The organism is Pseudomonas sp. GW821-FHT02A08 (assembly GCF_059422045.1).
In genome coordinates, this window is record NZ_JBWKWD010000015.1 from 1 (window position 1) to 56,598 (window position 56,598).

Genomic DNA, 56,598 nt, shown 5'->3' on the forward strand with positions numbered 1-56,598 from the left:
CGCGAAGGCGGAGTGTCAGTCGACATCCAGGGTGTCTGATACAACGCCTTCGCGAGCAAGCCCGCTCCCACAGGTACGGTGGTGGTTTTACCAATGCATCAGAACTTGTAAGCCTGACGTCCCACCAAAAGCCATTTACCGTCCTGCTTTTGCCAGATCTGGAAGTTCTCGATTTCGGTTGGCACCACTTCAGTGCCTTTGAGCGCTTGCGCCGAGAAGTGGTGGCGGACCAGCGCGACATCGCCGGAGACGGTAATGGTCTGGTTTTGCATCTCAAGCGTCTTGAAGGCGCTTTTGCCGGTTTCGATGTCGGCGATGAAGGCCTTCTTGTCCTGGATCTTGCCGCTGGAGTGCCCGTAAGTCAGGTTCTCGGCGGTCAAGGCGTTCAGTTCCGGGATGTCTTTGTGCAGCATGGCCTGGGTCAGGTGGTCGACTGCCTGGGCCACGTCCTTGTCGACGGCAGCCGGGGTGGCGGCGACGTAGCCGCTGAACAGGCACAGAAAACCGATCAGCACTTTTGCTTTTTTCATGGGTGTTTCCTTGTTGTTGTTGTTGGGATAGCGCGATGACTGGATTGTTGTTCGTCAGTCATCGTACAACCTATCACGCCGTGGATGAAAAAAGCGAACTTGCAGAGCGCCCTTGCCTCGAAGCTTAAAGGACGATGTCCTGACTTCGAGGTAGTGCGCCATGCAGCCTGACCCGCGTTTACGGTTCGACCTGACGTTGCTCTTGGTGTTTGTGCTGATTGTCGGGGTGTCGGGGTTTTCTCCCCGCAGTCGTGTGGACTGGGCGCTGGAAAACCTGCTGGTGCTGTTGCTGGTGGGGACGTTGGTCGCGGTTTCTCGGCGGTTCCGTTTGTCGGCGATGTCCATCACGCTGGTGTTTGCGTTTTTGTGTGTGCATGAACTGGGCGCCCACTACACCTATTCCCTGGTGCCTTACGATCATTGGTCTTCGGCGTGGTTGGGCTTGAGTTTTGACCGGGCGGCAGGTGTTCACCGCAATCACTATGACCGACTGGTGCATCTGAGCTACGGGCTGCTGCTGGTTTATCCGGTGCGCGAAGTGCTGTGGCGCCTGACGCCGCTGCGGGGGTTCTGGCTGTTTTTCGTGACCCTGAACATCATGCTGTCGACGTCCGCCGTGTACGAACTGGTGGAGTGGGTCGGCGGTGCCTTCCTGGGCAATGACACGGCGAAGGCCTTCGTCGGCGCACAAAACGATCCGTGGGACTCGCAAAAGGACATGACCATCGCGGTAGCTGGTGCGTTTGTCAGCCTGTTGCTGGTGTCCTTGCGCGGCAGGGCGCAAAAACAGCCGGTGACGACCGCATGTCGCAAAAAAAACAATCTGTTGGGATAGGCTTCAATTACCGCTCGATCCCGTCGATAACCTCTTCAAGCGTGCCACCCGTGCGGGACAGACCCGCCGCCAAACGTGCCAGAGAGGAACCACAGAGTGTCCATAAAACTGCGTTTAATGTTGCTGATCGGCACCGGATTGCTTACCGCGTTGATCATGAGCCTGGTCAGTTATCTGGGGAACACCCGAATGGCCGTGGCCGTGGACGACGACAACGTCAGCATGGCCGCGCTGCGCAATCACCTCGAAGCCGACATGATGCACGACGCGCTGCGCGCCGATGTGCTGTCGGCCATGTTGGTGGGCTTGAACAAAAGCGCCAGCAGCAAAGCCGAGGTGCGCAGTTCCATCGAGGAACACACCCGGCGCTTTCGCGAAGTACTTGGGGAAAACCTCAAGTTGCCGGTCAACGACACCATCAAGGCCGGCCTCAACAAGGTCAAGCCCAGTCTCGACACCTACATCGGTGCCGCCGAGCGCATCGTCGGGCTGGCGCTGGAAAACCCGCAAGCCGCGCAACAGGAAGTGGGCACGTTCAACAGCGCCTTCAGCCAGCTGGAAGACCAGATGGAAGCTCTCAGCGAGTTGATCGAAAGCGACACGCAACAGACCAGCCAGGGCACGGCGCAAGCGATCAGCAACGCCAACCTGACCCTCCTCGGCGTGCTGATCGTCAGTCTGTTGCTGCTGCTTGCGTTGGGGCGTTCGGCGATCCTCAGCATCATGGGCCCGCTGCAAACCGCCAGCCGCATTGCCCAGGACATTGCCCATGGCAACCTCAGCGAGCCAATTGTCGAGCCCACCCGCAAGGACGAAGCCAGCGCCTTGATTCGTAGCCTGGCGACCATGCAGCGGGATTTGCGCGGCATGATCGAGGTCGTGCGCAGCAACGCCCACGGCGTCAGTGGCATGAGCGAGCGATTGAGCAACGGCTGCCATGAGGTGGCCGGCAGCAGCCAGCAACAAAGCGCCGCGGCCAGCACCATGGCCGCGGCCGCCAGCGAAATGACCGCGAGCATCGAGGAAATCACCCGGCATGCCGAAATGGCGCTGAACATGGCCAATCAGGCCGAAGCCCTGGCCAAGGATGGTGGCCGGGTGATCCACCAGGTGGTCAACGACATGGGTGGCATCGCGCGTTCGGCGCAGCAGTCGGCGCAGGTGATTCGCACGCTGGACAAAGAGTCGGAAGGGATTTTCAACATCATCCAGGTGATCAAGGGCATCGCCGACCAGACCAACTTGCTGGCATTGAACGCTGCCATCGAAGCCGCTCGCGCCGGCGAGCAAGGGCGTGGTTTTGCCGTGGTGGCCGACGAGGTCCGCAGCCTGGCGGGGCGCACGAGCGCTTCCACCCAGGAAATCGCCAGTATGGTCGCACGCATCCAGCACAGCACTCGCGAGGCGGTGGTCAGCATGGAGGAGGGCGTGGCCCAGGTCGACAAGGGCATGGCGGTGACAGCCGATGTCGAGCGCGCCATTCGTGAAATCCTTGATGCCACGCTCAACACCACGCAACTGGTCAACGACATCAGCCGCACCATCGGCGAGCAAAGCCTGGCCAGCAACGAGATCGCCCACCAGGTGGAGATGATTGCCGGCATGTCCGAAGGCAACAGCAAGGTGATCGGGCAGACCGCTTCGACCACTGATGAGCTGTCCAGCCTGGCGGGGCAGCTGTCGCAGTCGGTTGATCGGTTCAGGCTTTGAGGCTGATGTACTGATTCAAGAGATTCGGTGTTTGTCACGGCCTCTTCGCGAGCAAGCCCGCTCCCACAGGGGATTTTCGTCAAAAGGAGATCAACTGTGGGAGCGGGCTTGCTCGCGAAGGCGGCAGACCCGGCAATGCAAAACGACGGGCTAAAGGTATTTGTCCGTCACAGCCCCCTCCGAAGCACTGGACACGGTCTTCGCGTACTTGGCCAACACCCCGCGCTTGTATTTCGATTCCGGGCGCACCCAGCGCGACTTGCGCTCAGCCAGCACGGCATCGGAGACATCCACCGTGATCTGCCGGGTTTCGGCATCGATGATGATCCTGTCGCCATTCTCCACCAGCGCAATCGGCCCGCCTTCGAAGGCTTCCGGCGTGATATGGCCGACCACGAAACCGTGGGAGCCACCGGAAAAACGCCCGTCGGTGATCAGCGCCACCTCCTTGCCCAGGCCCTTGCCCATGACCGCCGAGGTTGGCGAGAGCATTTCGCGCATGCCAGGGCCGCCCTTGGGCCCTTCGTAACGGATCACGATCACTTCGCCGGGCTGCACTTCGCCATTGAGAATGCCGGCCAGCGCACCTTCCTCGCCGTGATAGACCCGGGCCGTGCCTTCGAAGCGCAGGCCTTCCTTGCCGGTGATCTTGGCCACGGCGCCGGTGGGCGAGAGGTTGCCGCGCAGTATGACCAGGTGGGAGTCCTTTTTGATCGGCTGGTCGAAAGGCCGGATCACGTCCTGGCCGGCCGGGTAGTCGGGCACGTTGGCCAGGTTTTGCGCCAGGGTCTGGCCGGTGACGGTCAGCACATCGCCGTGCAGCATGCCGGCATCCAGCATGCGTTTCATCAGCGGTTGAATGCCGCCGATGGCTACCAGCTCGCTCATCATGTACTTGCCGCTGGGGCGCAGGTCGGCGACCACGGGGGACATCTTGCCCAGCTCGACGAAGTCATCCAGGGTCAGCTCGACATCCACTGCGTTGGCCATGGCCAGCAAATGCAGCACGGCGTTGGTCGAGCCGGCGAGGGCGATCACCACGCGAATGGCATTCTCGAAGGCTTTGCGGGTCATGATGTCGCGAGGTTTGAGGTCGAGCTTGAGCAGCTCCATGACCTGCTGGCCGGCACGGAAACTGTCAGAGGCCTTGTCGCCGCCAATGGCGTCCTGGGAGCTGGAGCCGGGCAGGCTCATGCCCAATGCTTCAATGGCCGAGGCCATGGTGTTGGCGGTGTACATGCCGCCACAGGAACCGGGACCGGGAATCGCCACTTCCTCGATCTGCTTGACCTGGATCTCGCTGATATCGCCCCGCGCGTGTTGGCCCACGGCCTCGAACACGGAAATGATGTCGGTATGGCCGGCCCCCGGCTGGATGGTGCCGCCGTAGACAAAGATCGACGGGCGATTGAGCCGCGCCATGCCGATCAGGCAGCCCGGCATGTTCTTGTCGCAGCCGCCGATGGTCACCAGGCCGTCGAAACCCTCGCAACCGGTGACCACTTCGATGGAGTCGGCGATCACCTCGCGGGACACCAGCGAATACTTCATGCCTTCGGTACCGTTGGCGATGCCGTCGGAAATGGTGATGGTGTTGAAGATCACGCCCTTGGCGCCGGCGGCATTCGCGCCTTTTTCGGCTTCGAGCGCCAGCTTGTCGATGTGCATGTTGCATGGGGTGACCATGGCCCAGGTCGAGGCGATGCCGATCTGCGGCTTGGTGAAGTCTGCATCGGTAAAGCCCACGGCCCGCAACATGGCGCGCGCCGGTGCGGCCTCCACGCCGTCGATCACTTGAGAGGAGTACTTGCGCAGATCGTCTTTATCGCTCATGACTGCTCCTGTCGCTCATGGCTGTTGCTCATACACGCGTTGAGAAAAACAGGATGAGTATAGAAGGCCGGGCGCCCGGGCCCGGACTAACCGGTCGGGAACAGACGCGCGGGTAAGCCTTGTCGTGATATTCTGCGCGCCAACTTGGTTTGACCTATTCAGTTTGCATGTCCGCAAGACGTGCCGACGGAATCACTGTCGCTCAAGTAGCTGAAGCCAATAAAGATAAAAAGTCAGTTCAGAAGGGACATTAAACTGGGGTCGATGCGGTTCGTCGGCCTTGTGTGCCCACCCTGCAATCCTTGAGTGCCGCACCCGTGACTGCCGAGAAACATGGGGTTGTGCGCATGAGGATGGAAGGGCGGATGGCGTTTTATCATAGGTGCTACAGATGTTTAAGAAAGTGAACACGGCCCTGCTGGGGCTGGCTTTGGCGATGGGGATGACTTCCGTCTACGCGCAAGAGGCAAAGAAAGTCGATGTGCTGCTGATTGGCGGCGGCATCATGAGCGCGACCCTGGGTGTGTGGCTCAATGAGCTGGAACCTGGCACCTCGATGCAAATGATCGAGCGCCTCGACGGCGTCGCCCAGGAAAGCTCCAACGGCTGGAACAACGCCGGTACCGGTCACTCCGCCCTGGCCGAGCTGAACTACACCCCGGAAGACGAGAACGGCAAGGTTTCGATCCCGAAGGCCGTTGAAATCAACGAAGCGTTCCAGATCTCCCGCCAGTTCTGGGCCTGGCAGGTTCAGCAAGGCGTGCTGAAGAACCCGCGTTCGTTCATCAACTCCACGCCGCACATGAGCTTCGTGTGGGGCGATGACAACATCAAATTCCTGAAAAAACGCTACGAGGCCCTGCAAGCGAGCCCACTGTTCGCCGGCATGCAGTACTCCGAAGACCCGGCTGTGATCAAGCAGTGGGTGCCGCTGATGATGGAAGGGCGTGACCCGAGCCAGAAAATCGCGGCCACCTGGAGCCCGCTCGGCACCGACGTGAACTTCGGCGAAATCACCCGCCAGTTCGTTGCACACCTGCAAACCACACCGAAGTTCGACTTGAAGCTGTCCAGCGAAGTGCAGGACATCACCAGGAACGAAGACGGCAGCTGGCGTGTCAGCTACAAAAACCTGAAAGATGGCAGCAAGACCGAAACCGACGCCAGGTTCGTGTTCATCGGCGCCGGCGGCGGTGCCCTGCACCTGCTGCAGAAGTCCGGCATTCCTGAAGCCAAGGAGTACGCAGGCTTCCCGGTAGGCGGCTCGTTCCTGGTGACCGAGAACCCGACCATTGCCGAGCAACACCTGGCCAAGGCCTACGGCAAAGCGTCCGTTGGCGCTCCGCCGATGTCGGTTCCGCACCTGGACACCCGCGTGCTGGACGGCAAGCGCGTGATCCTGTTTGGCCCGTTCGCGACTTTCAGCACCAAGTTCCTGAAGGAAGGTTCGTACCTGGACCTGCTGACCACCACGACCACCCACAACGTGTGGCCAATGACCAAGGTCGGCATCAAGGAATACCCGCTGGTGGAGTACCTGGCAGGCCAGCTGATGCTGTCTGACGAAGACCGCCTCAACGCCCTGAAAGAATACTTCCCGAATGCCAAGGCTGAAGACTGGCGCCTGTGGCAAGCCGGCCAGCGCGTGCAGATTATCAAGCGAGACGAAGCCGCCGGTGGCGTGCTGAAACTGGGCACCGAGATCGTCGCTTCCCAGGACGGCAGCATCGCCGGCCTGCTGGGCGCCTCCCCGGGCGCATCGACCGCCGCACCGATCATGCTGACCGTGCTGCAGAAAGTGTTCAAGGACAAGGTAGCGACCGCTGATTGGCAGGCAAAGCTGCACCAGATCGTGCCGAGCTACGGCACTCAACTGAATGCCAGCCCTGAGAAAGTCGCTGAAGAATGGGCATACACCGCCAAGGTGCTGGAACTGACTCCGCCACCAGCGGTGATCGCGCCGGCTGTGAAGCCAGTGACTGTCGATACTGATGCGAAGGCACCGAAGGCTAATGCTGCGAGTGATATGGCTCTGTAATTAGACTGCCGGATCAAAAAAGCCCACTGAACCGGCGACGGTCAGTGGGCTTTTTTGTGGGCGATGACCAGGACATCGTTTTCGAAAAGGCTTCTCTATGGCGAAAAGCTGTTCACTTAAGCGTGTCTTCAGTCAGAGAGAAACCCGTGGCGAGGGAGCTGTGTCTGAGGCATCTGCTTAAGTGAACAGCACTCTCTCTATGCCACACATATCGGCACTCCCTGTCATCAATTGCCAAGTATCTGACGCTCAATGTGAAGCAGACAGTTTGGGCCTGACGATACTGGTTTGTTTACCGACCTGGGTAACGCGAAACCGTAAGCCTGATACCTCTTCGCCCTGGCGGGAATTTGTAGGGGCGAGCTTGCTCCGGACTGCGTTCCGACGATGGACTCATGTGCGCAGCGTTTAGTCAGTCGGCACGCGTTTTCGTTAACGTCCATCGCGAGCAAGCTCGCTCCTACAGCAGTTGCATCTCAATAAAACAATCATAGAGAGCGCAGAATGAAGTTCAGTTTTGTAGACAACAGCCAGCCGAGCCGTCGGCGGGTTTTACGCGATGCTTTCACGTTGGCGTTGGCGGCTTCGCCGGTGGCAAATCTCGCCAGGGCCACCGACGAAAACGCTGAAGAAGTGACCTTTGCCGCCGGCCCACGGCCGCTGGTGCAATACCCACAAAAACGTCCGTTGACCCTGGTGACCACTCGGCCGCCGCATCTGGAGACGCCGTTCCCCGTCTTCAACGAAGGGCCGATCACGCCCAATGACGCCTTTTTCGTGCGTTACCACCTGGCCAATTTCCCGACCAGCATCGATCCGGACAGCTATCGATTGACGATCAAAGGCTCGGTCGACACGCCGTTGTCACTGTCCCTTGCCGAGCTCAAGGCCCTCGCTGAACCGGTAGAGGTGGTGGCCGTCAATCAGTGTTCGGGCAACAGCCGTGGCTTCTCGATGCCGCGGGTGTTCGGCGCTCAGTTGGGCAATGGCTCAATGGGCAATGCGCGGTGGGTGGGGGTACCGCTCAAGGCTGTTCTGGAAAAGGCGGGGGTAAAAGCCGAGGCCCGGCAAGTGACTTTCAGAGGGCTTGATAAGCCGGTATTGCCAAGCACGCCGGAGTTCATCAAGGCGCTGGACATCAGCCATGCCATGGACGGCGAGCCGATGATCGCGTGGTCGATGAATGGCACCGACCTGCCTTTTCTCAACGGTTACCCGATTCGCCTGGTGGTGCCAGGCTATTTCGGCACGTACTGGGTCAAGCACCTGAGTGAGATCGAAGTGGTCGACCACACCTACGACGGTTTCTTCATGGCCAAGGGTTACCGGGTTCCGGATAACGATTGCTTGTGCATTGCCCCCGGCACCACGGCGGCGAAAACCCTGCCGATTTCCAGGTTGCCGGTACGCAGTTTCATCACCAGCGTCAAACACGGCGATGTATTGCCGTTGAACAAAAGCGTGCAGCTCAAGGGCATCGCGTTCGACGGTGGCGTTGGGGTCAACAAGGTGGAGGTGTCGATCGACGGCGGAAAAACCTGGCGTGAATCCACGCTCGGGCTGGACCTTGGCCGTTACTCCTTCCGTGAGTGGACACTGCCCATCAGCTTTACCAGCAAGGGCGCTACACCGTTGATGGTGCGAGCCAGCAACAGTGCCGGCGAGACTCAACCGCTGCAAGCCGACTGGAACCCCGCTGGCTACCGCCGCCACGTCGTCGAAATCACCCACGTGACCGTCGCCTGAGGAGGGCCGCATGAAACTTGTAAAATGCATGACCGCCTCGCTGTGCGCGGTTCAGGTTTGCCTGGCGACCCTGGCTGGCGCCGCGCCGCTATCGATCACGCTGCCGCCTGAAACAGCTGTGTTCAAGCCCGGCACGATGCCTGGCTACGCTTTGGCGCAGCAGAAGTGTTCCGTCTGCCATTCGGCCGATTACATCAACTTCCAGCCGCCGGGCATGAGCCTGGCGCAGTGGACCGCCGAAGCGGGCAAGATGCAGCACGTGTACGGCGCTCCGATCAGCGACCAGGATGTGAGTGTTATCGGCGCTTACCTGGCGGTGACCTACGGCAGTGCGAAGGCCAATGATGCCGATGTTCAGGCTGCCTCGAACGCCCCGGTGGCCCAGCCCCCGGTGGTGACTGTGGCAAAAGTCGACGCCAGGGCCTTGCTGCAGAACAACGCCTGCCTGTCCTGCCACGCGATCGATCACAAAGTGGTAGGCCCGGCCTACCGCGATGTGGCGGTCAAATATGCCAAGGACCCGCAGGCAATGGACCGGTTGATGGTCAGCATCCAGCACGGTGGCAGCGGGAAGTGGGGCGACGTGCCCATGCCGCCTTTCGCGCAGTTGAGCCCGGACGACCTGAAAAGCCTGGCGACTTTTATCCTGCAGCAGTAAGTCAGTTTCAGCCTGATGCGAAAAGCCCGCTGAACCGGCGACCGTCAGCGGGCTTTTTTGTGGACGCGGGTTTATTCAAGACATTGAGGAGTTGGTTGCACTGAAGCGCTTGAGGATGTCCTGGTACATTTTGGTCCGCCGGTGATCCCGGCCATAGCCGCCCGCAGCGGCGACGGTGCCGGACTGGACGTGGTCCAGGTACTTGAAGATTTTGCCAGGCGAGAGAAACACGACTTTATAGCCAAGCCCGATCACGCGGTCTTGCAGCTCATAGCCGGGCACACGGTCATCGATCTGAAAATGCAGACCCTGCTGCTTCATCAGTCTGCCATTCCATAGCGTGCAAAAGCTTTTCAGGTGGGTTTCCCGGTAGGGTTTCGGCTCCTTTGATCGCAGGCCCAGCGATTGCTTCAGGCGTCGGTAGTGGTGCTTGATCAGGCGTGAAGTGAAGCGCCACGCGGTCCTTGGCAGTCCGCGATTGAGTTGCTCCGTGCAACCGACGGCGATGACGTTTTGATCCTTGGTGCAGTGCTCCATCATCATCGCAAAGACGTTTGAATTGAAGACGAACGTGTCGGTGTGCATCAGGAACAGATAGTCGGTGTTGACCCTGGCCAGCGCCATGTCCAGCGCTTTGCCATGGGCGATGTGCCCCGGTTCTTTGGTGGGGGCATCGCGCTCGATCAGGTTGATCCAGTCGAGCGAGCGCAAATATTCGACGCTGGCGTCCGCCGAACCGTTATCGACCACCCACACCGGGATTCCGGCTTTTCGTACCGGTTCACGCAAAAGGTCCAGGCAGATCCTGGTCAAATCATGGGTTTTGTAATTAACCAGAACGATGCTGAACGGTGGCTTGGCGTTTGTATCGACACTGCCCATCTTCGAAATACTCGACGACTCGAAAGTGCCGAAGTTTAAAGAAGCAACCTTAGCCCAAGCTTAATTTCACCTGGACGACAGAGAGGCTGGCTACCGCTGTCCGACGCCTTCGAAGGATCCTGTGCGCACCTCGCCGCTGCGGATGTAACGGGCGATCAGCACACCCCCGGGTGAGCTGATCGAATTCATCAGGGTGAAGGCCGACGCTTGTGCGTTGTCGTCGAACAGGCGCTTGCCGCGTCCCAGCAGGACGGGATGAATCATCAGCCGCAATTCGTCCACCAGGCCGGCGGCAAGCAGTTGCCGCACCAGGTCACCGCTGCCTTGGGTCAGTAGATGAGGACCGTCCTGGTGCTTGAGCGCGCTGATCGCGTCGACCAGGTTGCCCTCCAGCGCATGACTGTTGTGCCAGGCCAGTGAGTCGGCGCGATGGGTGGCCACATGCTTGGGGACGGCGTTGAACAGGTCAGCGATGGTGTGATGGGGTGAATCGGCCTGAGTGTGCGGCCAATAAGCGGCGAAGATGTCATAGGTGCGACGCCCCAGCAGCAACTCGAATGGCTGCGAGAACAGCTCCTGTACGGCCTGGCCGGTGGTTTTGTCGGCGTAGGGCACGATCCAGCCACCGAAGCGGAATCCGCCGCTGCAATCCTCTTCAGGCCCGCCGGGAGCCTGCATGACGCCGTCCAGACTCACGAACGCGGCAACGGTCAATGTGCGCATGTTCTTCTCCTGATTGATCCTGACTTGAGTGTTTAGACAGGGCGGTCTGCGATTGCTTGAGACCCTTCTCTGAAAGGTAGTCGAACCAGGCGCTGTGAAATCGACAACAAAATGCGCGGTCCGTATACGACGAAAGTCGTATGGTGATCGGTACTGGTGAATGTTAGTGAGCATTTGTCTTGAAAGTGCAATTGCTAATTTGTATCATTCGTTTTCAATCCAGCGAAGCAGGGAACGCCGCGCCAAAACAATAATTAAGGTCAAGGCAATGCTCAAAATGCTTCTCGTATACGGTCATCTGCTCGCTACGTGTATTGCCCTGGGGAGGGTGTTGCAGGCGGATCACAAGCTTTGGAGTTGGCGCAAGGAAATACTCGATCAGGCGAGGCTTGAATACCTCGATGAAACCCAGAAGATTGTCAGCCTCGCGCTGTTGGCCCTTTGGGCAAGCGGTCTGTTGCTGGTGCTTCAGGGGTATCTCAATGAAGGCGATGCGTATCTGCTCAATCAGAAACTCTGGGCCAAGGTGACGGTCGTCGCGCTGCTGAGCCTCAACGGTGCACTATTGCATCGAATCGGCTTCCCGTTGCTGCAAAAGGCTCCCTTCGTCGCACTGCGCAGTGCAGGCCGCTCGCGGCTCGCCCTGTTGGGGGCGCTGTCCATGAGCGGTTGGCTGTTCGCCGCTTTCCTGGGGGTGGCTCGAGCCTGGAATCACGTGTTGCCTTACCTGCATGTGATGGGTGCATTCGCCGCATTCTCGTTACTGGCTTGTTGCGTGGCACTGGCAGTCGCCGGCAGGGCGGGCAGTGTCGGTGCGCAAAAAACCTCGGTACCGGGGTAGCGATCAACAAACTGTGTTTCGCACCTGTAAACCTCCGGTTTAAAACGCAAAGTACCACCGCCCATGCCACTCCCGCATGGGCAACCCCCTCCATCCCCATCTGTGTCCCCCTGGCCGTCGGTCGGCTTTCTCCTGCGCGGGTTGACCCTGAGCCAGAAAGGGCTAACTTCTGTGTGTGGGAAAAAATCCCACGCACAAGAATTCAGAAGAAGCTTCAGGTTTGACAGTTTGCTCCCATGCCGCTCACGGATTGCAGCGCGTACGGCGTTGACACTGCTCGCGGTAAATCACCAGGAGAATGCACGATGAACAATTACCTGCTTTTCAAGAGAGGATTGCTGGCGCTGGCAATTGGCGGTGTCCTTTCGGCTTCCATCGTTCTGGTACCAGATTCCATTTCCCATGACTCCAGTGCCTATGCCAAGGATGGTGGTGGTGGTGGTGGTGGTGGTGGTGGTGGTGGTGGTGGTGGTGGTGGTGGTGGTAACGGTGGCGGCGGCAGCGGTGGTGGTGGTGGTGGAAACGGTGGTGGCGGCAGCGGTGGTCATGGCGGTAACAGCGGGAATGGCGGCAACAGTGGTCACGGTGGTAACAGCGGGAATGGTGGCAACAGTGGTCACAGCGGCAGCGACCATGGGAATTCAGGCCATTCCGGTTCTGGAGGCGCGAACTCCGGTCGCGGTGGTACCCATGCTGAAGCGGGCGATGATCACGGCAATCACGTCGGCGGCGAGCCGGGCGATGACCACGGCAATCACGTCGGCGGCGAGCCGGGCGATGATCACGGCAATCACGTCGGCGGCGAGCCGGGCGATGATCACGGCAATCACGTCGGCGGCGAGCCGGGCGATGACCACGGCGTCCACGTTGGCGGCGAGCCGGGTGATGACCACGGCGTCCACGTTGGCGGCGAGCCGGGTGATGACCGCGGCGTCCACGTTGGCGGTGAGCCGGGTGATGATCGCGGTGTCCATGTCGGCGGCGAGCCCGGCGACGACAATAGCCGGATCTGAGGCGTTTTGTGACTCATGCAAAACCCTGGGGACCGGTTTTGCATGAGTCGTGGCAAAAAATACGCGCGTGGTTTCATGGGATTATTTCCCACATGGCTATACTGGGGTTATCTATCCAGGAATTCGCTGAATGCAATCGTCCACGCTGCCCACCTCGCTCCTCAAAGCCTTGCGACATGTCATGCGGCCGCTGGTGCGCCTGATGCTGCGCAAAGGCGTCACCTACCTGGTGTTTGCCGACCTGCTCAAGGAGGTTTTCGTCGAAGTGGCGGACCGTGAGTTCCGCCTGGGCGAGAAGGCACCGAGCGACAGTCGCATCAGCCTGCTCACCGGCGTGCATCGCAAGGATGTACGGCGCTTGCGCAGTACAGGCGACCCGGCTGCTTCCATGCTTCCGGAAAACATCACGTTCGGTGCGCAACTGGTCAACGCCTGGGCCAGTGCGCCCTTTTGCAACGACGCCGGCCAGCCACAGCCACTGCCTCGATTGGCCAGTGTCGGTGGCGACCGCTCCTTTGACGCCCTGGTGGCGAAAGTCAGTACCGATATCAGGGCGCGGGTGGTGTTGGACGAGTGGCTGCGCCTGGGGATCGTGCGCCTCGACGAAAAAGAGCGCGTGCACCTTGAAGCCCAGGCCTTCGTGCCACAAAAGGGTTTCGATGAGAAAGCGGCTTACTTGGGGCATAATCTGCATGATCATGCCTGCGCTGCCGTACACAACCTGAGCAGCGAAGGCCCGGCCTTTTTTGAACGCAGTGTCCACTATGACGCACTGGCCCCAATGAGCGTCGAGGCGTTGCGCGAGGCTGTGGCCAGCGAGGGAATGCAGGCACTGTTGAGCTTCAATCGACTTGCCGCCGAACTGGAATTCCGGGATTTGCCCAGCCTTGAACCACGCCAGCGCATCACAGTCGGCCTGTACTTCTACACTGAAGGTTCCGATCCCAATTCGCCAAAAGCGCCTGAATCATGACCGTCAAATTGCGCCTGATTCGTGCAACCGCCCTCGTTCTGGGCCTCGTGCTTCCGATTGTGTTGCAAGCCGCCCCGGCCTGTGTCAGCCAGAATGACGCGGGCACCAGCGAAGTGCCGGTCATCCAGGCACCGGGAGGCACCGGCGGCACGGGCGCAGCGCCTGGCGGCATGGGCGGTACCGGCATCGACACCGACAACGGTGGAGTCGGTGGTACCGGCGCACCGTTGAAAAAGCGCCCTGGCGGCATTGGCGGCACCGGGGCCGTTGCAGGCGGCGTGGGTGGTACGGGTATCAGCAACGATAACGGTGGGATTGGAGGTACCGGCATTGTCGGCACCATCACCGGGTTCGCCTCGATCTGCGTCAATGGCGTGGAAGTGCACTTCAACAAAAACGTTCCTGTCAGCGAGAACGGCATTGCCACCTCCAGTACCCGCCTGGCGATAGGCCAAGTGGTTGCCGTGCAAGCGTTCAACTCCCGGCGCGGTCTGGAGGCTGGACGCATTTCTATCCTGCACGCCTACGAAGGTCCTTTGACAGCCCTGCCACGCGATTCCATGCCCATGCGTGTCATGGGGCAACCGGTACGCCTGGCCAAGGGGGCCCAGGTCGCTGCCGACCTGCGCCCGGGCGATCCCGTACGGGTCAGTGGGCTGCGCGATGCTCGCGGCGAAGTGGTAGCCAGCCGTATCGACCGGGCGCCCGGCCTCAAGGAGGCCAGTGCCATCGGTCCGGTGGATCGCAGCGGCTATCTACAGGGAATCAAACTGCGCAACCACTCTGGCCCGGCGCGGGAAATGCTGGTGCGCGGCCACTGGTCCGGTCGCGAGCTGGACGTGAGCCAAAGCCGTCCCGACCCGAGCCTGCCTTTCATTGGCCGGGCACACAACGCAGTGATCGAGGGCCTGGTACAGAGCCGGCAGGACCGCCATTTGGTGGTGGGCGGCTTCAATGTGACCCTGGCGGGCGACACCGTGTTTGTCGGTGTGCAGGCTTCGGAGCTGGCGCTGGATCGACGCGTGCGGATAAACGGCGTGTTCACAGGCGCATGGGAGGTGCAGGCAACGCGTATCGAATTGCCCCGCGAGCGCTCCGATTCGCCAGCCGGCAACCGGCACGGACGACTCGGCACCGGCGAGCAAGGCACCGACGACTCAAGTGGCTCGGGCAACTCGAGCGGCTCGAGCGGCTCCGGAAACTCCGGCAATTCAGGCAGCTCGGGGGATTCAGGGAACTCCGGTAGTGACAGGAGCGGCCGCTCCGAGAGCGCAGGCAGTGTCATCGACGATACTCGCCACGGGGGCAGTGACAGCCATGGCGGTGGCGACAAGATAGAACGCGTTGACGTGGACAAGTCTGGCAAGTCAGAGCGAGTCGAGAGGGTCGATCAATCCGGCAAATTCGAAAAAGTGGAGAGGGTAGAGAAGGTAGAGCGTCCGGAGAAAGTCGAGAAGGTTGATCGGCCAGAGAAGGTAGAGAAGGTTGATCGGCCGGAAAAGGTCGAGAAGGTCGAAAAAGTTGATCGGCCGGAAAAAGTCGAGAAGGTTGAACCAGTTGAAAAAATCGATCACTCCGGCAGGTCGGGTTAAAGAGTGCAGACATGATGCACTTTCGTCATAAGTAACTAGGCTGGGGTAAGTCACGCAACAAAACATGCGTGTGAACTTCGATGACGCCAGACACGAGGTGAACATGGACCCCAAGTACATCCTGCTCGTCGGTTGGCTTGCCAGCCTGGCCATGCCGGTCTTGGCCGATACCTTCACGACCTCGATCGGAACCGACTACTCGCGAGGCGACTATGGCACCGGTACTATGTCCGAAACCTGGTACGTCCCTCTGGTGGGCAGATACGAAACCGGTCCCATGACCTACAAGCTCACCGTGCCCTGGCTACGCATCACCAATCCTTCGGTAGGCCCTGACGGCGAGCCGCTGCCTGGCGGTTGCGGCAAGGTGGAAAGCGGTCTGGGCGACACCGTTGCCGGTGCCGACTATGCCGTGCTGGACGGCAGCGTTGGCGGGCTGTTCGTGGACCTGATCGGCAAGGTCAAGTTGCCCACCGCCGACGAAGACGAGTGCCTGGGCACCGGAAAAACCGACTATTCCGCCCAGGTCGACGTCGCCAAAGCCTTCGGTCGTGTGACCGGGTTCGCGACCCTGGGCTGGAAAAAGTTCGGCGACCCGTCGGGCTCTGACTTCGACAACCCGATTTTCGCCGGCCTGGGCCTTGCCATGCCCGTGTTCGCGCGCACCACGGCGGGCGTGTCCTACGACTGGCGGCAGAAGGTCGTTTCCACGGGCGACGAGATCAAGGAACTCACGCTCTTCCTCACGCACAAGCTCAATCAGGAGTGGAAGATTCAGTTGTATGCCGTCAAGGGCTTTTCCGACGCCAGCCCGGACGGCGAGACCGGACTGTTGCTTAGCCACGTATTTTGATTCCTCGCCGTTGCCTGTCAGGTTACCTGCAGCCTTGATGCGTTTCACCGCCTCGGCTCAGGCCCTTGCCTCGCTAGCGGGCGTTTTGCAGTTCAGTTTTTCTTCTTGATCAACTTGTTGATGTAGTACTTCAGGCTCAAACGATCCTTGGGCCTTGGTTTGTAGTGGGTTTTGTTTCTTTGTGCCGGATCGATCGCCATGGTTCCGGCGGTGTAGTAATAAAGCGCGATAGACCTGCGGGTGATGTGTTCCGGAGTCGTTAAAGGCTCCGGGTGCCCATGATTGCTGTCCTTGTCTGTGTTGAAAATGACACAGCGATTGTAAATGGGCAGGACTTTTTTAAGGCAGGTCTTCATGCCGACATCCCAAAGTTCCAGGTTGCCGCCGTATTCCTCTTGCCAGTCTTCATTCAGATAAATGATGATATTCAGTCTGCGCTCAACATTAAGTTTTTTGTTGAGCCGGAAGTCCGAGTGCACCCCCAGGAAACCACCGCTTTTCGTTTCATGCAGGCCGCCACCGGTAAAGTAGGGGTCGGGTATCAGACCTTCGATGCCTGTGAGCTTTTCAAGAAACTGCAACATGGGTGCCGAGTTAAAGGCGTTGAAAACAGTCTTCAAATAGGGGTCGCATTCGTTGGGACTGATTTGACGTTTCCGTTGACCTTTATAGCCGCGCTCGTAGAGCATTTCATTGTTGGTTGGCTCGACCGGGAAGTGCGAGCAGATGCTTGCAATCAGGTCTTCGTGCAAGAAGTTGTCGATCACTATGTGCGGAAATGGCGCCGCCTGAACATAGCTACCGGTCAACGAAGCACCAAAGGCGCTGGCGGCATTCTGGTCGAAATCAAGCTCCGGGGACAGGGTGATAGGTAGTGCTTGAGTGATGGGTGCCATTACCGCTCCAATGACCTGATATAAAAACGTATGGGTGACTTCACGCAGGGTTGAACGCCCTGCTCGTTGCGTCTATTCGCCGCTCAATTTGTCCTGTCGTCCTTGTTCAGACGCTTAAGGATGTTGTTGTACATTTTGGTTCGTCTATGAGTTTCACCATAACCGCCAACCGCTGCAACAGTGCCGGATTGAATGTGATCCAGATAGCTGAAGATTTTACGCGGCGATAACATTTCAACGACATAACCAAGCTCGGTCATGCGGTCCTGTAGGGTATAGCCTGGCACGCGATCATCCATCGAGAAGTGCATATTGTGCTGTTTGACAAGTTTGCAGTTCCACAAGGTGCAGAAACTTTTCAAGTAGACTTCTTTGTACGGCTTTGGTTCTCTGGAACGCAATCCCATGGAGATTTTCAGGCGTCTGAAGTGGTGCTTGAACAGTCGTGAGCTAAAACGCCAGGCAGTTCTCATGGTGCCGCGGTTAATTTGCTCGACACAACCGACGGCCGCGACCTTCGGGTTTTTCAAGCATTTGTTCAGCATCATCGGAAAAACATTCTTGTCGAAAACAAATGTATCGGTGTGCATCAGGAATAAATAATCGGTGTCAATTCGCTCCAGAACCAGGTCAAGTGCCTTGCCGTGGGCAATATGGCCCGCTTCTGGTTCAGAAATAGAGCGCTCGATCAGATTGATCCAGTCAAGAGTTCGTAGATACTCAGTGCTCTCATCGGCGGAATAGTTGTCAACCACCCATACCGGGACGCTGTTACTGCCAAAATGCTGGTGCAATAAGTCCAGGCATATCTTGGTAATTTCTGGTGTTTTGTAATTTACTATAACTATGCTGAAGGCTTTGGAGCTTTCGGCCAGTAAATCGGGGTTGTTCATCGTTCAGGTGCTCAATGTTATTTTATTTGGTTATATGAATGATTGAACTTCTATACAGTTCTTGCTTGTTTTTTGCGCAAAATCTTGCGTGATCATAGAGCACAATTTGTTAAGTCGCTTTGTCATGCATAATAACCAAGGCTTGCTCAGGCCCGACGGAGAGCGGTAGAAGCGGAGTTCATCGTATAAGGATCTGCTCTGCAGGTAAACATTTTGACTTGATTAGTTACATCCGGAGGCTGATCAGGCCAGCGTCTCGGGACGGTGTGAACTGCTCTCGCGCAAGGCATTCAGGTAATTTGTTACGTCATGGGGTGTGCCCGCACGTGCAGTTGCGCCCCGAACAGGGCGTCACGCGCCGCGTATCATGCATCGGTCGAGCGTGCTTGGGGGCACACCCTGCAACTCACAGTTTGTAGCCAATCTGGCGCAACAGGTTCTTGCGCCACAGAATGTCTTCATCGCCTTCGATGTCATTGGCACAAAAGCCATCCACTACGCCCAGGATCGCACGCCCTTGCTGCGTCTCGGCGAGAATCACTTCGGTCGGATTGGCTGTTGCACAAAAGATACGGCATACCTCTGGAACCATTTTGATGGTGTTCAACACGTTCAGCGGATAGAAACCGTCGCCCAGGAAAATGATGAAACTATGGCCCGCGGCGATGGCTTTCGCATTTTTCTGTGCAAGTTCAATCATTGAACTATCGGTGCCGGACCATCGCACCAGGCATTGGCCAGAGGCTTCACAAAAGGCCACGCCAAACTGGATGCCGGGCACCGTATTGACCAGCGCTTCGTGGATATCCTCGACGGACTTGATGAAGTGCGTCTGACCCAGAATGAAGTTCGTCACATCCGGCTTTTCGATTTTCAACGTGATGAGTTGCATCTCAAACGCCTCCTTCCTCGATGTTGCCAGGAGAGCCAGGCAACAAACCAAGCATAGCCAGTCATTTACGATTGCTGCGTCCTCTGTCTGCTTTTGGCCGATTGCTCAACGCGTGCCACGGAACTGATATCCGGTCGTTGACACTTGGGCTGACAGGGCTAATCTAATTGGTGTGGGAATATTTCCCACGCTAAGATGCCAGCTTGGCTCTGAGGGATCGTACGGATACCGCAGTGGCTCGTTAATGCTGCAGATTTATGGCCGTGCCGGTTGGCTGGCCGCTCCAATGGGCGGCCGGGAATTCACTGGACATTGCGTTCGATAGGGAGGTGACGACGCAACTCCAAGCGGAGGTGCATCATGCTGCTCAAGAAATGTTTGTTGGCTCTGGCAATAGGCGGGGTCCTGTCGGCATCGACTGTTCTGGTGCCCGATTACATCGGTAGTTTCTCCAGCGTGTACGCCAAAGATGGCGGCAGCGGCGGTGGTGGTGGAAGCGGCGGAGGCGGTGGCGGTCACGGCGGTGGCGGTGGCGGCGGCTCCGGCGGCTCCGGAGGCGGTGGTCACGGTGGTGGCGGTGGCTCCGGAGGTGGTGGTCACGGTGGTGGCGGCGGCTCTGGAGGCGGCGGTCACGGTGGTGACGGCGGCGGAGGCGGCCACGGTGGTGGCGGCAACGGAGGCGGTGGTGGCCACGGTGGTGGCGGCAACGGAGGCGGTGGTGGCTCCGGCAGTGGAGGCTCCGGAGGCGGTGGTCATGGTGGTGACGGCGGTGGCGGTCATGGTGCAGCAGGCCATGGCGGTGACGGTCGCGGCGATGCTGACCATGGTGGTATGGCCGGGAACAGAGGCCCGGGCAATGCGCGTGACAACGACGATGACCATGGTGGTATGGCCGGGAACAGAGGCCCGGGCAATGCGCGTGACAACGACGATGACAATGGTGCCATGGCCGGGAATAGAGGCCCAGGCAAAGCGAAAGACAACGACGCGCGTGACAACGACGATGACAACGACGCGGATAACGCCGCAGATGCAGCCAGGGAAGCCGCAGAGGATGCCGGTGACGCTGCAAGGGAAGCCGCAGAAGACGCCAATGACGCTGCAAGGGAAGCTGCAGAAGACGCTGCTGATGCTGCCAGGGAAGCCGCGGAAGACAGGGGCGTTGCCAGAAATGACGCTGATGTAGCCAGAAACGCAGCCAAGGCTGATGCAGATGCAGCCCGGGATGCGGCAAGAGCCGCTGCGGATGCAGCCCGGGACGCCGCCAGAGCTGAGGCGGATGCAGCCCGGGATGCCGCAAGAGCTGCTGGCGTACCGCGCGCAGAGGCAGATGCAGCCAGAGACGCTGCCCGGGCCGCTGCGGATGCAGCCAGGGACGCCGCCAAGGCTGACGCAGATGCTGCCAGGGATGCAGCACGAGCTGCTGCGGATGCAACCAGAGACGCAGCCAAAGCCAAGGCGAACGTAGCCAGAGAGGCTGACAAAGCCAAGGCGCGGGCGGCCAGAGAGGATGTGGCTGACGCCCCGGATGCACCAGATGCCCCAGACGCACCTGACGCACCGGATTTCGATACGGTTGAGATGGAGAACTAGGCCCGCACGTTCGGCAATGAACACGGCAGGCCTACCCGTCGATGACGTCCCGGAGGTTTGAAGGACGTATCGGCAATGAGTCGCAAGCCCTGAAGAATCGCGGGGCTTGCGACTTTTTTTCGAAATCTGTCGCAGGTCTGAAACACTGACGAGGATGACGCAAGAGGAGACGGAACCGGACGGGTAAGCAAATGCCAACCGTTCACAAAACCCCGAATCCTCCGTTTTTCCTGTACCAGCGAATTTAATGGGTTAGTCCGGCACGACAAAACGTGCCGGACACTTCCACCACCGGTAATTACTTTTTAATGGACACGATCGTGGCTTTGTTGCCATCCAGCCGAAAGGAGAACGTCACGCGATCTCCCGCTGTCAGTCCTGTCAGCTGATCTTTCGTTACGGAAAAGGCCATGGTCATCGGTGGCCATTGCACAGCTGGAACCGCGCCGTGAGCGATGGTCACCGTATTCTTCGTAGTATCGATAGCCTTGATCGTTCCCTCGGCAGTGGCGACGGGGGGCTGTTTTGTTTCTTGCTGCATCTGCATGCCCCCCATACCGTCCATTTTCATGCCCGGCATGTCCTCTGCCAGGGCAGAAAACGACAGTGTAACTACGGTGCTGGCAGCTGCAATCAGGGTCAGTTTCATACGGGTTTTCCTTGAAGGGGGGCAACTTGGAGGTGACGGCGACGCATCAGGCGATACGCTGCCGGAATGACGAACAGGGACAGCAAGGGTGCGGTGACCATGCCGCCGACCATGGGCGCGGCGATACGGCTCATCACCTCACTACCGGTTCCGCTGCCCAACAGAATGGGCAGCAGGCCGGCAATGATGACGGCCACGGTCATGGCCTTGGGTCGAACACGCTGCACAGCACCTTCACGAATCGCGGCAACCAGCCCGCATTCAGTGCTGTCGCCAAGGTCTACACGTTCGGCCCAGGCATTTTTCAGATAGAGCAGCATGATCACGCCAAACTCGGCAGAAACACCGGCCAGGGCGATAAAACCGACCCCGGTGGCGACCGACAGGTTGAAGCCCAACAGATAGAGAAACCATGCCCCCCCAGTCAGTGCGAATGGCAGAGTGGCCATGATCAGCAGGGCCTCATCGAATCGGGCAAAAGTCAGGTAGAGCAACACGAAGATGATCAGCAGCGTGGCAGGCACCACCAGTTTGAGCCGTGCGTTGGCCCTTTCGAGAAACTCGAACTGTCCTGAGTAACTGAGGCTCATGCCGGGCTGCAACTTTACCTGCTCATTGACGACCCGACGCAGATCAGCGACCACCGAGGCAATGTCTCGCCCGCGCACATCGATATACACCCAGCCTGAAGGCCGTGCGTTCTCGCTCTTGAGCATCGGTGGGCCATCGCTGACCTTGATCTTCGCTACCGTGCCAAGGGTGATCTGGCTACCCAGAGGGGTGTAGATCGGCAATTGCTCCAGGGCACCGAGCGAGTCGCGCCACTCCCGTGGGTAACGTACGTTGATCGGGAAACGTGCGAGGCCTTCAATGGTCTCGCCGACGTTTTCACCACCGATGGCACCGGCCACGATGGACTGCACATCGGCGATGTTCAGCCCGTAACGAGCAGCGGCCTTGCGGTCGATATCCACATCGATATAGCGGCCACCGGTCAGTCGTTCGGCCAGGGCCGAACTGACACCGGGCACGTCCTTGGCCACTCGCTCGACCGCCTGGGTGACCGCATCGATTTCCGCCAGATGGGTGCCGGCAACCTTCACACCGATCGGGCTCTTTATACCCGTCGCCAGCATGTCGATACGGTTGCGAATCGGCGGTATCCAGATGTTGGTCAAGCCGGGAACGCGCACCACGCGATCCAGTTCTTCCACCAGCTTTTCCTGAGTCATGCCTGGACGCCATTGCTCGTGTGGCTTGAACTGGATGGTGGTTTCAAACATTTCCAGCGGTGCCGGGTCGGTGGCGGTTTCGGCACGACCGGCTTTACCGAAAACGTGTTCGACCTCTGGAACGGTCTTGATCAAACGGTCGGTCTGTTGCAGCAGTTGCGCCGCTTTCTGCGCCGACAATCCCGGCAGGGCCGATGGCATATAGAGCAGGTCGCCCTCGTCCAGCGCGGGGAGAAACTCGCCACCCAGGCGAGACATTGGCCATAGCGCGCTGACAAAAACCAGCAGCGCCACCAGCAGCGTGATCCTGGGTCGACGCAAGACCGCGTCCAGGGCCGGCTGATAGATCCGGATCAACCACCGGTTCAACGGGTTCTGTTGCTCACTGGGGATTCGCCCGCGAATCCAGTAGCCCATCAGCACTGGCACCAAGGTCACTGACAATCCCGCCGCTGCGGCCATGGCGTAGGTCTTGGTGAAAGCCAAAGGGCCGAACAGCCGTCCTTCCTGAGCTTCCAGCGTGAACACAGGAATGAACGACAGGGTGATGATCAGCAAACAGAAGAAAAGCGCCGGTCCTACTTCTGCCGCTGCTTCGGTCATGACATGCCAATGACGCTCGCCCTTCAGTTCTTCCCCTGGATTCGCCACGTGCCAGGCCTCGATTTTCTTGTGGGCGTTCTCGATCATCACCACGGCGGCATCGACCATGGCGCCGATGGCGATGGCGATGCCGCCCAATGACATGATGTTGGCGTTGATGCCTTGGTAGCGCATGACGATGAAGGCAACAAGCACCCCCACCGGCAGCGAAATGATCGCCACCAGCGATGAGCGCAGATGCCAGAGAAAGATCCCGCAGACCAACGCGACGACGATGAATTCTTCGATCAGTTTGTGGCTGAGGTTTTCCACCGCGCGGTCGATCAACTTGCTGCGGTCGTAGGTGGTGACGATTTCGACCCCGGCCGGCAAACTGCTTTTCAGCTCGTCGAGTTTGGTCTTGACCGCTGCAATGGTCTCGCGAGCGTTCTTGCCGCTGCGCAAAATCACCACACCGCCGACGGTTTCGCCTTCGCCGTCGAGTTCAGTAATGCCACGCCGCATTTCCGGTCCCGACTGAATCGTGGCGACATCGCCAAGGGTCACCGGCACACCACCGGCACCCAACTTGAGCGGGATTGCCCGAAAGTCATTGAGCGTCTTCAGGTAACCGGAAGCCCGCACGATGAACTCGGTCTCTGCCATCTCCAGCACCGCACCTCCGGTTTCCTGATTGGCTTTGCCAATAGCGTCGGTCACGTCAGCCTGAGTGATACCGAGGCTGGCCAGTTTCAGGGGATCAAGCTGCACCTGGTACTGCCTGACCATCCCGCCGACCGTCGCCACCTCTGCGACGTTAGGCAGCGTCTTGAGTTCGAACTTGAGGAACCAGTCCTGAAGCGCGCGCAGTTGCGCCAGGTCGTGTCCACCACTGCGATCCACCAGTGCGTATTGATAGATCCAGCCCACTCCCGTCGCATCCGGCCCCAACGCAGGCCTGGCGCTTGCCGGCAACCGGCTTTGTACTTGGCTCAGGTACTCCAACACCCGCGAGCGAGCCCAATACAAGTCCGTGCCGTCTTCGAACAACACGTAGACGAAGCTGTCGCCGAAGAAGGAATAACCACGCACGGTCCTGGCACCCGGCACCGAGAGCATGGTGGTGGCCAACGGATAGGTCACCTGGTTCTCGACAATCTGCGGTGCTTGTCCTGCATAAGGGGTGCGGATGATCACCTGGACATCCGAGAGATCTGGCAGTGCGTCAATGGGCGTGCTCTGTACCGACCAGATACCCCAAGCCGTGACGAACAACGTCGCCAGTAGCACCAGGAACCGGTTGGCCACTGACCAACGAATGAGGGCAGCAATCATGGCTGGTTCCCCGATTTATCCAGGCGCTCGACACGCAAGCCGTCGTCGGTCTGGCTCACTGCGACCCGAACCCTGTCACCAGCCTTGAGGCCCTGCATCAGTGCCGGACTGGCGAGAGGGAACGTCATCGTCATGCCAGGCATGCCCAGCGTCTTGAAGGGACCGTGGGCGAGCGTGACGTCTTTGTCGTTGATCTCGACGATCTGCCCATCCGCCTCATGCAAGCTGGCTGCTGCAACACTCGGTGGTGACTCTTCCTGCGAGGTCGCAACAATGCCCTTGAGACTGGCCTCGGAATCGAGGAGGAACTGGCCAGAGGTCACCACCTTCCGGCCTTCTTCCAGGCCTTTCAAAATCGCCGTCTTGCCATCGCTTTCCTGCCCGGGTTGCACCTCCACCGGACGATAGCGGCCGGCGTCTTCGGCGAGCATCACCAGGGCACGTCGACCAGTGCGAATCACCGCCTCGCTCGGCACCCACAACACACTTTGCCCAGTTGCACGATTCAGGCGGACCTGTGCCGTCAAACCGGGTCTCAGGCGCCCGTCCGGATTGGGCAGTTCCACCCGCACGCGAAGGGTGCGGCTGTCCGGATTGGTCTCGGGCAAAATCGCGCTGACCTTGCCACTGAGCGTTGCCCCTGGAAAGGCCGGCAAGCGCGCCTCGACTGCCTGGCCCACGGTGATAGCTCCCGCATCCGATTCTGGAACGGCCACGGCGAGCCAGACACTGCTCAAGCCATTGACGCGTGCCAGAGTCTCGCCCGCCGCCACGGTCATACCCGCACGTACGTTCAATTCTTGCAGCACACCGCTAATGGGGCTGGTGAGGGTCAGGTTCGGCTGGACTTTGCCACTGCGCTCTACCTGGGTAATCAGCGCAACCGGCATCCCTGTGAGCCTCAGTCGCTGGCGGGCCGCAGCCAGCAGGTCGGCATCACCGTTGCGCTTGAGGGCAAGAAACTCTGTCTGGGCGGCCGCCCACTCCGGCACCAGGATATCCGCCAATGCCGCGTTGGCTTTGAGCACATCACCGGGTGCATGGGCATAGACCCGCTCCACAAAGCCAGGGGTGCGTGCCTGAATCACAGCGACATCACGTTCGTTGAACGCCAGGACACCTGTCACGTCGAGGCTGGAATCAAAGACTCCGCGAGTGACTGTCGCAAATCGCAGACCGAGATTCTGGGTCAGACCCGGATCGATACTGACGCTCGCACGGTCCCCTGTGCCGCTGGGGTACTGGGGGACCAGTTGCATGTCCATGAAGGGTGACTTACCCGGTTTATCGAACTTTTGCTGCGGGTACATGGGGTCGTACCAATACAGAGCCTTGCGTTCGTCCGGCGAATTGGGTTTCTGCTCCTGGGGCGCAACAGGTACCGCGCTCAAGCGCTGGTGAGCGAACCAGTAGCCGCCGGCAACACCCAATGCCAGCGAGATACCGGCCAGCAATGCCCCGTTCCATTTTTTAAGGTTCATTGGCTGGACTCCCCATAAGCAAAAAACAGACGCGCACTGCTCAGCGCTCGCTGTTCTTCCACGTCGATCTGTTTGAGTCGGGCTTCGATGAGTTCACGCCGGGCGGTAACAACGGCGTTTAAATCGCCTTTGCCGGCACGGTAGCTGGCCATGCTGAGTTCGACCTTTTCCTTGGCCAGCGGCAGCAGGCTTTCCTGGTTCCGGCTTACTGCACGATTCAGGCGTTCATAGTCAGCCAGTTCGTTTTCCAGTTGCTGAGTGTGCTCGCGTGACAGGGCTTCGCGCTCAGCCTCAAGCTGGCTGAGTTCAGCCTGTTTGGCTGCGATTCTGGGGTTTTGCCGGGTGTCAGGAAACAGCGGCAAGTCCCAGGACAATTGCACACTGACCATGTCGCCGAACTGGCGATCGCGATGTTGATAGTCAAGCTCCCAACTCCAGTCTGACTTTTTCTCCGACTCGGCTTCACGAACCTTGGCTTGCGCTTCGCGGGTCATCGGCGCAAACGCGGCCAACTCTGGGTGGTGTTGCAGTTTATGGGCGTAGCTTGAGGAATCGACAGGCCACTGCGGCAAGCTGCCCACAGGCTTGTCGTTGGCGGCGGAGCCAATCCAGCGTTTGAGGGCCGCTCGGGCCTGCGCTCTCTGGAGCACCAGATCGTCCTGTTGCTCCGCCAGTCGAGCCGCTTCTTGCTTGGGCGTCACCGCATCGGCGGGTTGAGCGCGGCCACCGGCAATCTGGGCCCGGACGGTATCGGTCAGCAGACGGTTTTCTTTGTAGAAGTCCCGGAACAGTGCATCTTTTCGCTCGACCGAGTAGCTGCTGATCCAGGCCAACGCCGTGGACTGGCGTACCTTCAGGCGTTCGACTCGACGCTCTGCCGCAGCGCGATCAACGGCCGCATCGGCGACCTCAATGCGCGCTTTGCGCTTGTCGCTGTTGGGCATCTCTTGCCTGACCCCGACCATTTGCATGGTCATGAAGTCGTCGTTGATGCTCCAGCGATCCGGGCCGCCGATGGGGTAGTTCTGCACACCTGCCAGCAACTTGGGGTCAGGTAATTCACCCGCTGGGATAGCCGCACTGCTGGCAGCCTGAATCTTTGCATCTTGTGCAGTCAGCGACGGCGCATTGTTTTCGGCCAGTCGCAACGCTTCATCGAGTGTCAATGCGGCAGCGAAACCCGGCAATGCCAGTACGCTTGCCGCCAGACCGGCCACGAGGGACCAACCTGTGCAATAGCACTTGGTGTTCATGTTTGCGATTCCTGTGATCATCCACTGCACGCATCAAAAAGACAGGCGCGCAGCCAGTCCATCGCGCTAATGCGCAATGAGGCTCAATGTTGGACAGGAATCAAACGCGAGGCGGTCGCCATACCCCGGACGGGGTTTGTACAGGCAGGGAATCACTGAAGTAGGAAACCACTACGGGGCTGAACACGGTGACAGGGGGCTTGAGGATAGAGACTTGCAGCATGCCGCCTGTCTTGCACTCCTGGCCCGGCTTGCAGGGCTTGCCATGCTCTGTCGGGCTTTTCATGTCGTTGCAGCAGTCCATTCCCATGTCATCCATCATCGCCATGCCCATCGTCTTCATCGGGCACGGTTCCGTGGGCGCCTGAACACCCGCCATCCCGCTGAGGGGAAGCGCCAGGCTAATCACGAAAATAAGGCAAAACCGCAGATAGCGTTTCATGGGCTGGAGTGTAGTGGCTGAAATGGGCTCTTACAATTGGATGAATGTTCTCACAGCCTGCCGAAGGCGTTGATTCAGGGGATATCACCGTATCTGAATTAAGCCAGCATTATCGTTGACAGAGGTTTTACGCAGCAGGTCAATGACCCACAAGCGGCATGTGTTGAAATTTCCTGCCGTAATCCAGCCCATCCATGGTGGTTTGTGCGAAAGCCCGCAGGGTTACCTGAGGTTTTGCACGAATCCTCACGCTGGAGGTCGCACCAGACCGCAACCAGCAAGAAGCGGGCGCTGGATATCCATCGCTCACTTTTTCGCTGGTTTGCCGCTGGCAGGGATGTGCAGGTACGACATCACGCTTTCCGTCAGTTCGGTGGCCAGCTTGACCGCTTCTTTATTGCGTGCCATCACGCCGGCGACCAAGCCTTCGATCAAGGCCAGTACGGCGATGTTGGAGCTGGTCAGCACCGGGTGATCGCAAGGCGCAAACAGCGTGTGCTGAGCAATGCCGGTGAGCGGCGAGGCGGGTGAGTCGGTAATGGCCAGCACCGATGCGCCGCGTTCATTGGCGAAGCGTGCCAGTTGCAGGGTGTCGAGGGAGTAGCGTGGCAGGGCGATCGCCAGCAGTACATCCTGGTCGGTGATCGCGGCCAGACGGTAAGCGGCGTTTTCGTTACCGCCTTCCATGCTGATGGCCGTGGCGTCCGCACAGAAGGGCATCAGGGTCGAGGCGGCGAGGCCGGCAAAGTAGACACTGTTGCCGAACCCCAGAATGTAGATTTTGCGTGCCGTGGTCAGGCGAGTGACGAACGCATCGAAGGTATCGGCGTGGTTATTGCTCGCCGCGGTGGCCAGGTTGCTGCTGGCGCTCTGGAGTTGCTCATGCAGGCCAAACGCACCGCCCGGTCGATGGGCAAGTTCGTTGCGCAGCTTGTCGACCGGCGACACCATCTGCTGCAACGTTGCGACCAGCTCGGCCTTCATGCCGCTGTAGCCGCCGAGGTCCAGTGCCTTGGCCAGACGGTTGACGGCGGCAGGCGAGGTCAATGTTTCGTGAGCCATTTCCTCGATGGTCAGCGTCGCGGCCTTGAGCGGGTGACGCAGGATAAAGTCCGCCACCTTGCGCAGTGACGGTGGCAGTTCGGAAACGATTTCCGTGAGTTTACGCATGACCGGCGCGGCATAGACCGTGGTGTCTTTCGATGGGGTGGGCATATCCGGCTCAACATTTCCTGAGGGTGAGAGAAGGGCTGTGCCTGATGCCCTGACAAGGTTGGCTGGAGTGTATCCGATGCCAACCTTGTCGGGCAGCGCCGTGCAATGGATGGGGGCGCTTACTTCAGACTCCCGGCCAGAAACTGCTGGAGGCGTTCGGACTGCGGGTTGACCAGCACTTGACGCGGGTCGCCGCGCTCCTGGACAACGCCCTTGTGCAGGAACACCAGTTGGTTCGAAACCTCGCGGGCAAAGCCCATTTCGTGAGTCACCACTACCATGGTGCGGCCTTCCTGCGCCAGATCCTGCATGACTTTAAGCACCTCGCCGACCAGTTCGGGGTCGAGCGCCGACGTCGGCTCATCGAACAGCATCACTTGCGGTTCCATCGCCAGCGCACGGGCAATGGCCACGCGCTGCTGCTCGCCACCGGACATATGCGCCGGCCAGGCGTTCATGCGGTGCGCCACACCGACTTTGTTCAGGTAGTGCTCGGCCTTTTCCCGTGCCTCTTTCTTGCCCAGGCCCAGCACATGCACCGGCGCTTCCATGACGTTCTCCAGAGCGCTCATGTGGGACCAGAGATTGAAGTGTTGAAACACCATCGAAAGCTGCGAACGCATGCGTTGCAACTGTTTGGGTTCGGCCGCCTTCAGTCCGCCGAGCTTGTTGGCCACCAGCTTGAGCGGTTCGCCATTGAGTACGATGTTGCCCGCATTGGGTTGCTCCAGCAGGTTGATGCAGCGCAGGAACGTACTTTTGCCAGAGCCGCTGGAACCGATGATGCTGATCACGTCACCGGCCTGAGCCTGCAGCGACACGCCCTTGAGCACCTGGTGCGCGCCGTAGCTTTTATGCAGGTCTTGAACTTCGAGTTTGTACATGGTTTGAACTCTCTGGAATCAGTCGCTGAGCAAGCGACCCTGGCGAATGGGGGTGACGCCTGCCACTTTGGCCAGCCACAATCCCGGCTGGGCAAAGCGCAGCCGTTCGCGGGCATAGAGAATGCCGGCGGTGCTGGCGCTCACCACGCTATGGCGGTCGGTCAGCGGGTCGATGACTTCGAATAGCGGATCGCCGACCTTGACGTGCGCGCCCAGCGGTTGCAGAAAACTCACCACACCCGGATGGGGCGCACAGGCGTACTGCGCGCCGGCGAATGGCATGGCCTGACAATGGCTCGGCGGTGCCGCTGGCCAGTCACCGCTGATCAGGCCCTGTTCGGCGAGATACCCGAGAATGGCCTGTGCACTGTCGACGCATTGCTCGCGTTCGGTGTCTGCCATGCCCCGCAATTCAATGGTGGTGGCTGCGCACGCCAAGGGAATATCGGCTTCGGGAAACAGCTCGGCCAGGCGTAGCCATGCAATGGCGCAGGCTTCGTCGAAGGCACTGCCGCCCGCATCTTCGGCCAGTAACGTGACCCCGGCGCCGAGGCGGGCTGCCAGAGACTGCAAGCGTGGCCAGATTTGCGGCATCGCATACATCAACATGATCGATTCGAAATCGCAGTGCAGGTCCAGCACCACATCGGCGTCACAGGCATGCTGCAGCAACAGGCGGCGCAGGCCGTCGAGTTCCGAGGTCGCTGCCGGCATGGCGGCCAGGGCATCGACCATGGCGCGGCGGATGAGTGCGATGTTGGCGTCGGCATCGTCGCCCAATCGGCCTTCCAGCAGCGGAGCAACGGCATCGACCAACACAGGGAAGTCGCGATTGAAATTCTTGCCGCTGGAGAACTCGAAGCGCCCCTGGTGGGTGGCCTGGAACATCTGGGCGATACCGATCGGATTGGCCATGGGCACCAACTCGATCACCCCACTGAGGCGGCCTTGTGTTTCCAGCTCCAGAAGACGGCGCTTGAGTTCGACGGCAACGCGCATCCCCGGCAATTCGTCGGCATGCAATGACGCCTGGATGTAGGCCTTGCGTGGTCCGCTGCCGAAACGGAACAGCGACAGCGTTCGTTCGGTGCCCGAGGCACTCCACGGCAACAGGTATTGAATGTGCTCCATAGCAGCTCCTTAGTGCTTGCGCGGTGCCAGATACGCCAGCCAGCGGCGCTCGGCCAGCTTGAACAGGCGCACCAGGATGAAGGTCAGGGCGAGGTAGATGAGGCCGGCGGTAATGAAAGCCTCGAACGGTAGATAGAACCGTGAGCTGACTGTACGCGCGGCCCCGGTGATATCGACGAGAGTGACGATGGAGGCCAGGCTGGTGGTTTGCAGCATCATCAGCACTTCGTTGCTGTATTGCGGCAATGCCCGGCGCAAGGCCGACGGCATGAGAATGCGGCGATACAGGGTCAGGCGTGACATGCCCATGGCCCTGGCGGCTTCGATCTCGCCATGGTTGGTGGATTTCAAACTGCCGGCCAGCAACTCTGCGCTATAGGCACTGGTGTTGATCGCGAAGGCCAGGCAGGCGCAAAAGGTGGCGCTGGAGAGGTAAGGCCAGAGCACGCTTTGGCGCACCGCTTCGAACTGCGCCAGGCCGTAATAGATCAGGAACAATTGCACCAGCATCGGCGTGCCGCGAATCACGTAGGTATAGAGCCAGGCCGGGAAGTTGATCAGCGGCGATCGCGACACCCGCATCAGTGCCAGTGGAATCGCCAGGACCAGACCCAGGGCCAGGGAAATGAGCAGGACTTTGAGGGTCAACAAGGCGCCATTGAAGTACAGCGGCAGGTTTTCCCAGATCAGGTTGTAGTCGAGAATCATGGGCGGCTCCCCTCACAACTCGGCGGCTTTGATGCCGACCGAGTAGTGTTTTTCCAGATAGCGCAGCACCAGCAAGGACAGGCTGGTGAGCATCAGATACAGCGCCGCCACCGCGAGGAAAAACGTAAATGGCTCGTGTGTGGCATCCGCTGCGTTCTTGGCTTTGAACATCATGTCCTGCAAGCCGATCACCGAGATCAGTGCGGTGGATTTGGTCAGCACCAGCCAATTGTTGGTGAACCCGGGGATGGCGAAACGAATCATCTGCGGGACCAGAATTCGCCAGAACACCTGCGCACCGCCCATGCCATAGGCCACGCCGGCCTCGGTCTGACCCTTGGAAATCGCCATGAAGGCGCCGCGAAAGGTCTCCGAGAGGTAGGCGCCAAAAATGAAGCCCATGGTGCAGACGCCGGCGATAAAGGGGTTGATGTCGATATAGCGGTTATAACCGAGCGCCAGGGCGATGCGGTTCACCAGATCCTGGCCGCCGTAGAAGATCAGCAGAATCAGCACCAGGTCTGGAATACCGCGAATCAGGGTGGTGTAGCTTTCCCCGAGCATGGCCAGCCATTTGAGCGGTGACAAGCGAAAGGCCGCGCCGATCAGGCCCAGGGCAATCGCCAGGGACATGGAGGTCAAGGCCAGGTTTATGGTCAGCCAGGCGCCATCGAGAATGCTCGATCCGTAGCCGTGAAGCATGATGATGTTCCTCAAGCGAGCGCCGCGAGGCGCGCAAGACACGTCCCGACAGACGCCTGCGCAGGGCCGGCGTCGGGGCTGGGTCAGTGGGGCTGGGGTCAGGGGTAAGGCTTACTCGCCGTAGATATCGAACGCGAAGTACCTGGCCATCACTTGCTGGTACTTGCCATTGGCGCGAATGGCGTCAATCGCGGCACTCAGGCGCGCAACGTTGGCACTGTCGCCTTTGCGCACGGCGATCCCGGCGCCCCGGCCGAAATACTTCGGGTCGTTGATGTCGGGCCCTGTGAGTGCGAAGCCCTGGCCGGCGGGTGTCTTGATGAAGCTCTCATCGGTGTTGACGATGTCGGCGAGGGTGGCGTCCAGGCGACCCGAGGCGAGATCGAGGAAGGCTTCATTCTGTGAGCCATAGCGCACCACAACGACGCCGGCTTTTTCCAGTTGCTCGGTGGCAAAACGGTCGTAAGTCGAGGAGCGTTGCACGCCGACTTTCTTGCCCTTGAGGTCCACCAAAGGGTCATTGATCAGGTTGCCGGCCTTCATCGCGAACTTGCCCGGCGTGTGGTAGTACTTTTTGCTGAAGTCCACGGACTTCATCCGGTCTTCCGTGATTGACATCGACGACAGCACGGCATCGATCTTGCGCACTTTGAGCGACGGGATCATGCCGTCGAACTCCTGAATGACCCACTCGCACTTGACCTTCATTTCTTCGCACAAGGCATTGCCGATGTCGTAGTCGAACCCGCTGACGTTGCCTTCAGGCGTCTTGAAGGAGAAGGGCGGGTAGGCGGCTTCGATACCGATACGCAGGCTGTCTTCGTCGGCATGTGCCAGGAAGCTGAAAGCGCACAGCGCCAGAGCACCTAGAAGTTCTGTCTTGTTCATATTGTTGACTCCTTGGAGGGCATTTGGGGGAAACGGGTGCCCGCCATCCGGGTTGGCGTGGTGGATCAGTCCTGTGATCGGCGAGGCTATAAATGACACAATAAAATTCCATATGCAAGATAACTGAAAAAAATCATATCAGTTCGGGGCGTGATGGTGCTCCAATGGGCCAGGTTGAAGTTCTTGCCAACCCATGCGTCAGTCCTGATTCTGTTTTTTTGAACTCGGGCTGAATGCACTTATCCAAAAAAATGTGGGAATGTTTCCCGCGTGACGATGCCAACTGGCTCTGAGGGATCGTGCGGATACCGCAGTGGCTCGTAATGCTGCAGATTTATGGCCGTGCCGGTTGGCCGGTCGTTCCAATGGGCGGCCGGGAACTCACTGGACGTTGCGTTCGATACGGAGGTGACGACGCAACTCCATGCGGAGGTGCATCATGCTGCTCAAGAAATGTTTATTGGCTCTGGCCATCGGCGCAGTCCTGTCGGCATCGACTGTCCTGGTGCCCGATTACATCGGTAGCTTCTCCAGCGTGTACGCCAAGGATGGTGGCAACGGTGGAGGCGGTGGTGGTCACGGTGGCGGTGGCGGCTCTGGAGGTGGTGGCCACGGTGGTGATGGCGGTGGCGGTCACGGTGCCGGCGGCCATGGCGCAGAGGGTGGCGATCATGGCGCTGCAGGCCATGACGGTGACGGTCATGGAGGCCCGGGACGCGGCGACGCTGACCATGGTGGTGTGGCCGGGAACAGAGGCCCGGGCAATGCCCATGACAACGACGCTGACGACGCTGATCACGATGCTGACAACGATGCCGCCGATGCAGCCCGGGATGCCGCCAAGGCTGATGCCAATGCAGCCCGGGACGCTGCCAGAGCGACTGCGGATGCAGCCCGTGATGCGGCAAAAGCCACTGCCGATGCCGCCCGTGACGCCGCCAGGGCTGAGGCAGATGCCGCCCGTGATGCCGCAAAAGCTGCTGGCGTAGCGGACGAAGATGCAGACGCAGCCAGAGACGCTGCCCGTGCCGCTGCAGATGCAGCGAGGGATGCCGCCAAGGCCGACGCAGATGCCGCCAGGGATGCTGCCCGGGCTACCGCGGATGCCGCGAGGGACGCAGCCAAAGCCGAGGCGAAGGCAGCCAGAGAGGCCGCCAAAGCCGTGGCGAAGGACGCCAGAGAAGATGTGGCGGACGCCCCGGATGCCCCGGACGAACCGGATTTCGACACGGTTGAGGTAGAGAACTAGCCTGCACGTTCGGCAATGAACACGGCAGGCATACCGTAGAAAACGTCCCGGGAGCTTGAGGGACGTATCGGCGAAGAGTCGCAAGCCCCGAAGCGTCGTGGGGGTTGCGACTTTTTTTCGGCTATCGGGACTGGGGGAACATTTCTACGGTCAGATCGCTCGCTGATTCACGCGCTGACTCAGTTCTTCTGCGGATTCTTTGCGTTCCGAGTAGCGGTCAACCAGATCGGGGCGATCCCGTAGCAGCAGGGTAAATTTCACCAGTTCCTCCATGACGTCCACCACCCTGTCGTACAGCGACGAGGGTTTCATGCGGTTGGCGTCGTCAAACTCCAGAAAAGCCTTTGGCACGGAGGATTGATTGGGGATGGTGAACATGCGCATCCAGCGCCCCAGCACACGAAGCTGATTCACCACATTGAAGGACTGGGAGCCGCCGCAGACCTGCATGACCGCGAGGGTTTTCCCCTGGGTCGGGCGAACGGCCCCCAGCGCCAAAGGCACCCAGTCGATTTGCGCCTTGAACACTGCGGACATGGAACCGTGGCGCTCTGGCGAGCACCAGACCTGGCCTTCGGACCATAGCATCAGTTCGAGCAGTTCCTGGACTTTCGGGTGATCAGAGGGCGCGTCGTCCGGTAGCGGCAGGCCTGATGGGTTGAAGATCCGTGTCTCGGCGCCGAAGTGTTCGAGCAACCGGGCTGCTTCCTCGACCAGCAGGCGACTGAACGAGCGCGCACGAGTCGAGCCGTATAGCAACAGGATGCGCGGCTTGTGCCGGTCGTCGCGTCCATGGGTAATGGGCTGGGTCAGCGATGTGTCGAGATTGGGCAGGGGATGGGTCATGGGGGCTCCGGTCAAAGCGTGCCGATGCGGTCGAGTTCCCGCTTCAGCGCATCGCGGTCAAGTTGTGCAAAAGGCAGGTCGAGCAATGCCCGGCAGCGCGTTTCGATGCGCGCCAGGGTTGAGTGGAACGCCGCCGATACCGTCGCTTCATCGCCCTGTATGTCCGATGGGTCTTCCAGGCCCCAATGAGCTTTCAGTGCCGGCCCGAAGTATACGGGGCACGCCTCGCCGGCGGCCTTGTCGCAGACCGTAATGACGATGTCCGGCGGGTTGGCTTCGAAAGCTTCATTGCCTTTGCTGCTCAAACCGTCGATGGCGATACCGGCCTCTTGCAACGTGCTCAGGCTGCGGGGCAGCACCTGGCCCTTGGGGAAGCTACCGGCGCTGACCGCCTCAAAACCTTCGGGGGCGAGATGGTTGAACATCGCTTCGGACAGGATGCTGCGACAGCTATTGGCGGTACACATAAACAGAACGCGCATGGTGACTCCTCTTTGCAGTCGCACAGGGCTAGACGCTCAGGCGCAGGGCCAGGGCAGACAAGGTGATGAACAGAATCGGCAGCGTCAGGACCACGCCGACCTTGAAGTAGTAACCCCAGGTAATGCGGATGCCCTTGCGCTCCAGGACATGCAGCCAGAGCAAGGTGGCCAGGCTGCCGATGGGGGTGATCTTGGGGCCCAGGTCAGAGCCGATGACATTGGCGTAGATCATGGCCTCACGCACCACACCGGTGGCGTCGCTGGCCTGGATCGACAGGGCACCGACCAGCACCGTCGGCATGTTGTTCATGCCCGATGACAGCAAGGCCGTGAGCAGGCCAGTGCCCAGCGCGGCGCCCCAGATGCCGAATTCGGCCATGCGGTTCAGGGCCATGGTCATGTAGGTGGTCAGCCCGGCGTTTTTCAGCCCGTACACCACCAGGTACATGCCCAGCGAAAAAATCACGACTTGCCAGGGCGCCTCGCGCAGCACCCGTCGCGTTGAAATCACATGCCCACGCGCCGCCACGGCGAACAGCATCGCGGCACAGACCGCTGCGATTACGCTGACCGGAATGCCCAAGGGTTCCAGCGCAAACAGCCCGATCAGCAACAGAGCCAGGACCATCCAGCCGACGCGGAAAGTCAGGGGATCACGCACGGCGCGTCGCGGATCCATCACGTCATCGAGAGCGTAGTGCCTGGGGATGTCGCGGCGGAAAAACCGGTACAGCACCACGAGGGTGGTCGCCACGGCAACGAAGTTGACCGGCACCATGATGGCGGCGTACTCGCTGAAGCCCAGGTCGAAGTAGTCGGCCGAAACGATATTGACGAGGTTGGACACCACCAGGGGCAGGCTCGCCGTGTCGGCGATAAAGCCGGCCGCCATGACGAACGCCAGGGTAGAGGCTGGCGAAAAACGCAGTGCGAGCAGTATTGAAACAACGATGGGGGTCAGGATCAGGGCTGCACCGTCGTTGGCAAACAGGGCGGATACACCGGCCCCCAGCAGTATCGTGAATACGAACAGGCGCCGTCCGTCGCCCTTGGCCCAGCGCGCCACATGCAAGGCCGCCCACTGGAAAAACCCGGCCTCATCGAGCAGCAGACTGATGATGATCAGCGAAATGAAGGTCGCGGTGGCGTTCCAGACAATGGCCCACACCAGTGGAATATCGTTCAGTGTCACGACACCTGCCAGCAGGGCCAGGATGGCGCCCAGGGAGGCGCTCCAGCCGACGCCCAGGCCTTTGGGTTGCCAGATGACCAACACCATGGTGAGCAGGAAAATGCTAAACGCAGTAAGCATGCGAAGTCTCGATGAATGGAGGGTCAGCAGCAGGCGGAAGTGTTGAGCGGACGGTCGCCCATCGCGGCAAGGCGGGTGCTGTCGTTCGCAAGCCAGTCGGCGTTTGCCAGCAAGGTTGTCTCGAGAACGTCGCGAACCCACCCGGGCAGATCAGGGTTGAGCCGGTAATACACCCACTGCCCCTGGCGGCGGTCGAGAAGCAGGCCGCAACCTCGAAGCTGGGCAAGATGGCGGGAAATTTTGGGCTGACTGTCGTCCAGGGCGCAGACCAGTTCACACACGCATAACTCGCCTTCACGCGTGATGAGCAAGGTGGCCCGGGCGCGGGTTTCGTCGGACAGGCATTTGAATACGGCGGCAGGATTGAGCATTGGCGTGGCTCGATACATATGGTTATTCGAATATACGTTTTTCCATATGTGTAGTGCAAGCCGCTCGGGCCTGAAAAGGGCAAGTCTCGGCCCGGCCAGGTTGTTCAGGTATGGGATAGACTCGAGCCAATTCGGCAAAAGGCACAGGAGAGGTGATGAATGGAATCATTTAGCGTACGCGAGTTGAAAGTGACTGACGCTCAAGCGTTGCTGGCGTTCGAAACCCAGAACCGTGAATGGTTCGAATCCCATATCGATGCGCGCGCCCCTGCTTTTTACTCGTTGCAGGGTGTCGCCGATCATATCGAAAGCTATTTGTCCGATTTCGCCATTGGTGCCTGGCACCCCTTTGTCATCGAGGATTGCAGCCAGAGGATCGTCGGTCGAGCCAATCTGAAAAGCATCGACTCATCGACCCGTTCCGCTGAAGTCGGCTATCGGATTGCTGAGTGCGCAAGCGGCCAAGGGCTGGCGACACTGGCGCTGAGGCACCTGATCCAGGAGGCGCGGATGCGCTGGGGGCTTGTGCAACTGGTTGCGTATGCCTTCAAGGAAAACGCCGGCTCCAGAAAGGTACTGGATCGGTGCGGATTCAAGCTTGAGCAACCCTCCTGCAACGACAACACGGGGGACGAAGACCGGTTCGTCCTGTCGATCAGATAACGGCTTTCAACCGTTCTGCAGGCTTGTAGCAGGTCATGCCTGCTACTCCTGATCTTCAGGCACCTCTTTCCAGCTGTCATCCGGATCAAAGCGCTTCATCGCCAGCGCCAGTTTTTCACTCTCGGGCCCCAGGTCTTTCTCGAACACCTGGCCTTCATGGCTGATCATGAAACTCATCACGCCGGTGTCGTCGTACTTCGCCGGCCAGGCGATGAGCGCAAAGCCGCGGCTCATCTTGTCGCCGATCAGGTAGCTGTAGGCGCCACCCGGTGCCGAAGGACCCTGGCCATGAAGGATGCGGAAGCGGTAGCCGTGCCATTCTTCGTCGGCAATGGCTTTGCCGAACGAAGGCCCCAACGGGCTGATCTGGCCGCTGTCGTCTTCGGCCCAATAGAGTCCGTCGTGCTTGCCGGGGGTGCTGAAGATTTTCTGCGCATACTCGAGTGCGCCATCATCGTCACGATCCACCGACGCATAGTCCATCTGGGCGTCGTGATAGGCCAGTACCGATTGCACCGCGGCAAGTTCATTGCGGCCGATTTGACGGGCACGGATCTCGGTACTGCCGGCCTTCATGTCGAAACGCCAACCGTCCGCGGCCTTGGTCATGGGGATGGGCAGCGTCCAGTTCTCACTGCCAACCGCCAGGATGGCCTTGCGGTCGCTGGTGTTTTCAATGTGGTGTTGCTCGCGGTATTGCTGCAAGAACGCATCCACATCTTCGCGCTGCACGCCTTCGCGGGGGATGTAGCTGTGCCAGTCGCTGCCCAGCAGTTCGGTCAGGCGTGCTTGGTCGGAGTGTTCGGTACCCAGTGCTTCGACAAAGGCTTCTGCTGCCTTTTCTGGCGTTGGAAAGGCCTGCTGTGCCGTCGCCATGCACGACCACGACAACCCGGCGGCTATAACCAGGACATGAGGGAGCAAACCCGTGAGTCCCTTCAATCGAGGATGGTTTTTCAACGACGGCCCCCCCTTTGACGCGCTGGTGGATTGGACGGCCGGTTGACCTGGTGACCGCCCGATCGCGAGGCACTGGGGCGTTGGGCGGATGCCTGGCTGGCCCGGCCACGATTGGCCTGGACGTTGGCCTGTGACGGCGAGCGTGCGCCGGCGAACGCATTGTTGCGGGCACTACCGGCACTGGCGGCGGGGCGTTTACTCGTCGCTTGCCGCGTCTGAGCGGAGCCTTCTCTGCGCTGATTCGTCTGGGCACTCTGGTTCCTGGCCTGCTGGGTCTCCCTCCTGGGCTGTTGATTGTCCCGGGTGTTTCTGGCCGTGCCCTGGCTTCTGTCAACGGCCTTGGGTCTGTCCGCACCGGCCTGCAGCCGATCGCCGCCTGCGGTTCCGGACTGGAGTTTGCGCGTTTGATCACGGGCTTCGCGGTTGCTGGTGGCTGGTCGTTCGATACCGTGCTTGTCCATTGAGGTGCGGGCATTTTCACGGGCTTGGGCGCGCTGGGTATTCTCTCCGCGATAGGCTTGCCGCTGATTGGAGCCGTTCAGTTGTCGGCCGTACTGTGCGCGGCTCGCATTGTCTCGATAGGGCACGCCATTGCGATGCACCGGATTGTGCTGCCATTTGTTGTTGGTGATCCGGTTGTTGGCGTTGATGTTGTTGTAGCGATTGACGTCGATGTCGACGTCGTTATTGCCCCAGTCACATTCACCCCACAACGATCCAATGATCGCTACACCGGCACCGAACGCGAGCCCGGCCATCAGGGCCTGACCAGGGTAATAGGCCGGTGGCGGTGGGTAGTACACGGGCGGTGACGCCGGGTAGGCCCAGGTGCCGTAGGTGGTTGTGGGGTTATAGGTGGGGACGTACACCACCTGCGGATCGGCAGGCTGGATGATGATGGTGGAGTTGCCGGCCGGGGCCGCTTCAGGGGCTGGAGCCGGTGCCGCAGTCGTGGTCTCTGGCGCTGGCGCCGCGACATTCTGGATCGTCACGTTCTGATACTGGTTGCTCTGCAGATTGCCGGCTGCCTGGGCCTGGCGACGCAAGCGTTGCGCGCTTTCCATGACATCGTCGGGCTGCGCCAGGAAGGCATCCCCCAGGCGCTGGACCCAGACGGGATCCTGTCCCAGCATTGCCAGAACCTGCGGGAAGGCGACCAGTGCCTGCACGCTCGGATCCCAGGGCTGGTTCGCCACCTGTTTGACCGCATCGTCACCCTTGGCGTCCGGGTGGGCTTTGGACCAGTTGACTGCCTCGCCGACTTCCCCGGGATAGGTGGTGGCCATCAGCACCTGTGCAAACAGGGGGTCCGGGTAAAGCGCAATGGGCGCCAGCATCTGATCCAGCTGTTCCTGGGTAAACACCGGATCCTTGGCCACCGGGGCGGCGGGCGCTGTAGTGGCTGCGCTTGCCGGTGCAGCGGCGGCGGGCGCCGGGGCCGGTGCGGTAGCGGTTCCATCCGTACCCAGTGCCAGGCAGGGCGATCCGCTCAAGAGCAGAAAGGCCGACAACGCGTAAAGTAATGGATTGTGCATTGCAACCCCCATGGGGTCAGGCAGGCTTGAAATGAGTGGGTCAACCTCTGGCAGTCAAAGCCGTCTTTGCAAGCCACAGAGCCCGGCTTTGGCACCGCTTCCTAATGGTAGCAGTTGATTCGAAGAGTCAAGGCTGCCCGTAAAATTGCGCCTCGATCACTGGGCACTGGCATCACTTTCGTGTTCTTCGGCGAATGCCATGAACACCTTCAGGTCCAGCACATCCAGCTTGATCCGGGCGATGAACGCCGAGAAGGCCAGGTTGGCGGCCAGCAGGCGCAGGTCGCTGGCCCAGGCGGGAAGATAGACCGGCCTCTTGAGCCAACCGGACTCGAACAGTGGCGCCAGGCGCACGGTGTCGGCCAGGCTGAGTCGCCCGGCAAACAGATGCCCCACCAGTTCCGGCCGGTTATCGCGGATTGCAATGCGCAGCAAGGTGTGGACGCCGAGCAGCCCGGTCAGGTAAGCGGCGTCCTTGGTGAACGCCGAACCGCCCCGCAGGTCGGCGCCGCGGAACACCCGTTGGGTCGAGCGGAAGGATTCCTCTTCTGACTGTCCGGCCGCCAGAAAACCTTCGAACACCTGGATGAAGTCGGCACCCTCCAGCGCCTGCTGGACGGCGAGCACGCGCAGGGCCAGGCGACGCAGGCGGTTGATGTCCATGCTGCCGGTGAACAGTTCGGCCAGGGTGGCAATGCCTTCCTGGGTCTGGGTCGTGCGGGGCGCCCCCAGGCCCAGGCTTGTCAGGTTGGGTTGGCGCGCACCGTTCTGTGCGGTGGCGACATGCACGAAGGCCTCGTGTTGCAACAGCTGATGCTTGTCCAGCTCCGAGAACAGCGCGCTGGCCCGCAGGCGAATGCGGCTCGATCCGGCGATGGCCTTGGCGGCCAGGTTCGGATCGAGCACGACCGTGATCTGTCCGACGCCGAAGAAGCGGTCCAGTTCCGGTTGAATCCAGGCGGCGAACGCCTTGGCCGGGATCTCGGCCGGGCAGGGTGGAATTCGCGCACCGCCCAGCAGGGCATCGGTGGTCTTGAGGAAGAACCGGGCCGCGTCGAGCATGCTCAGTTGCAAGCGCGTGTAGTAGAAGTCCGGACGGCGGTACAGCGCTGACGAATATTGGGTAAAGGCGGGAGTGCCGATGGCCCCCAGCATGTGTCCGGCCGTGGCATAGCTACGGGCGGTCATGGCGAGGAAATTTCCGGCCGGATGCCCCACATCGCAATGGCTGATAAAGCTTTCCAGGGCGGCGATGTCGGCGCTGTGGTCGCAGGGTTGCAACTCGACCCTGGGTAACTCGGCCCGTCCGCCGCGCCATTTGGCCAGGAAGTCTTCCTCGACGCCATCCGGCCAGGACAGGGCATCGAGCACGCGAATCTTGCGGGTCAGGCCGGGCAGGGCGGCATCGAGTTCGGACAGGGCGGCGGCGCTCATGGATAGCTCCTTGAGGGACGAGGTGACGTTACAAAAGCTTAGTCGTCGCGGGCGGTTGCGTGTTGATCCGTACGGGCAAAGTCGATGAAGGCCTTGAGCGCTGCGGGCACATGACGGCGGCTGGGGTAATACAGGTGCAGGCCCGGGTAAAAGGGGCACCAATCGGCCAGTACCTGGATCAAGCGGCCATCGGCCAGGTACGCGGTGACCATGTCCTCGAACACGTAGGCCAGACCCACACCTTGCAACGCCGGGCCGATCATCAGGCTGACATCGCCGAGCGTGAGCGGGCCGCTGACGTCGATTTCCTGGGTGATCGCGCCGCGTTCGAATTCCCAGCGGTACATCGAGCCGCTGGGGAAGCGATGGCGGATGCACGGGATGCCATGCAAGTCCTCGGGTTTTCGGGGGGCGGCATTTCGCTCGAAGAATGCCGGCGAGCCCACGACCACCGAGCGCATGTTCGGCCCGATAGGCCGCGAGACCATGTCGGCTTCCAGACGGCTGCCGAAACGTACCCCCGCATCAAAACCGCCAGCCACCACGTCGACCAACGCGTCGCTTTCGACGATCTCAAGGCGGATATCCGGATACTCCTTGAGGAATTGGCTGACAATCGGCAAGAGCACCAACTCACACGCCTGTCGGCCTGCTGTTATGCGCAGGTTCCCTGAGGGCTTGTCGCGAAAGCTATTAAGGTCTTCCAAGGCATCATCGATGTCTCGGAAGACCGGTTTGAGCCGTACGAAAAGTCGTTCTCCGGCGTCAGTCAACGCCACGCTGCGTGTTGTGCGATTGAACAGGCGTACGCCCAGGCGATTCTCCAGAGCTCGCAATGAGTGACTGAGTGCCGAGGGCGTCAGACCCAGTTCGACCGCTGCCCGGCTGAAGTTCAGGTGCCGGGCGATGCACAGGAAGATCGACAGGTCGGCGGTGGAGGGGGATTTCATTTGTGAGTGCCTTTCACAAAGTCATGCAAAATTGCTGGGATTATCACATCAGTAGCACAGCCTTAAAGTGGCATCAACTCATCGAGAAGGCCCGGCAACAACGCTCGGGTCGCTGACAGGAGGAGTTGAAATGCGTACCTGGTTCATTACTGGCGCTTCCCGTGGTTTTGGCACCCTCATCGCAGAACACGCCCTGCGTGCCGGCGACGCGGTCATTGCCACCGCCCGCAAACCACAAGACATCACCGATCGCCTGGGCGATCACCCGAACCTTTTGGCCGTGCGGCTGGACGTCACCCGCGAGGAAGAGGCGCATCAGGCGGTTGCCGAAGGCATCAAGCGTTTCGGGCGCATTGATGTGCTGATCAACAATGCCGGTTTCGGCGTGCTGGGCGCGGTGGAAGAGACCAGTGCCAGCGAAACGCAGCGCCTGTTCGCCACCAACGTGTTCGGCGTGCTCAACGTCACCCGCGCGGTACTGCCGCACATGCGTCGCCAGCGTTGTGGTCATGTGATCAATATCTCGTCGATCGGCGGCTATCAGGCCTACATGGGCTGGGGCGTCTACGGTTCCACCAAGTTTGCGGTGGAGGGCATTACCGAAGCGCTGCATCAGGAGCTGGCGCCTCTGGGCATCCATGCGACGGTTGTCGAACCCGGGTTCTTCCGCACCGACTTCCTGGACGAGCAGTCGCTGATCAAGACCGCCCTGGAACTGCCGGACTACGAGGAAACCGTCGGCAAGATGCGCCAGTTTGCCGAAGGCGCCAACCATGCGCAGCCTGGCGATCCGGTGAAGTTTGCCGAAGCGATGCTCGCGCTGGTCAACGCCTCGAAACCGCCACAACGCCTGGCGCTGGGCAGCGACACTGTTGCACGCATCGAGGCGAAAAACCGCTTGGTGGAGGCAGAACTGACTGAATGGAAAGCGTTGGCGCTGTCCACAGACTTCGAGGTTTGAATCCAGGTCTTTGCGGGTGTCTTGCAACACCGGGCGGGTCCCGGTTGTTGCATTGACCGTGATAACTTTCAATGCAATGAAGGCTTCTAACCCATGTCGACCGCGACTTGCTGCAGCCAGTCGAGGAACTCGCAAAAGCCGCTCGAATGCTTCACTCGCTTGGGGTAGACCAAGGTGTATCGACCGCCGGTAACGATGCGACCGTCGTGCACGCGTGTCAGTTGCCCGGTGAGCAATTCATCGCGGGTGAGCACGGCGTCCACGAGCGCGATGCCCTGGCCGCATTTCACGGCGACGATGGCGGACTCAAGCGTATCGAACGTCAGGTGAGCGTTGTCGCCCCCGGTTGAACCAGGGTAGTACTCTTCCCAGCGACGCCAGTCCAGACGATCCATGCTCGAGTCCACCAGCCGCGCACTCTTGAGTACCGCTTGCGGGGTCGTCCCGGCGAGCAATGCCGGTGAGCACACCGGAATCAGTTCTTCCTCCCAGAGCTCCAACACTTCGAAGTCGGGCCATGTGGCTGTTCCGTAGGCGATCATGGCGTCGATCGATTCAAACGCAAAGTCGGGAAAACGGTGATACACCGTGTCGACGCTGACGGTCACTTCGGGGTGCAATTGATAAAACGCGGTCAGCCGCGGAATCAACCAGCGTGCCGCCATGGTGGGATGGGCGCGCAGGCTGACACTTCTGCCCACCGTTGCGAGCATGTGCGACGCATCCGAGAGCAATCCAATGACCTGCTCGGCAACCGGCACCAGCGCGCTGCCTTCGGCGGTGAGCACGATTTTGCGCGTGTGCCGCTCGAACAGGCGGGTGTCCAGGCGCGTCTCCAGTTGCGCGACCTGCCTGCTGACCGCGCTTTGGCTGAGGTTGAGCTGCTCACCTGCCTTGCCAAAGTTGCCCGTTTTCGCAACCGTGAGAAATGCCTGCAATAGCTCGATCGATGGCAGTTGGCGGCTCATGTTTCTATGCGTTCCTCACATGGGATTAATGCAGATACATCGCTGTTCATTCGAATGATCGGGGCACATTCTTAGCCGAAACATCGACGCCGCGCTACGCGTCATTCTCAATGTGATGGCCCCCTTATGAACTCACCTGAAGCGGTATTTGCCACTGTGTCGGCATCCAGCCACGAGCGCCTGCCCCGTGAAGTCGACGTGGCGATCATCGGCGGCGGCCTGATGGGTTGTGCGTGTGCGTATTACCTTAGCAAAGCGGGCGCCAGGGTCATTGTCCTGGAAAAAAGCACCCTGGCGGGTCAGCAATCGTCCCGCGCCTGGGGCTTTGTCCGCCAGCAATCCCGTGACGAGGCCGAAGTGCCGCTGATGCAAGCCAGCATCAACATCTGGCGCTCGCTGGAGCACGAACTCCAGGCCGACCTGGGATGGCGCAACGATGGCTGTCTGTTTGTCGCGGGCAATGAGGCCGAACGAGACGGCTACGAATCCTGGCTGACGGTCGCCCGCAGCTTTTCGGTCGATACCGTCATGCTGTCGGCGCGTGAGGTGACAAAGAAACTGCCGGGTTACGCCGTGCCGCAAATGGGTGGTTTGTTCACGGCCAGCGATGGCCAGGCGGAGCCCACGCTGGTGGCTCGCGCCTTCGCCAGGCGCGCCCTGGAACTGGGGGCGTGCATCGTCGAACAGTGCGGTGCCAAAGGTATCGACGTGGCCGCGGGTCAGGTCGTGGGCGTTGAAACCGAACGGGGTTACGTGAAGGCGAACACCGTGGTGTGCGCCGCCGGTGTCACCTCATACCGCCTGCTTAAACTGCTGGGTATCTCGCTGCCGCAGCAGCTGGTCCGGGGGACGGTGGCGCGGACCACGCCGGGACCTGCGCTGAGCGGCATTTCCACGATTGCCAACGGCGTGGGGTTTCGGCAACGGATCGATGGCAGCTTCAACATTGCGGACGACGCCCATGTCGACGTCGACATGACGCTTGGCCATCTGCGCGCACTGCATTGGTATGCGCCTTCGCTGTGGGCGCACCGTAAGTCTTTCCGGTTCAATCTCAATGGGGCCTGCCTGACGGACCTGCACCAGCGCATGCCGTGGTCGCAAGCATCGCGCTCAGGCGCCGGGATTCACCAGCGCAATCCGCTGATCAAGCCCAACGACAAAGGATTGGCAGCGGCCATGGGGGCGCTCAAGGCCGCGTTCCCCGGGCAGATCAATACGCAGATCGTTGACCGCTGGGCGGGCGGCATCGATGTCCTGCCGGACGGCATTCCGGTCATCGACGCGCAGACGTCGCCGCGCGGCCTCGCCGTCGCCACCGGCTTCTGCGGCCACGGCTTTGCCATGGGGCCCATCGTGGGCAAAACCCTGGCGAACTGGATCGACTCGGGCGATCCGGGGCTGGACATGCGCCAGCTGCGTCTGTCGCGGTTCGCCGAGGGTGACGTCAAGCCGCCATCTTCACTGTTCTAGTCGATATCCACGCGCCTGCCTTTGGAGGGCATCACGGTGACAAAACCTCTCGCACCCAACACCTACTACGATCCCGCGTCGGTGGCAGGCAAGGCGCCGCCGATCAACGACCAGACCGACATTCTGATTGTAGGCGCCGGTCCCGCCGGGCTGGCTGCCGCCCTGACCGCGGCCGGCCATGGCCTGCGCGTCACGCTGGTGGACGAAAATCCGGTGCCCCTGGAAACCATGGGCGAGGAGGTGCCGCTGCATTTCGGCGCAAGAATGGGCGCTGCGGTCGCCAATCGCAACAGTGTGCTGCAGACCCTCCTTGACGCCCGCCCGGAGATTGCCGAGGCGCTTGAAGCCGGTGTCGATGTGCGGCTGGGCACGGCCGTCTGGGGGCTGTTTCCCCAACAACCCACCACAGCGTGGATCGAGGGCGCCGTCGCCGGTCTGGCCGATGAGCAAAACACCTGCCTGCTGGGTTTCAAGCAGGTGATCGTCGCCGCCGGAAGGCGTGACATGGGGCTCGCGTTTGACGGTTGGCATCACCCCGGCGTCATGGGCGTCAGCGCGGCTCATCGGCTGGCGACGGTTTACCAGGCGCTGGAATGCAAGCGCGCCGTGCTGGTCGGCAGCGATACACAAGCGCTGGCGACGGCCCATGCGCTGCTCGGCAGGGGTGTGCAGATTGCTGCAATCATTGAACAGGCCGGGCAGGTGAGCGGCGATGCAACGCTGCTCGGCCTGCTGATCGAACAGGGCGCCCGGGTCTTGACCGGGCATGTCGTGCGCGAGGCGCTCGGCGATGCATCCGGTGTCAGGCGGATTACCGCTGTCGCTGTCGACGCGCAGGGCCGCCACCTGCGCGAGGCGGTGCAAGAGATCGAATGCGACACGGTACTGCTGGGCGTGGCGGCCATTCCATCGATCGAACTGGTCGAAGCAGCAGGGTGCAGCGCTTCATTTCAAGCCAGTCGCGGCGGCCATGTTCCTGACACGGACGGCGCACAGCGCACTTCGTTGCCGTTCGTTCTGGTAGCTGGCGACTGCGCCGGTGTCTGGGCATCGAAAAGCCTCGACGAGCGTATTGCCCGACACGAAGGGCAAGTCGCCGCACACACGGCGCTTGCCGCACTGGGTATCGATATCGCCCGACACGACGAGGCGGTTGTGCCTGACGAGCCTGTTTTCGACATCGCCGCCTATCGCACGGCGTGGGTGCTCGCGTCCACGATCCATGGGCAGAACCAACCCTTTGTTTGCCAGTGCGAGGAGGTGACGGCCAGCGAAATCCTGGCGCAACAGCCGCCGCGATACCTGGGCTGGGCACCCGCCGATGCCGCCTTGGCCAGCACGATGCAGAACAGTTCGCTCAACCCGGATGTGACCAAGCGTCTGACACGTGCCTGCATGGGGCCGTGCCAGGGCCGCCGTTGCCGCGAGCAGGTCGCTTGCCTGCTCGGTATCGGCGCCGGCGTGAGTGTTGACGCCATTGCACTGGCTTCGTTTCGTCCGCCGGTCCGCCCACTGTCGCTGCAACAGGCAGGCCAGATCGAGGAATCGCCGCAGATGCGCAGTCGCTGGGATGCATGGTTCGACATGCCGTCGCAGTGGATGCCGTTCTGGCTGTGCACCGGGCAACAGACCACGGCCAGGCACCCGCAAGACGCGGGCCCTGACTCCATTCCGACGTCTAACGAGGTCTGACATCATGCAAACAGTCAAGAAGTCCTCCAACAGTGCGAGCGTGGTGATCATCGGGGGCGGTGTGACCGGATTGAGTGCCGCCTGGTGGCTGGCACGCGATGGCGCCGATGTGTTGGTCCTGGAAGCCGGCATGATTGGCTGGGGCGCCTCGGGACGTAACGGCGGCGGTTGTTCGCATCACCACAGTCCGCTGTTTGTCGAAGAACAGCGGCTCTGGCCGATGCTCGATGAGCTGCTCGGCTATCCGACCGAGTATCGTGCGGACCGCATCAGTATCGACCTCACCGAACAGCAGATTGCGCTCGATGAAAAAGTCGTGGGCGAAGCCGCCTGGTACGGCTTGCGTACCGATCGGCTGGACCCTCGACAGGTGCGTGAGCTGGTCCCCTTTGCCGGTGACAACGTGTTGGCCGGCTATTACTACCATTTCGGCGGCCACGCCAACCCGCACCGTACCCTGCAGGCTTACGCGTGGGCGCTGCAGAATCTCGGCGGCCGGATAAACGAACACTCGCCCGTCGTTGCCATCGAACGCCACGGCGAGCGCGTGACGGGCGTGCGCACGGCACAAGGCCTGATCACCTGCGACCACCTGGTGATTGCCGCGGGGCCGCACACCGGAGCCTTGGCGGCGCAACTGGACGTCGATATTCCGCTGGTGACCGCGCGTGCCGAGATGATCGTCACCGAGCCGCTGCCGTTACTTGAGGTCGGCGGTGTGGACGGTAATGGTCTGTATGGCCGGCAAACCCTGCGCGGCAACCTGGCGTACGGTGGTGGCCCCCACGAATGGGTCGAGCTCGCCGATCTGCACGGCACTCGCCCGCAGTCGACGCCCCTGCAATGCAATATCGCCAGGCGACTGGCCGAACTCTTTCCCAAGGTGGCGCATAAACGCGTGATTCGCAGTTGGGCCGGGTTCATCGAAAACACACCGGACGGTCGTCCTGTCATCGATCGTCCTGCGGGGCTGGATAACGTCACCGTTGCGACACTGTCCGGTGTCGGTTTCGGACTCTCGCCGGCCAGCGGTCATGCCATTCGCGATCTCGTCGTCGACGGCACGTGCAGTTTCGCGGACCTGACGACGTTTTCACTCTCACGTTTTGCGGCCCTGGAGCGGGACTGGCAAGCCATCCAGGGCTGGCTGCCATTGCCTGCTCCCGGGGTATGAACAAGGTTGAGATGAAAGTCGCTGCGCGTAATTGGACCGTTTATTTGTCACTATCCTCCTGATAAAAAAAGGATCGACCATGAAACGAATATTCCGCAATCTGACGTTGCTGGCCTCAATCGGCATGACGCTGTGTTCCTTTTCGACGCTCGCCAGTGCAGCACAGGAAACGCTGCGTTTCGGGGTGGCCGCCGAGCCGTATCCGCCATTTCTGGTCAAGACACCTACCGGGCAATTCACCGGCTTCGAGCCGGATCTGATCCGGGCGCTCTGCGAGCAAATGAAAGCCCAGTGCGAGATCAGGGAAGTGGCATGGGACGGCATCATTCCCGCACTGCTCTCCAACAAGTTCGACGTACTCTTCAACTCGATGGGGATCAGTCCGGAACGCCAGAAAGTCATTGCCTTCTCGCGGCCATACTACGAAACGACGGGGATCTTTGTCGCCGCGAAGAACGTCGACCTGACACTCACGCCAGAAGGTCTGGCGGGCAAGTCCATCGGTGTGCAGGGCTCGACCACCAACGCCGAGTTCATCCGTTCCGCTTACGGGAACACCTCGACTATCCGTATCTACAACACGCAGGACGACTGCAATGCCGACCTGCTGGCTGGCCGGATCGACATCATGTTCCTCGACAAGCTTGGCGACATCGAATTCCTGAAGTCCGCTGACGGGGCGACGTTCGAGGAGAAAGGCACCGGCAGCGTCAAGATGGACCCCTTGCTCTATGGACTGGGCGTAGGGGCGGGCCTGCGCAAAAGTGATACCGAGCTCAAGACGCGAATCGATCTGGCGCTGACGCAATTGCATGATTCAGGCAAGTACACGCAGATATCGCAGAAGTACTTCCCGATCGATTTGTGGCCGGAGTGAAGGCTGAGCGCCGCAAAGCGGCCCTATAGGTGCTGCTTTGCGCCCCTCGGGTTACTCCATGACCGGTGTCGGTTCCTCATTGGCCAAGGCTTTCGGGGCCTTTCCAGGTAGTCCTTGATCGACCCTGCGTCGAAGGCCCGGTTGAAGGGTGTGACGTAGGCGCCGATCTGCTCGTGGTTGGCCTGGATGTTCTGGGTCAGCAGCACGGTGACGATGGAGATCCCGACACTGGAGCCGACATTGCGCGACAGACTGTAGAGCCCGGTGCCTTCGGCGCGCAAGGAGGCGGGCAGGGTCGCGAAGGCACCGTGGTCATTGGCACGAACAGCATGCCCAGACTGGTGCCCTGGATGAAGCCGACCCAGATGACGGATTGCATCGACACATCCGGCGTCCAGCCGGTCATCAGTCCCATCGACAGGGTGCGCATCCCGCGTCCGCTGACCAGCAACCGTGCACAACCGATCCACAGCACTGCGGTCGCGACCACCATGAAGGCGATGCCCACACTGGGATGTGAAAATGCAAAACGGCGCCCCAGGGCGCCGTTTTTTTACATCTGCCATAGATCCCTTGTAGGAGCTGCCGCAGGCTGCGATCTTTTGATCTTGATTTGGGCCCGTTATAAGCCAAAAGATCGCAGCCTGCGGCAGCTCCTACAAGGTTCGTGTAGAGGTTCATCTCAGAGCAGGCTCCACGACACCCCGACGTACATCGCCATGCCCTCGCCGGGGGTGGAGCGTGCCGCGTCCAGCCCTTTGTCGTCGTAACCCGGCGTGACCGTGGCGGCATAGTGCTTGTCGGTCAGGTTGCGCAGGTCCAGCCAGGTCTGCCAGTCGCCCTTGGGGGCGTTGTAGCCCAGTGTGGCGCCGAATATGGCGTACGGATCGGCGTAGTAGCTGTTGGCGTAGTCGACCGCCGCTTTGGACACCCATTGCGTGTTGGCTGCGGCGAAAAAGCCTTGTGGCCAGTCGTAGCGCAGTTCGCCCTGGTAATAGTGCATCGGCAGGCCCGGCAGGCGGTTGTCGCCGAAGCGTTCATCGTCGCGGTAGTGGAAGTCACTGAAGGTATAGCTCTGGCGCAGACTCAATTGGCCGCCATCCTCCGGCGACCAAAGGGGGCTCAGCAGGCTGGCTTCCACGCCCTGGTGCACGGTGGGGCTGGCATTGAGCTCGTAGGGCGTGGTGGCATTGGCGTCCGGCAGCACCGACAGCAGTTCGTGGCGCACCTGGGCGTAGTACCAGGCCAGGCTCCACTGCCCCAGCGTGCTGTCACCGCGCCCGCCGATTTCCAGGGTGGTGGCGGTCTGGTTTTGCAGCGTGACCGGTTCGCGCTGGGCGCCCGTGGCGACGCCGCTGCCCTTGGGGAATCGGATGTTCGAGCTATAGATCAGCGACCACGGGTGCGGTGCCTCGACCGAGCGGCTGAGATTGCCGAACAGTTGCAGGTCCGGTGTCAGTTGGTAGCGCAGGCCCACGCGCGGAGCGTAGTCCCAGTCGTGCAGGCTGGTCTTGCCACCTTCCAGCGGGTAGGTGACATCGCTTTCACGGCGGGTGTAGATCGCGGCGAGGCCGGTGGTCAGCCACAGGTCGTCGGCGATTTCCAGGTCATTGCCCACATGCAGGACCGTGTCCGAGCCCTGGTAGGTGAAGTTGCGAATCAGCGTGCCCGGTGCGTAACCGGCGGTGTTGCCGGTGGGGATGCGCACGAACTCGCTGGCACCGGCATTGGGCAGGTGTTTGGTCACTCGCAGGCCCAAGGTACTTTGGCTTTGCAGACCCCAGAGCGTGTCGCGACGCTTGTAGTCGAACGTGCCGCTGACATCGGTGTACGCCACCTTCAGGCGGTTGGGCCCCTCGCTCAGGTCCATGGGATAGTCGTGGTAGACAAGGCCGGTCTGGATGCTCGAATCGTCATCGATGTAGAAGGTGGTCTTGTTGCCGATAAAGGTGCTGCCCGGCTCGTCGCGACGGTCGTCCCGCGCCACGTAGGCCGGGTTGGCCGCCCGTGGGTCGTGCTCGATGGAGTGTTTGGTCACGCGTCCCGCGAGGTCGTTGTCGGTCTGGCGGTGGCGCAGGTAGAAGCGTGTTTCCAGGTTGGGGTTCAAGCGATAACCGAAGTTGGCGATGACCCCCTGGCTCTCGCTGGCCGTGTGGTCCTGGTAGCCGTCGGCGTTGGCGTCGGTCATGGCCACGTAGTAATCGAAGGTGCCGAGCACCTGCCCGGAACTGACCTGGCGCTGCTGATAACCGTGACTGCCCGTTGCGTAGCGTACCTGCAACTTCGGCGCGTCGTAGCCGGTATGGCTGACGTAATCGATGGCCCCGCCCAAGGCCAGGGCACCCCGGTCGAAACCGTTGGCGCCGCGCAGTACTTCCACATGGTCGAGCCACAGCGGTTCCAGCAGTTCATAGGGCGTGCCGCCGGGGCCGGTCAGCGGCAGACCGTCGAGCATGGCGTACAGCCCCGAGGCATGGGCGCCCGGTGCACGGTTGATGCCCGATCCGCGGATCGAGATCTTCACCCCTTCGTTGCCCGCCGACTGGGCATATATCCCCGGCTGGTAAGCCAGTACATCCTGATTGCTGGCCACGCGGCCCTGCAACGGACGGCGCATGTCGACCACGTTGGTGCCACCGGGCACCTGGGCCAGCCGGGCCTTGGCGTCCTCGATCCCCTGGTCTTCGTCGCTCTGGTCCTCGGCGCCGATCAGTACTTGTCCCAGCTCCAGGCCCTGAGCCTCGGTCATGGCCGGACAAACAAGGGCCAGGCCCAACAGCGCAGCGGGCAAGGAATGAGGCGAGGGCATTGGGAAAACTCCAGACGTACGAAAACGGGCAATGAACAGTGCGACGCAAGAAGGAACGAAGGGAGCACATGGCAATTTTGTTGTTTTTTTGCCCGCCAAGGGCTGGCGGCTATCGGTTCAGCAGCGGTGCCAGCAATGCACACATACCGCGCCAGTGCGAACCTTCCCAGTAAACCCGTTGGCAGGCGTCGCAGCGCAGGAAATGCGAATAGAGGGCGCCAATGCGTGGCGGCACCTGCGTCCGGGCCAGTTCCAGGCTGATCTCGTGCAGCGGCAGGTTGCAATGCAGGCACAGGCTGAATGGCCGCGCACTGCGCGCCAGGTCGAGGCGCTCGTACAATTCGCGTAGTTGCAACGACGGTTTCAGGGCATGCACATAACAGCCGTGGCTGATGATTCGCCGCTTGAGCAGTTCGCGGTCGCGGGTCAGCACGATGCGTCCTTGCTGTGCAGCGATCTCGGCGATCTCGCCATCCTCGAAGCCATTGTCGTAGAGGGTGTCGAAGCCGCTCATGCGCAGCAGGCTGGCCAGCCCGCCAAGGTGCGCATCCGCGACGAAACGCAGCACCCGTAAAGGATGCGCGCGAACCTTCAGCAGCGGGCTGATGTCCAGCGTTTCGAACTTGGGGTACACCGCCAGCCGGTCACTGTCGAGGATCACCCGCTCCAGGCCCACCGACTCGCCGTTGAGCAGCACCAGTTCGACCTCGGTGTGCGGCACGCCGAGCGCTTCGATCATGTGCTTGACCGTCGCCCCTTGCGCGCACTGGCAGGTGAAGGGTTGCCGCCGCCGTTCGGCCGGCAGGAAATCGTTGAGCTCCTCGTAGAAGCGGAAAGTTGCACTGGTCATGTTGAACAGTATGGCAGGGCTGCAGGGTGAGCGAGTCTGGTCCGGATATCTACTTGGTCGCCTCTGAACCTGTAGGTATTGAATGACCGTTTTCGGGCCGATTGCTGCCTCTGACGAGGGGCAGCAATCGAATACCGTGACTATTCTTTCGGTTATACAGCCAACAGGAATTGGTCAATGACTCCTCTCACAAAACGTAGAGTTTTACTCACAACAATGGCGTTGTTTGTAATGGTTCCGCCGACAGCATTTGCTGCATTGTTCGGTATTATGGGGCTGATGTTTTCAATCGCGACTTATTCAGAAGGCGACTTCTCGGCTTGGCTGATACTCCCAACGGTAGTGTTCGGTTGGCTAGGGGTTTATTCGGGGTGGCGCATCTACTTTGGACTACTGTGGTCGCGACCCAGATTCAGAAGCAAGGCCAGGTTGATGGTCGGCTTGTTGTGCGGAATGCTTGCAGCTGCGGCCATGATTTACGGTATTTATCCGCCGCTTGGTGTCAGTATCGCTTTATTTGCGCCCAGCATCATCGCGGCAGCTATTCTGGCCGTGCTGATGTGGAACAGTCCTGCTGAAAAACAATGATTAAAAGCGTCAACCTCACGTGCCATACACTGAGGGTTGAGCCGTCCGAGTCTACAGGTCAAGCAGACCATGGCTTTGAAGTTGCGCGCGAGCTCCACTCGCATGCTGATGAGCGCGGACGTAACTTCCATCGGCGAATGCCCACTGCGAATCAATTTCGCCTCGCAACTCAAAAAAATCCGTCCAAAGCCCCTTGGCTGCCCAACGGTTGAAGCGATCATAGGCAGTCTTCAAGGGCAAAACTCACGGGGAACATCGCGCCAGGGAGCTCCTGTACGGAGCTTCCAGAGAATCACCTCCACCCTCTCCCGGTCATTCGGCCATGGGGCTGAAATCCAGGTACCCATCCGGGCACAAAATACCTTTATGATACTGGCAATTGAATACTACACATTGCAGAAGGGAGCGTGCGATGAGGATGATTGACGGAAAGGAGGGGCGAGCGCGCGACAGAATTCGTCGCTGATAAATCACCGCAGGATTCTGGATGATGGTTTCTGTCACACGGCCCGCATCATTTGACTTATTGGCTGTTGCAAGCAAGAGCCTGCGAGACGAAGAAGAAATTCGAGCGTTTGCTGCAGTAATTTTTTGAAGCGATAGAACTTGGATTATATTGATTATGATTTTGGGGCGATAATAATGATTGTGAATGGTGATAACTTCAACATAATTAACCCGGCCTTATTCAAGCACAGCGTTGAAGGCATACGTCAAAGTATCGCCACGCCGGACAGTTTTTATTGCTCTGATAATGTAATTTGCTGGAATCGGAATCTCAGTTTCATGACTGACGAGAGCTTTATGGAAATCATGAGGCGTAATGCAACTTCTAATGTGGAAATGACGATTATCTGGCGGACGTACATCTTGTGCCACTTCGCAAAACTGGCCCGACGCCTGCCAGGAGACTTCGTCGAGGTCGGTGCATACAAAGGCAACACTGCCAATGTGATTGCAGACAAGATTGACCTCGCATCAACCGGCAAGCAGTACTACCTGTACGACGCGTTTGAGCACACGGGCACTGAAGTTAACCACGCAATGCCTGAGCACAGTTCGGAGTTGTACATGAAGGTCAAGGAGCGTTTTTCCGAGTACCCTTTCGTCAAGGTAATCAAGGGCTACGTGCCGGAGTCATTTGAGCAAGGATTCCCGGAGCAGATTGCATTTGCCCACATCGATTTGAATCAAGCGCCTGCCGAAGTGGAAGCACTCAAGAGAATCGTCCCTCGCATGGTGCCCGGTAGTGTTCTGGTGCTGGATGATTATGGCTGGTGGTGCTACCGCGCACAGAAGGAAGCTGAAGACCCGCTGCTTGCTGAGTTCGGCTTGGACGTACTGGAGTTACCTACGGGTCAAGGGATCGTGATCAAGCCGTAACCGACTCCCCGGGGAGAATGTATTCAGGCCTGCGCTTAAATACCGGAATGTCGGTAGTTTTGGGGAGGCATTCTGAACTGGCCTAATGATTCTGGACACTTTCACTGGGCGCTATGATGGCGCCCAAACCAGTGGTGAAGAATTGACTACCGCCATGGGGACGTGTGGTGGCTCAGCCCCTTCGGACTTTGAAACATACCCCTGAATCCGGCATGCGACCTTTCCTCTCCACAAGTGAAAAACCTGGCAGTGGTGTGAAAAACTGTCGGATCCAGAGACTTTTCGAACGGCTGCTTTTGGCTGTGTAAAAACGTTTTTGATTGTAATAGGTGGCTGGATTCGACACAAAAATCGCGCTCCTACGCAAATTTCAGGTCTGCTGAGTTGCCGAGTGCCAGCAATCCTAGAGCTCCACTTTGTTGTTCGCGGACTGCGTCAAAAACTCGCTGATCAGTGACGTAACCTGCTGTTGGATTACCTCGCGCGGGCGAGCATTGTCGCCATCCCCGCAAATGATGCCATCGCCAGGAGTGTCCTCTTCGAGCAATGCCACTGCACCTGGTTTGCAAATCGGCAAGAAGCTGAAATGGCTGGCGTCACTGATCTCGACATAGCGGCTGGACGCTTGGGGCAGGCGTGTGGCCAGGTTGGCGGACTCCAACTGAGCAGGCAGTTCCACCGATGGTGCGCCGGCAGCGATAACCAGCACCGGCACCGGCAGTGCCGCAAGGCTCTCGTCGGTCATCCCGCGCGAGAGTCCCAGGTCCAAAGAAACCACAGCGGTGACGCGTTGATCGCGCAAATCGCCGGCCAGACCAGCCTTTAATGCCGGAGTACTCTCAGGGTCGATCTTTTGATAATTGGTGCAACTGGATAACTGCGGATGGAGTTTGCAATCACGGGCAAACAGGGCCGGGTCGAAACGAGCACCGGCGATCGCCATTGCGGTCCAGCCGCCGAGTGAATGGCCCACTACAGCAATTTGACGCTTTGCGACCACGCCAAATTTTTCAGGTTG

The 56,598-nt window shown here is 60.2% G+C and carries 50 protein-coding genes and 3 pseudogenes (1 of these 53 only partly in view); 21 read left to right on the plus strand and 32 right to left on the minus strand.

Features of this window, described 5'->3' with window-relative positions:
- Positions 1-98: 98 nt before the first annotated feature.
- On the minus strand, positions 99-530 hold the full coding sequence (locus AC07W4_RS12810) for a nuclear transport factor 2 family protein (protein ID WP_008046328.1): 432 nt from the start codon (positions 528-530) through the stop codon (positions 99-101).
- Between the two features lie 160 nt (positions 531-690).
- On the opposite strand from AC07W4_RS12810, the gene AC07W4_RS12815 reads away from it, so the two are divergent.
- The 3 genes and pseudogenes from AC07W4_RS12815 (at position 691) to AC07W4_RS12825 (ending at position 3,075) form a co-directional block, all read left to right on the plus strand.
- Positions 691-1,365: a DUF2238 domain-containing protein gene (locus AC07W4_RS12815; RefSeq protein ID WP_495032659.1), complete on the plus strand. Its 675-nt coding sequence runs from the start codon at positions 691-693 to the stop codon at positions 1,363-1,365.
- A 96-nt stretch (positions 1,366-1,461) separates the two neighbouring features.
- Positions 1,462-2,217, plus strand: a pseudogene (locus tag AC07W4_RS12820) (MCP four helix bundle domain-containing protein); the annotation flags it as partial.
- 132 nt (positions 2,218-2,349) lie between these two features.
- Entirely contained in the window at positions 2,350-3,075 is a 726-nt protein-coding gene (locus AC07W4_RS12825; protein WP_443216116.1) for a methyl-accepting chemotaxis protein, read from the plus strand.
- A 150-nt stretch (positions 3,076-3,225) separates the two neighbouring features.
- Here AC07W4_RS12825 and ilvD read toward each other — a convergent pair whose 3' ends face one another.
- Positions 3,226-4,908, minus strand: a complete 1,683-nt coding sequence (gene ilvD, locus AC07W4_RS12830; protein WP_495032660.1) for a dihydroxy-acid dehydratase — start codon at positions 4,906-4,908, stop codon at positions 3,226-3,228.
- A 391-nt stretch (positions 4,909-5,299) separates the two neighbouring features.
- Here ilvD and mqo point away from each other — a divergent pair, with 391 nt between their 5' ends.
- The 3 genes from mqo to sorB all read left to right on the plus strand — a co-directional run bounded on the left by mqo (position 5,300) and on the right by sorB (position 9,350).
- The gene (gene mqo, locus AC07W4_RS12835) at positions 5,300-6,946 is read left to right on the plus strand and encodes a malate dehydrogenase (quinone) (protein WP_495032661.1); all 1,647 of its coding nucleotides are present in this window, start codon (positions 5,300-5,302) and stop codon (positions 6,944-6,946) included.
- A gap of 504 nt (positions 6,947-7,450) precedes the next feature.
- Positions 7,451-8,692 carry a SorA family sulfite dehydrogenase catalytic subunit gene (gene sorA / locus AC07W4_RS12840; RefSeq protein WP_495032662.1) on the plus strand — a complete coding sequence of 414 codons (1,242 nt, stop codon included), beginning with the start codon at positions 7,451-7,453 and terminating at the stop codon, positions 8,690-8,692.
- Between the two features lie 10 nt (positions 8,693-8,702).
- Complete coding sequence (gene sorB, locus AC07W4_RS12845; protein WP_495032663.1) at positions 8,703-9,350, plus strand: SorB family sulfite dehydrogenase c-type cytochrome subunit; 648 nt, start codon at positions 8,703-8,705, stop codon at positions 9,348-9,350.
- 75 nt (positions 9,351-9,425) lie between these two features.
- On the opposite strand, the gene AC07W4_RS12850 is transcribed toward sorB, so the two are convergent.
- Entirely contained in the window at positions 9,426-10,232 is an 807-nt protein-coding gene (locus tag AC07W4_RS12850; protein ID WP_495032664.1) for a glycosyltransferase family 2 protein, read from the minus strand.
- A gap of 90 nt (positions 10,233-10,322) precedes the next feature.
- The gene (locus AC07W4_RS12855; protein ID WP_495032665.1) at positions 10,323-10,955 is read right to left on the minus strand and encodes a dihydrofolate reductase family protein; all 633 of its coding nucleotides are present in this window, start codon (positions 10,953-10,955) and stop codon (positions 10,323-10,325) included.
- A 268-nt stretch (positions 10,956-11,223) separates the two neighbouring features.
- Between AC07W4_RS12855 and AC07W4_RS12860 the strand changes: the two genes are divergently transcribed.
- The 5 genes from AC07W4_RS12860 to AC07W4_RS12880 all read left to right on the plus strand — a co-directional run bounded on the left by AC07W4_RS12860 (position 11,224) and on the right by AC07W4_RS12880 (position 16,227).
- A complete protein-coding gene (locus AC07W4_RS12860; RefSeq protein ID WP_008046353.1) occupies positions 11,224-11,796 on the plus strand; it encodes a DUF2214 family protein in 573 nt (190 codons plus the stop codon).
- A 305-nt stretch (positions 11,797-12,101) separates the two neighbouring features.
- The gene (locus AC07W4_RS12865) at positions 12,102-12,809 is read left to right on the plus strand and encodes a hypothetical protein (protein ID WP_495032666.1); all 708 of its coding nucleotides are present in this window, start codon (positions 12,102-12,104) and stop codon (positions 12,807-12,809) included.
- Positions 12,810-12,939: 130 nt separating this feature from the next.
- Positions 12,940-13,782, plus strand: a complete 843-nt coding sequence (locus tag AC07W4_RS12870) for a DUF6502 family protein (protein WP_495032667.1) — start codon at positions 12,940-12,942, stop codon at positions 13,780-13,782.
- Positions 13,779-15,374 (plus strand): DUF5666 domain-containing protein, encoded by a 1,596-nt coding sequence (locus tag AC07W4_RS12875; RefSeq protein ID WP_495032668.1) that lies wholly within the window; start codon positions 13,779-13,781, stop codon positions 15,372-15,374. Before AC07W4_RS12870 ends, AC07W4_RS12875 begins: the two co-directional genes overlap by 4 nt.
- Before the next feature lie 103 nt (positions 15,375-15,477).
- The gene (locus AC07W4_RS12880; RefSeq protein ID WP_495032669.1) at positions 15,478-16,227 is read left to right on the plus strand and encodes a hypothetical protein; all 750 of its coding nucleotides are present in this window, start codon (positions 15,478-15,480) and stop codon (positions 16,225-16,227) included.
- 92 nt (positions 16,228-16,319) lie between these two features.
- Here the strand turns inward: AC07W4_RS12880 and AC07W4_RS12885 are convergent, their stop codons facing one another.
- The 3 genes from AC07W4_RS12885 to AC07W4_RS12895 all read right to left on the minus strand — a co-directional run bounded on the left by AC07W4_RS12885 (position 16,320) and on the right by AC07W4_RS12895 (position 18,908).
- Positions 16,320-17,123: a 2OG-Fe(II) oxygenase gene (locus AC07W4_RS12885; protein WP_008046379.1), complete on the minus strand. Its 804-nt coding sequence runs from the start codon at positions 17,121-17,123 to the stop codon at positions 16,320-16,322.
- Between the two features lie 83 nt (positions 17,124-17,206).
- Positions 17,207-18,016: a glycosyltransferase gene (locus AC07W4_RS12890; RefSeq protein WP_495032670.1), complete on the minus strand. Its 810-nt coding sequence runs from the start codon at positions 18,014-18,016 to the stop codon at positions 17,207-17,209.
- Positions 18,017-18,422: 406 nt separating this feature from the next.
- Positions 18,423-18,908, minus strand: a complete 486-nt coding sequence (locus AC07W4_RS12895) for an adenosine-specific kinase (protein WP_008046383.1) — start codon at positions 18,906-18,908, stop codon at positions 18,423-18,425.
- Between the two features lie 469 nt (positions 18,909-19,377).
- Between AC07W4_RS12895 and AC07W4_RS12900 the strand changes: the two genes are divergently transcribed.
- Positions 19,378-20,094: a hypothetical protein gene (locus AC07W4_RS12900; protein WP_495032671.1), complete on the plus strand. Its 717-nt coding sequence runs from the start codon at positions 19,378-19,380 to the stop codon at positions 20,092-20,094.
- A gap of 705 nt (positions 20,095-20,799) precedes the next feature.
- On the opposite strand, the gene AC07W4_RS12905 is transcribed toward AC07W4_RS12900, so the two are convergent.
- The 11 genes from AC07W4_RS12905 to AC07W4_RS12955 form a co-directional block, all read right to left on the minus strand.
- Positions 20,800-21,150 (minus strand): copper-binding protein, encoded by a 351-nt coding sequence (locus tag AC07W4_RS12905; protein WP_495032672.1) that lies wholly within the window; start codon positions 21,148-21,150, stop codon positions 20,800-20,802.
- Positions 21,147-24,299 (minus strand): efflux RND transporter permease subunit, encoded by a 3,153-nt coding sequence (locus AC07W4_RS12910; protein ID WP_495032673.1) that lies wholly within the window; start codon positions 24,297-24,299, stop codon positions 21,147-21,149. The genes AC07W4_RS12905 and AC07W4_RS12910 overlap by 4 nt, the downstream gene beginning before the upstream one ends.
- Positions 24,296-25,780, minus strand: coding sequence for an efflux RND transporter periplasmic adaptor subunit (locus AC07W4_RS12915; protein ID WP_495032674.1), 1,485 nt, complete (start codon positions 25,778-25,780; stop codon positions 24,296-24,298). Before AC07W4_RS12915 ends, AC07W4_RS12910 begins: the two co-directional genes overlap by 4 nt.
- Positions 25,777-27,033, minus strand: coding sequence for a TolC family protein (locus AC07W4_RS12920; protein ID WP_495032675.1), 1,257 nt, complete (start codon positions 27,031-27,033; stop codon positions 25,777-25,779). The genes AC07W4_RS12915 and AC07W4_RS12920 overlap by 4 nt, the downstream gene beginning before the upstream one ends.
- Positions 27,034-27,133: 100 nt before the next feature.
- On the minus strand, positions 27,134-27,475 hold the full coding sequence (locus tag AC07W4_RS12925; RefSeq protein ID WP_495032676.1) for a hypothetical protein: 342 nt from the start codon (positions 27,473-27,475) through the stop codon (positions 27,134-27,136).
- A gap of 306 nt (positions 27,476-27,781) precedes the next feature.
- Positions 27,782-28,690 (minus strand): MurR/RpiR family transcriptional regulator, encoded by a 909-nt coding sequence (locus AC07W4_RS12930; protein ID WP_495032677.1) that lies wholly within the window; start codon positions 28,688-28,690, stop codon positions 27,782-27,784.
- A 119-nt stretch (positions 28,691-28,809) separates the two neighbouring features.
- Positions 28,810-29,574 (minus strand): ABC transporter ATP-binding protein, encoded by a 765-nt coding sequence (locus AC07W4_RS12935; RefSeq protein ID WP_495032678.1) that lies wholly within the window; start codon positions 29,572-29,574, stop codon positions 28,810-28,812.
- A gap of 18 nt (positions 29,575-29,592) precedes the next feature.
- Positions 29,593-30,705 (minus strand): succinylglutamate desuccinylase/aspartoacylase family protein, encoded by a 1,113-nt coding sequence (locus AC07W4_RS12940; protein WP_495032679.1) that lies wholly within the window; start codon positions 30,703-30,705, stop codon positions 29,593-29,595.
- Positions 30,706-30,714: 9 nt separating this feature from the next.
- The gene (locus AC07W4_RS12945) at positions 30,715-31,413 is read right to left on the minus strand and encodes an ABC transporter permease (protein WP_008046412.1); all 699 of its coding nucleotides are present in this window, start codon (positions 31,411-31,413) and stop codon (positions 30,715-30,717) included.
- A 12-nt stretch (positions 31,414-31,425) separates the two neighbouring features.
- Positions 31,426-32,115: an ABC transporter permease gene (locus tag AC07W4_RS12950; protein WP_495032680.1), complete on the minus strand. Its 690-nt coding sequence runs from the start codon at positions 32,113-32,115 to the stop codon at positions 31,426-31,428.
- Between the two features lie 111 nt (positions 32,116-32,226).
- A complete protein-coding gene (locus tag AC07W4_RS12955) occupies positions 32,227-33,003 on the minus strand; it encodes an ABC transporter substrate-binding protein (RefSeq protein ID WP_495032681.1) in 777 nt (258 codons plus the stop codon).
- 439 nt (positions 33,004-33,442) lie between these two features.
- Here AC07W4_RS12955 and AC07W4_RS12960 point away from each other — a divergent pair, with 439 nt between their 5' ends.
- Positions 33,443-34,252 (plus strand): hypothetical protein, encoded by an 810-nt coding sequence (locus AC07W4_RS12960; RefSeq protein ID WP_495032682.1) that lies wholly within the window; start codon positions 33,443-33,445, stop codon positions 34,250-34,252.
- A 150-nt stretch (positions 34,253-34,402) separates the two neighbouring features.
- Here AC07W4_RS12960 and arsH read toward each other — a convergent pair whose 3' ends face one another.
- Genes arsH through AC07W4_RS12980 form a run of 4 tightly spaced genes read right to left on the minus strand, consistent with a single transcriptional unit; the run spans position 34,403 to position 37,263 of the window.
- Complete coding sequence (gene arsH / locus AC07W4_RS12965) at positions 34,403-35,098, minus strand: arsenical resistance protein ArsH (protein WP_495032683.1); 696 nt, start codon at positions 35,096-35,098, stop codon at positions 34,403-34,405.
- Between the two features lie 11 nt (positions 35,099-35,109).
- Positions 35,110-35,580, minus strand: coding sequence for an arsenate reductase ArsC (locus AC07W4_RS12970; protein ID WP_008046429.1), 471 nt, complete (start codon positions 35,578-35,580; stop codon positions 35,110-35,112).
- Between the two features lie 28 nt (positions 35,581-35,608).
- Positions 35,609-36,892: an arsenic transporter gene (locus AC07W4_RS12975; RefSeq protein ID WP_008046431.1), complete on the minus strand. Its 1,284-nt coding sequence runs from the start codon at positions 36,890-36,892 to the stop codon at positions 35,609-35,611.
- 23 nt (positions 36,893-36,915) lie between these two features.
- Positions 36,916-37,263, minus strand: a complete 348-nt coding sequence (locus AC07W4_RS12980; RefSeq protein WP_008046432.1) for a metalloregulator ArsR/SmtB family transcription factor — start codon at positions 37,261-37,263, stop codon at positions 36,916-36,918.
- A 159-nt stretch (positions 37,264-37,422) separates the two neighbouring features.
- Between AC07W4_RS12980 and AC07W4_RS12985 the strand changes: the two genes are divergently transcribed.
- Entirely contained in the window at positions 37,423-37,926 is a 504-nt protein-coding gene (locus AC07W4_RS12985) for a GNAT family N-acetyltransferase (RefSeq protein WP_495032684.1), read from the plus strand.
- Between the two features lie 42 nt (positions 37,927-37,968).
- On the opposite strand, the gene AC07W4_RS12990 is transcribed toward AC07W4_RS12985, so the two are convergent.
- From AC07W4_RS12990 to AC07W4_RS13005, 4 genes are all read right to left on the minus strand, one after another.
- Complete coding sequence (locus AC07W4_RS12990; RefSeq protein ID WP_495032685.1) at positions 37,969-38,802, minus strand: DUF2950 domain-containing protein; 834 nt, start codon at positions 38,800-38,802, stop codon at positions 37,969-37,971.
- Between the two features lie 80 nt (positions 38,803-38,882).
- On the minus strand, positions 38,883-40,421 hold the full coding sequence (locus AC07W4_RS12995) for a DUF3300 domain-containing protein (RefSeq protein WP_495032686.1): 1,539 nt from the start codon (positions 40,419-40,421) through the stop codon (positions 38,883-38,885).
- 156 nt (positions 40,422-40,577) lie between these two features.
- Positions 40,578-41,855 (minus strand): peptidase MATCAP family protein, encoded by a 1,278-nt coding sequence (locus AC07W4_RS13000; RefSeq protein WP_495032687.1) that lies wholly within the window; start codon positions 41,853-41,855, stop codon positions 40,578-40,580.
- A 38-nt stretch (positions 41,856-41,893) separates the two neighbouring features.
- Complete coding sequence (locus AC07W4_RS13005; protein ID WP_495032688.1) at positions 41,894-42,805, minus strand: LysR family transcriptional regulator; 912 nt, start codon at positions 42,803-42,805, stop codon at positions 41,894-41,896.
- A 130-nt stretch (positions 42,806-42,935) separates the two neighbouring features.
- On the opposite strand from AC07W4_RS13005, the gene AC07W4_RS13010 reads away from it, so the two are divergent.
- On the plus strand, positions 42,936-43,766 hold the full coding sequence (locus tag AC07W4_RS13010) for an oxidoreductase (protein WP_495032689.1): 831 nt from the start codon (positions 42,936-42,938) through the stop codon (positions 43,764-43,766).
- An 86-nt stretch (positions 43,767-43,852) separates the two neighbouring features.
- On the opposite strand, the gene AC07W4_RS13015 is transcribed toward AC07W4_RS13010, so the two are convergent.
- Positions 43,853-44,734: a LysR family transcriptional regulator gene (locus AC07W4_RS13015; protein ID WP_495032690.1), complete on the minus strand. Its 882-nt coding sequence runs from the start codon at positions 44,732-44,734 to the stop codon at positions 43,853-43,855.
- 126 nt (positions 44,735-44,860) lie between these two features.
- Here AC07W4_RS13015 and AC07W4_RS13020 point away from each other — a divergent pair, with 126 nt between their 5' ends.
- The 4 genes from AC07W4_RS13020 (at position 44,861) to AC07W4_RS13035 (ending at position 49,950) form a co-directional block, all read left to right on the plus strand.
- Positions 44,861-46,207 carry an NAD(P)/FAD-dependent oxidoreductase gene (locus tag AC07W4_RS13020; RefSeq protein ID WP_495032691.1) on the plus strand — a complete coding sequence of 449 codons (1,347 nt, stop codon included), beginning with the start codon at positions 44,861-44,863 and terminating at the stop codon, positions 46,205-46,207.
- Between the two features lie 36 nt (positions 46,208-46,243).
- Positions 46,244-47,899, plus strand: coding sequence for an FAD-dependent oxidoreductase (locus AC07W4_RS13025; RefSeq protein ID WP_495032692.1), 1,656 nt, complete (start codon positions 46,244-46,246; stop codon positions 47,897-47,899).
- A gap of 4 nt (positions 47,900-47,903) precedes the next feature.
- Complete coding sequence (locus tag AC07W4_RS13030; RefSeq protein WP_495032693.1) at positions 47,904-49,073, plus strand: NAD(P)/FAD-dependent oxidoreductase; 1,170 nt, start codon at positions 47,904-47,906, stop codon at positions 49,071-49,073.
- 79 nt (positions 49,074-49,152) lie between these two features.
- Positions 49,153-49,950 carry a transporter substrate-binding domain-containing protein gene (locus AC07W4_RS13035; protein ID WP_495032694.1) on the plus strand — a complete coding sequence of 266 codons (798 nt, stop codon included), beginning with the start codon at positions 49,153-49,155 and terminating at the stop codon, positions 49,948-49,950.
- Between the two features lie 424 nt (positions 49,951-50,374).
- Here the strand turns inward: AC07W4_RS13035 and AC07W4_RS13040 are convergent.
- The 3 genes and pseudogenes from AC07W4_RS13040 to AC07W4_RS13050 form a co-directional block, all read right to left on the minus strand.
- A pseudogene (locus AC07W4_RS13040) lies at positions 50,375-50,458 on the minus strand (ABC transporter permease); the annotation flags it as partial.
- A gap of 174 nt (positions 50,459-50,632) precedes the next feature.
- Positions 50,633-52,759, minus strand: coding sequence for a TonB-dependent receptor family protein (locus AC07W4_RS13045; RefSeq protein ID WP_495032695.1), 2,127 nt, complete (start codon positions 52,757-52,759; stop codon positions 50,633-50,635).
- A 109-nt stretch (positions 52,760-52,868) separates the two neighbouring features.
- Positions 52,869-53,609: a Mut7-C RNAse domain-containing protein gene (locus tag AC07W4_RS13050; RefSeq protein ID WP_495032696.1), complete on the minus strand. Its 741-nt coding sequence runs from the start codon at positions 53,607-53,609 to the stop codon at positions 52,869-52,871.
- 177 nt (positions 53,610-53,786) lie between these two features.
- On the opposite strand from AC07W4_RS13050, the gene AC07W4_RS13055 reads away from it, so the two are divergent.
- Positions 53,787-54,197: a hypothetical protein gene (locus tag AC07W4_RS13055; RefSeq protein ID WP_495032697.1), complete on the plus strand. Its 411-nt coding sequence runs from the start codon at positions 53,787-53,789 to the stop codon at positions 54,195-54,197.
- A gap of 87 nt (positions 54,198-54,284) precedes the next feature.
- Here AC07W4_RS13055 and AC07W4_RS13060 read toward each other — a convergent pair.
- Positions 54,285-54,520: pseudogene (locus tag AC07W4_RS13060) on the minus strand (transposase); the annotation flags it as partial.
- Positions 54,521-54,803: 283 nt separating this feature from the next.
- Between AC07W4_RS13060 and AC07W4_RS13065 the strand changes: the two are divergent.
- The gene (locus tag AC07W4_RS13065) at positions 54,804-55,580 is read left to right on the plus strand and encodes a class I SAM-dependent methyltransferase (RefSeq protein WP_495032698.1); all 777 of its coding nucleotides are present in this window, start codon (positions 54,804-54,806) and stop codon (positions 55,578-55,580) included.
- A gap of 403 nt (positions 55,581-55,983) precedes the next feature.
- Here AC07W4_RS13065 and AC07W4_RS13070 read toward each other — a convergent pair whose 3' ends face one another.
- Positions 55,984-56,598 carry the 3' portion of an alpha/beta hydrolase family protein gene (locus AC07W4_RS13070; protein ID WP_495032745.1) on the minus strand. Its footprint extends 300 nt past the window's final position, so the window shows 615 of its 915 coding nt (coding positions 301-915); its start codon lies off the right edge, out of view — the gene reads right to left on this strand; it ends in the stop codon at positions 55,984-55,986.

Excerpts from the sequence above, each read along its gene's own strand:
- AC07W4_RS12980 (WP_008046432.1), bottom strand. The coding sequence starts at position 37,263 with ATGCTCAATCCTGCCGCCGTATTCAAATGCCTGTCCGACGAAACCCGC.
- AC07W4_RS12915 (WP_495032674.1), bottom strand. The coding sequence starts at position 25,780 with ATGAACCTTAAAAAATGGAACGGGGCATTGCTGGCCGGTATCTCGCTG.
- AC07W4_RS12890 (WP_495032670.1), bottom strand. The coding sequence starts at position 18,016 with ATGAACAACCCCGATTTACTGGCCGAAAGCTCCAAAGCCTTCAGCATA.
- AC07W4_RS12825 (WP_443216116.1), top strand. The coding sequence starts at position 2,350 with ATGGCCGCGGCCGCCAGCGAAATGACCGCGAGCATCGAGGAAATCACC.
- AC07W4_RS12850 (WP_495032664.1), bottom strand. The coding sequence starts at position 10,232 with ATGGGCAGTGTCGATACAAACGCCAAGCCACCGTTCAGCATCGTTCTG.
- AC07W4_RS13055 (WP_495032697.1), top strand. The coding sequence starts at position 53,787 with ATGACTCCTCTCACAAAACGTAGAGTTTTACTCACAACAATGGCGTTG.
- AC07W4_RS13000 (WP_495032687.1), bottom strand. The coding sequence starts at position 41,855 with ATGAGCGCCGCCGCCCTGTCCGAACTCGATGCCGCCCTGCCCGGCCTG.
- AC07W4_RS12880 (WP_495032669.1), top strand. The coding sequence starts at position 15,478 with ATGGACCCCAAGTACATCCTGCTCGTCGGTTGGCTTGCCAGCCTGGCC.
- AC07W4_RS12900 (WP_495032671.1), top strand. The coding sequence starts at position 19,378 with ATGGCGGCAGCGGCGGTGGTGGTGGAAGCGGCGGAGGCGGTGGCGGTC.
- AC07W4_RS12945 (WP_008046412.1), bottom strand. The coding sequence starts at position 31,413 with ATGATTCTCGACTACAACCTGATCTGGGAAAACCTGCCGCTGTACTTC.
- arsH (WP_495032683.1), bottom strand. The coding sequence starts at position 35,098 with ATGACCCATCCCCTGCCCAATCTCGACACATCGCTGACCCAGCCCATT.
- AC07W4_RS12860 (WP_008046353.1), top strand. The coding sequence starts at position 11,224 with ATGCTCAAAATGCTTCTCGTATACGGTCATCTGCTCGCTACGTGTATT.
- AC07W4_RS12920 (WP_495032675.1), bottom strand. The coding sequence starts at position 27,033 with ATGAACACCAAGTGCTATTGCACAGGTTGGTCCCTCGTGGCCGGTCTG.
- AC07W4_RS12955 (WP_495032681.1), bottom strand. The coding sequence starts at position 33,003 with ATGAACAAGACAGAACTTCTAGGTGCTCTGGCGCTGTGCGCTTTCAGC.
- AC07W4_RS12910 (WP_495032673.1), bottom strand. The coding sequence starts at position 24,299 with ATGATTGCTGCCCTCATTCGTTGGTCAGTGGCCAACCGGTTCCTGGTG.
- AC07W4_RS12975 (WP_008046431.1), bottom strand. The coding sequence starts at position 36,892 with ATGCTTACTGCGTTTAGCATTTTCCTGCTCACCATGGTGTTGGTCATC.
- AC07W4_RS13045 (WP_495032695.1), bottom strand. The coding sequence starts at position 52,759 with ATGCCCTCGCCTCATTCCTTGCCCGCTGCGCTGTTGGGCCTGGCCCTT.
- AC07W4_RS12960 (WP_495032682.1), top strand. The coding sequence starts at position 33,443 with ATGCTGCTCAAGAAATGTTTATTGGCTCTGGCCATCGGCGCAGTCCTG.
- AC07W4_RS12935 (WP_495032678.1), bottom strand. The coding sequence starts at position 29,574 with ATGTACAAACTCGAAGTTCAAGACCTGCATAAAAGCTACGGCGCGCAC.
- AC07W4_RS12970 (WP_008046429.1), bottom strand. The coding sequence starts at position 35,580 with ATGCGCGTTCTGTTTATGTGTACCGCCAATAGCTGTCGCAGCATCCTG.
- AC07W4_RS12995 (WP_495032686.1), bottom strand. The coding sequence starts at position 40,421 with ATGCACAATCCATTACTTTACGCGTTGTCGGCCTTTCTGCTCTTGAGC.
- AC07W4_RS12925 (WP_495032676.1), bottom strand. The coding sequence starts at position 27,475 with ATGAAACGCTATCTGCGGTTTTGCCTTATTTTCGTGATTAGCCTGGCG.
- AC07W4_RS13005 (WP_495032688.1), bottom strand. The coding sequence starts at position 42,805 with ATGAAATCCCCCTCCACCGCCGACCTGTCGATCTTCCTGTGCATCGCC.
- AC07W4_RS13010 (WP_495032689.1), top strand. The coding sequence starts at position 42,936 with ATGCGTACCTGGTTCATTACTGGCGCTTCCCGTGGTTTTGGCACCCTC.
- sorA (WP_495032662.1), top strand. The coding sequence starts at position 7,451 with ATGAAGTTCAGTTTTGTAGACAACAGCCAGCCGAGCCGTCGGCGGGTT.
- AC07W4_RS12990 (WP_495032685.1), bottom strand. The coding sequence starts at position 38,802 with ATGGCGACGGCACAGCAGGCCTTTCCAACGCCAGAAAAGGCAGCAGAA.
- AC07W4_RS12815 (WP_495032659.1), top strand. The coding sequence starts at position 691 with ATGCAGCCTGACCCGCGTTTACGGTTCGACCTGACGTTGCTCTTGGTG.
- AC07W4_RS12810 (WP_008046328.1), bottom strand. The coding sequence starts at position 530 with ATGAAAAAAGCAAAAGTGCTGATCGGTTTTCTGTGCCTGTTCAGCGGC.
- AC07W4_RS13050 (WP_495032696.1), bottom strand. The coding sequence starts at position 53,609 with ATGACCAGTGCAACTTTCCGCTTCTACGAGGAGCTCAACGATTTCCTG.
- AC07W4_RS13035 (WP_495032694.1), top strand. The coding sequence starts at position 49,153 with ATGAAACGAATATTCCGCAATCTGACGTTGCTGGCCTCAATCGGCATG.
- AC07W4_RS12875 (WP_495032668.1), top strand. The coding sequence starts at position 13,779 with ATGACCGTCAAATTGCGCCTGATTCGTGCAACCGCCCTCGTTCTGGGC.
- ilvD (WP_495032660.1), bottom strand. The coding sequence starts at position 4,908 with ATGAGCGATAAAGACGATCTGCGCAAGTACTCCTCTCAAGTGATCGAC.
- AC07W4_RS13020 (WP_495032691.1), top strand. The coding sequence starts at position 44,861 with ATGAACTCACCTGAAGCGGTATTTGCCACTGTGTCGGCATCCAGCCAC.
- AC07W4_RS12905 (WP_495032672.1), bottom strand. The coding sequence starts at position 21,150 with ATGAAACTGACCCTGATTGCAGCTGCCAGCACCGTAGTTACACTGTCG.
- mqo (WP_495032661.1), top strand. The coding sequence starts at position 5,300 with ATGTTTAAGAAAGTGAACACGGCCCTGCTGGGGCTGGCTTTGGCGATG.
- AC07W4_RS12870 (WP_495032667.1), top strand. The coding sequence starts at position 12,940 with ATGCAATCGTCCACGCTGCCCACCTCGCTCCTCAAAGCCTTGCGACAT.
- AC07W4_RS12865 (WP_495032666.1), top strand. The coding sequence starts at position 12,102 with ATGAACAATTACCTGCTTTTCAAGAGAGGATTGCTGGCGCTGGCAATT.
- AC07W4_RS12985 (WP_495032684.1), top strand. The coding sequence starts at position 37,423 with ATGGAATCATTTAGCGTACGCGAGTTGAAAGTGACTGACGCTCAAGCG.
- AC07W4_RS12885 (WP_008046379.1), bottom strand. The coding sequence starts at position 17,123 with ATGGCACCCATCACTCAAGCACTACCTATCACCCTGTCCCCGGAGCTT.
- AC07W4_RS12855 (WP_495032665.1), bottom strand. The coding sequence starts at position 10,955 with ATGCGCACATTGACCGTTGCCGCGTTCGTGAGTCTGGACGGCGTCATG.
- AC07W4_RS12895 (WP_008046383.1), bottom strand. The coding sequence starts at position 18,908 with ATGCAACTCATCACGTTGAAAATCGAAAAGCCGGATGTGACGAACTTC.
- AC07W4_RS13030 (WP_495032693.1), top strand. The coding sequence starts at position 47,904 with ATGCAAACAGTCAAGAAGTCCTCCAACAGTGCGAGCGTGGTGATCATC.
- sorB (WP_495032663.1), top strand. The coding sequence starts at position 8,703 with ATGAAACTTGTAAAATGCATGACCGCCTCGCTGTGCGCGGTTCAGGTT.
- AC07W4_RS13015 (WP_495032690.1), bottom strand. The coding sequence starts at position 44,734 with ATGAGCCGCCAACTGCCATCGATCGAGCTATTGCAGGCATTTCTCACG.
- AC07W4_RS12950 (WP_495032680.1), bottom strand. The coding sequence starts at position 32,115 with ATGCTTCACGGCTACGGATCGAGCATTCTCGATGGCGCCTGGCTGACC.
- AC07W4_RS12930 (WP_495032677.1), bottom strand. The coding sequence starts at position 28,690 with ATGCCCACCCCATCGAAAGACACCACGGTCTATGCCGCGCCGGTCATG.
- AC07W4_RS12940 (WP_495032679.1), bottom strand. The coding sequence starts at position 30,705 with ATGGAGCACATTCAATACCTGTTGCCGTGGAGTGCCTCGGGCACCGAA.